At 59.5% G+C, this 57,671-nt stretch carries 51 protein-coding genes and 2 riboswitches (1 of these 53 running past the window's edge); of the genes, 8 read left to right on the forward strand and 43 right to left on the reverse strand.

The annotated features are described in order from the left end of the window. Positions 1-121: 121 nt before the first annotated feature. Positions 122-202, reverse strand: a riboswitch (cyclic di-GMP riboswitch). A 1,010-nt stretch (positions 203-1,212) separates the two neighbouring features. Beyond that, positions 1,213-1,473, reverse strand: coding sequence for a hypothetical protein (locus KJB29_RS15010; protein WP_215735236.1), 261 nt, complete (start codon positions 1,471-1,473; stop codon positions 1,213-1,215). 134 nt (positions 1,474-1,607) lie between these two features. On the opposite strand from KJB29_RS15010, the gene KJB29_RS15015 reads away from it, so the two are divergent. Next, positions 1,608-2,138, forward strand: coding sequence for a YbhB/YbcL family Raf kinase inhibitor-like protein (locus KJB29_RS15015; protein WP_004513179.1), 531 nt, complete (start codon positions 1,608-1,610; stop codon positions 2,136-2,138). On the opposite strand, the gene KJB29_RS15020 is transcribed toward KJB29_RS15015, so the two are convergent. Further along, on the reverse strand, positions 2,135-2,761 hold the full coding sequence (locus KJB29_RS15020; RefSeq protein ID WP_011365761.1) for a hypothetical protein: 627 nt from the start codon (positions 2,759-2,761) through the stop codon (positions 2,135-2,137). The two genes, KJB29_RS15015 and KJB29_RS15020, sit on opposite strands and share 4 nt — an antisense overlap. A gap of 133 nt (positions 2,762-2,894) precedes the next feature. On the opposite strand from KJB29_RS15020, the gene KJB29_RS15025 reads away from it, so the two are divergent. Continuing rightward, complete coding sequence (locus tag KJB29_RS15025; protein WP_011365760.1) at positions 2,895-3,287, forward strand: TraR/DksA family transcriptional regulator; 393 nt, start codon at positions 2,895-2,897, stop codon at positions 3,285-3,287. 17 nt (positions 3,288-3,304) lie between these two features. Beyond that, positions 3,305-4,315 (forward strand): AmmeMemoRadiSam system radical SAM enzyme, encoded by a 1,011-nt coding sequence (amrS, locus tag KJB29_RS15030; protein WP_004513176.1) that lies wholly within the window; start codon positions 3,305-3,307, stop codon positions 4,313-4,315. Between the two features lie 9 nt (positions 4,316-4,324). Here amrS and KJB29_RS15035 read toward each other — a convergent pair whose 3' ends face one another. Continuing rightward, positions 4,325-6,139, reverse strand: coding sequence for a GAF domain-containing protein (locus KJB29_RS15035; RefSeq protein WP_004513175.1), 1,815 nt, complete (start codon positions 6,137-6,139; stop codon positions 4,325-4,327). A 116-nt stretch (positions 6,140-6,255) separates the two neighbouring features. Continuing rightward, positions 6,256-7,098 carry a formate dehydrogenase accessory protein FdhE gene (locus tag KJB29_RS15040; RefSeq protein ID WP_215735237.1) on the reverse strand — a complete coding sequence of 281 codons (843 nt, stop codon included), beginning with the start codon at positions 7,096-7,098 and terminating at the stop codon, positions 6,256-6,258. A gap of 558 nt (positions 7,099-7,656) precedes the next feature. Here KJB29_RS15040 and KJB29_RS15045 point away from each other — a divergent pair. Both KJB29_RS15045 and KJB29_RS15050 read left to right on the forward strand, forming a co-directional pair. Continuing rightward, a complete protein-coding gene (locus KJB29_RS15045) occupies positions 7,657-8,322 on the forward strand; it encodes a hypothetical protein (protein WP_215735238.1) in 666 nt (221 codons plus the stop codon). Positions 8,323-8,625: 303 nt separating this feature from the next. Then, positions 8,626-9,660 (forward strand): epoxyqueuosine reductase, encoded by a 1,035-nt coding sequence (locus tag KJB29_RS15050; RefSeq protein ID WP_215735239.1) that lies wholly within the window; start codon positions 8,626-8,628, stop codon positions 9,658-9,660. A 27-nt stretch (positions 9,661-9,687) separates the two neighbouring features. Here the strand turns inward: KJB29_RS15050 and KJB29_RS15055 are convergent, their stop codons facing one another. Genes KJB29_RS15055 through KJB29_RS15065 form a run of 3 tightly spaced genes read right to left on the reverse strand, consistent with a single transcriptional unit; the run spans position 9,688 to position 12,338 of the window. After that, positions 9,688-10,470, reverse strand: a complete 783-nt coding sequence (locus KJB29_RS15055; protein WP_215735240.1) for an ABC transporter permease — start codon at positions 10,468-10,470, stop codon at positions 9,688-9,690. Next, positions 10,460-11,233 (reverse strand): ABC transporter ATP-binding protein, encoded by a 774-nt coding sequence (locus tag KJB29_RS15060; RefSeq protein ID WP_246561589.1) that lies wholly within the window; start codon positions 11,231-11,233, stop codon positions 10,460-10,462. Before KJB29_RS15060 ends, KJB29_RS15055 begins: the two co-directional genes overlap by 11 nt. A 49-nt stretch (positions 11,234-11,282) precedes the next feature. Then, the gene (locus tag KJB29_RS15065) at positions 11,283-12,338 is read right to left on the reverse strand and encodes an ABC transporter substrate-binding protein (protein WP_215735242.1); all 1,056 of its coding nucleotides are present in this window, start codon (positions 12,336-12,338) and stop codon (positions 11,283-11,285) included. A gap of 313 nt (positions 12,339-12,651) precedes the next feature. On the opposite strand from KJB29_RS15065, the gene KJB29_RS15070 reads away from it, so the two are divergent. Next, complete coding sequence (locus tag KJB29_RS15070) at positions 12,652-14,895, forward strand: MlaA family lipoprotein (protein WP_215735243.1); 2,244 nt, start codon at positions 12,652-12,654, stop codon at positions 14,893-14,895. Between the two features lie 3 nt (positions 14,896-14,898). Here KJB29_RS15070 and KJB29_RS15075 read toward each other — a convergent pair whose 3' ends face one another. The 5 genes from KJB29_RS15075 to KJB29_RS15095 all read right to left on the reverse strand — a co-directional run bounded on the left by KJB29_RS15075 (position 14,899) and on the right by KJB29_RS15095 (position 24,135). Continuing rightward, the gene (locus tag KJB29_RS15075) at positions 14,899-18,327 is read right to left on the reverse strand and encodes a DEAD/DEAH box helicase (RefSeq protein ID WP_215735244.1); all 3,429 of its coding nucleotides are present in this window, start codon (positions 18,325-18,327) and stop codon (positions 14,899-14,901) included. Positions 18,328-18,371: 44 nt separating this feature from the next. Then, positions 18,372-20,210 carry a UbiD family decarboxylase gene (locus KJB29_RS15080; protein ID WP_215735245.1) on the reverse strand — a complete coding sequence of 613 codons (1,839 nt, stop codon included), beginning with the start codon at positions 20,208-20,210 and terminating at the stop codon, positions 18,372-18,374. Positions 20,211-20,407: 197 nt separating this feature from the next. After that, a complete protein-coding gene (nifS, locus tag KJB29_RS15085; RefSeq protein WP_215735246.1) occupies positions 20,408-21,583 on the reverse strand; it encodes a cysteine desulfurase NifS in 1,176 nt (391 codons plus the stop codon). Beyond that, positions 21,580-22,440: a Fe-S cluster assembly protein NifU gene (nifU, locus tag KJB29_RS15090; RefSeq protein ID WP_011365755.1), complete on the reverse strand. Its 861-nt coding sequence runs from the start codon at positions 22,438-22,440 to the stop codon at positions 21,580-21,582. The genes nifS and nifU overlap by 4 nt, the downstream gene beginning before the upstream one ends. Before the next feature lie 276 nt (positions 22,441-22,716). After that, on the reverse strand, positions 22,717-24,135 hold the full coding sequence (locus KJB29_RS15095) for a phosphoglucomutase/phosphomannomutase family protein (RefSeq protein WP_215735247.1): 1,419 nt from the start codon (positions 24,133-24,135) through the stop codon (positions 22,717-22,719). Positions 24,136-24,430: 295 nt separating this feature from the next. Here KJB29_RS15095 and KJB29_RS15100 point away from each other — a divergent pair, with 295 nt between their 5' ends. Together KJB29_RS15100 and KJB29_RS15105 are read left to right on the forward strand one after the other, a co-directional pair. Continuing rightward, positions 24,431-24,727 carry a PxxKW family cysteine-rich protein gene (locus KJB29_RS15100; protein WP_004514384.1) on the forward strand — a complete coding sequence of 99 codons (297 nt, stop codon included), beginning with the start codon at positions 24,431-24,433 and terminating at the stop codon, positions 24,725-24,727. Positions 24,728-24,796: 69 nt separating this feature from the next. Beyond that, positions 24,797-25,249, forward strand: coding sequence for an NUDIX domain-containing protein (locus KJB29_RS15105; protein ID WP_215735248.1), 453 nt, complete (start codon positions 24,797-24,799; stop codon positions 25,247-25,249). Between the two features lie 2 nt (positions 25,250-25,251). On the opposite strand, the gene KJB29_RS15110 is transcribed toward KJB29_RS15105, so the two are convergent. The 31 genes from KJB29_RS15110 to KJB29_RS15260 form a co-directional block, all read right to left on the reverse strand. Then, positions 25,252-27,411, reverse strand: coding sequence for a putative bifunctional diguanylate cyclase/phosphodiesterase (locus KJB29_RS15110; RefSeq protein WP_246561591.1), 2,160 nt, complete (start codon positions 27,409-27,411; stop codon positions 25,252-25,254). 240 nt (positions 27,412-27,651) lie between these two features. Next, the gene (locus tag KJB29_RS15115) at positions 27,652-28,488 is read right to left on the reverse strand and encodes a menaquinone biosynthetic enzyme MqnA/MqnD family protein (protein ID WP_215735250.1); all 837 of its coding nucleotides are present in this window, start codon (positions 28,486-28,488) and stop codon (positions 27,652-27,654) included. 93 nt (positions 28,489-28,581) lie between these two features. Beyond that, positions 28,582-28,980, reverse strand: coding sequence for a glycine cleavage system protein GcvH (gene gcvH / locus KJB29_RS15120; protein WP_215735251.1), 399 nt, complete (start codon positions 28,978-28,980; stop codon positions 28,582-28,584). Between the two features lie 3 nt (positions 28,981-28,983). After that, positions 28,984-30,324 carry an acetyl-CoA carboxylase biotin carboxylase subunit gene (gene accC / locus KJB29_RS15125; protein WP_215735252.1) on the reverse strand — a complete coding sequence of 447 codons (1,341 nt, stop codon included), beginning with the start codon at positions 30,322-30,324 and terminating at the stop codon, positions 28,984-28,986. Positions 30,325-30,400: 76 nt separating this feature from the next. Then, the gene (gene accB, locus KJB29_RS15130) at positions 30,401-30,880 is read right to left on the reverse strand and encodes an acetyl-CoA carboxylase biotin carboxyl carrier protein (RefSeq protein WP_004514378.1); all 480 of its coding nucleotides are present in this window, start codon (positions 30,878-30,880) and stop codon (positions 30,401-30,403) included. 96 nt (positions 30,881-30,976) lie between these two features. Continuing rightward, complete coding sequence (locus tag KJB29_RS15135) at positions 30,977-32,050, reverse strand: aminopeptidase P family protein (RefSeq protein ID WP_215735253.1); 1,074 nt, start codon at positions 32,048-32,050, stop codon at positions 30,977-30,979. Between the two features lie 3 nt (positions 32,051-32,053). Then, positions 32,054-32,506 (reverse strand): type II 3-dehydroquinate dehydratase, encoded by a 453-nt coding sequence (gene aroQ / locus KJB29_RS15140; RefSeq protein ID WP_215735254.1) that lies wholly within the window; start codon positions 32,504-32,506, stop codon positions 32,054-32,056. A 46-nt stretch (positions 32,507-32,552) separates the two neighbouring features. Next, positions 32,553-32,915 carry a roadblock/LC7 domain-containing protein gene (locus tag KJB29_RS15145; protein WP_215735255.1) on the reverse strand — a complete coding sequence of 121 codons (363 nt, stop codon included), beginning with the start codon at positions 32,913-32,915 and terminating at the stop codon, positions 32,553-32,555. Next, a complete protein-coding gene (locus tag KJB29_RS15150) occupies positions 32,894-33,886 on the reverse strand; it encodes a tetratricopeptide repeat protein (protein ID WP_215735256.1) in 993 nt (330 codons plus the stop codon). The genes KJB29_RS15145 and KJB29_RS15150 overlap by 22 nt, the downstream gene beginning before the upstream one ends. Positions 33,887-33,888: 2 nt before the next feature. Continuing rightward, the gene (gene aroB / locus KJB29_RS15155; RefSeq protein ID WP_215735257.1) at positions 33,889-34,971 is read right to left on the reverse strand and encodes a 3-dehydroquinate synthase; all 1,083 of its coding nucleotides are present in this window, start codon (positions 34,969-34,971) and stop codon (positions 33,889-33,891) included. Position 34,972: 1 nt separating this feature from the next. After that, a complete protein-coding gene (locus tag KJB29_RS15160) occupies positions 34,973-35,512 on the reverse strand; it encodes a shikimate kinase (protein ID WP_215735258.1) in 540 nt (179 codons plus the stop codon). Further along, on the reverse strand, positions 35,481-36,662 hold the full coding sequence (aroC, locus tag KJB29_RS15165) for a chorismate synthase (RefSeq protein ID WP_215735259.1): 1,182 nt from the start codon (positions 36,660-36,662) through the stop codon (positions 35,481-35,483). The genes KJB29_RS15160 and aroC overlap by 32 nt, the downstream gene beginning before the upstream one ends. Before the next feature lie 75 nt (positions 36,663-36,737). Beyond that, on the reverse strand, positions 36,738-39,350 hold the full coding sequence (locus KJB29_RS15170; RefSeq protein ID WP_215735260.1) for a type IV pilus secretin PilQ: 2,613 nt from the start codon (positions 39,348-39,350) through the stop codon (positions 36,738-36,740). 22 nt (positions 39,351-39,372) lie between these two features. Then, complete coding sequence (locus KJB29_RS15175) at positions 39,373-39,921, reverse strand: pilus assembly protein PilP (protein ID WP_215735261.1); 549 nt, start codon at positions 39,919-39,921, stop codon at positions 39,373-39,375. Next, positions 39,905-40,501, reverse strand: coding sequence for a type IV pilus inner membrane component PilO (locus KJB29_RS15180; protein WP_004514368.1), 597 nt, complete (start codon positions 40,499-40,501; stop codon positions 39,905-39,907). Before KJB29_RS15180 ends, KJB29_RS15175 begins: the two co-directional genes overlap by 17 nt. Positions 40,502-40,521: 20 nt before the next feature. Further along, the gene (locus tag KJB29_RS15185; RefSeq protein WP_215735262.1) at positions 40,522-41,097 is read right to left on the reverse strand and encodes a PilN domain-containing protein; all 576 of its coding nucleotides are present in this window, start codon (positions 41,095-41,097) and stop codon (positions 40,522-40,524) included. Then, positions 41,091-42,146, reverse strand: a complete 1,056-nt coding sequence (pilM, locus tag KJB29_RS15190) for a type IV pilus biogenesis protein PilM (protein WP_215735263.1) — start codon at positions 42,144-42,146, stop codon at positions 41,091-41,093. Before pilM ends, KJB29_RS15185 begins: the two co-directional genes overlap by 7 nt. A gap of 21 nt (positions 42,147-42,167) precedes the next feature. Beyond that, entirely contained in the window at positions 42,168-42,368 is a 201-nt protein-coding gene (locus tag KJB29_RS15195) for a helix-turn-helix transcriptional regulator (RefSeq protein WP_004514364.1), read from the reverse strand. Between the two features lie 265 nt (positions 42,369-42,633). After that, a riboswitch (cyclic di-GMP riboswitch) is annotated at positions 42,634-42,710 on the reverse strand. A 93-nt stretch (positions 42,711-42,803) separates the two neighbouring features. Continuing rightward, entirely contained in the window at positions 42,804-43,361 is a 558-nt protein-coding gene (locus KJB29_RS15200; protein WP_215735292.1) for a hypothetical protein, read from the reverse strand. 22 nt (positions 43,362-43,383) lie between these two features. Further along, entirely contained in the window at positions 43,384-43,725 is a 342-nt protein-coding gene (locus KJB29_RS15205; protein ID WP_215735264.1) for a hypothetical protein, read from the reverse strand. Then, entirely contained in the window at positions 43,725-46,817 is a 3,093-nt protein-coding gene (locus KJB29_RS15210; RefSeq protein ID WP_215735265.1) for a pilus assembly protein, read from the reverse strand. The genes KJB29_RS15205 and KJB29_RS15210 overlap by 1 nt, the downstream gene beginning before the upstream one ends. 49 nt (positions 46,818-46,866) lie before the next feature. After that, the gene (locus KJB29_RS15215) at positions 46,867-47,388 is read right to left on the reverse strand and encodes a hypothetical protein (RefSeq protein WP_215735266.1); all 522 of its coding nucleotides are present in this window, start codon (positions 47,386-47,388) and stop codon (positions 46,867-46,869) included. A 17-nt stretch (positions 47,389-47,405) separates the two neighbouring features. Further along, the gene (locus KJB29_RS15220) at positions 47,406-48,089 is read right to left on the reverse strand and encodes a prepilin-type N-terminal cleavage/methylation domain-containing protein (RefSeq protein WP_215735267.1); all 684 of its coding nucleotides are present in this window, start codon (positions 48,087-48,089) and stop codon (positions 47,406-47,408) included. 11 nt (positions 48,090-48,100) lie between these two features. Then, the gene (locus KJB29_RS15225; RefSeq protein WP_215735268.1) at positions 48,101-48,493 is read right to left on the reverse strand and encodes a type IV pilus modification PilV family protein; all 393 of its coding nucleotides are present in this window, start codon (positions 48,491-48,493) and stop codon (positions 48,101-48,103) included. Positions 48,494-48,500: 7 nt separating this feature from the next. Then, on the reverse strand, positions 48,501-49,013 hold the full coding sequence (locus KJB29_RS15230) for a GspH/FimT family pseudopilin (protein WP_215735269.1): 513 nt from the start codon (positions 49,011-49,013) through the stop codon (positions 48,501-48,503). Between the two features lie 197 nt (positions 49,014-49,210). Further along, entirely contained in the window at positions 49,211-49,780 is a 570-nt protein-coding gene (locus KJB29_RS15235; RefSeq protein ID WP_215735270.1) for a pilus assembly FimT family protein, read from the reverse strand. 96 nt (positions 49,781-49,876) lie between these two features. Continuing rightward, positions 49,877-51,241: a sigma-54-dependent transcriptional regulator gene (locus KJB29_RS15240; protein WP_215735271.1), complete on the reverse strand. Its 1,365-nt coding sequence runs from the start codon at positions 51,239-51,241 to the stop codon at positions 49,877-49,879. Further along, positions 51,238-52,833, reverse strand: coding sequence for a sensor histidine kinase (locus KJB29_RS15245; protein WP_215735272.1), 1,596 nt, complete (start codon positions 52,831-52,833; stop codon positions 51,238-51,240). Before KJB29_RS15245 ends, KJB29_RS15240 begins: the two co-directional genes overlap by 4 nt. A 10-nt stretch (positions 52,834-52,843) precedes the next feature. Next, positions 52,844-53,623 carry a prepilin peptidase gene (locus KJB29_RS15250; RefSeq protein ID WP_215735273.1) on the reverse strand — a complete coding sequence of 260 codons (780 nt, stop codon included), beginning with the start codon at positions 53,621-53,623 and terminating at the stop codon, positions 52,844-52,846. Positions 53,624-53,816: 193 nt separating this feature from the next. Then, on the reverse strand, positions 53,817-55,718 hold the full coding sequence (locus KJB29_RS15255; RefSeq protein ID WP_004514440.1) for a bifunctional diguanylate cyclase/phosphodiesterase: 1,902 nt from the start codon (positions 55,716-55,718) through the stop codon (positions 53,817-53,819). A gap of 157 nt (positions 55,719-55,875) precedes the next feature. Beyond that, on the reverse strand, positions 55,876-57,671 hold the 3' portion of the coding sequence (locus KJB29_RS15260) for a valine--tRNA ligase (protein ID WP_004514439.1). It continues 868 nt past the right edge of the window; 1,796 of the gene's 2,664 nt are visible here — the last part of the coding sequence; its start codon lies off the right edge, out of view; it ends in the stop codon at positions 55,876-55,878.

Genomic DNA, 57,671 nt, shown 5'->3' on the forward strand with positions numbered 1-57,671 from the left:
CTACTTCCTTCTGAAAGTCCACCAGCACTGCGGACTCCTCAACCAAAGGCGCTTCAACTAAAAAACGAAAGACTCAAAAAAAAGCCTACGCAAAGGTAGGCTTCAAGAATCTTCTTGCTCCTTCGACAACCCCTCGATCCAGGATGGTGCTGGACAGGTAGCTTTGCGTCACCCAGTTACCCAGGTTTTGCCCAATTCGAGCGCTTATGTTTTTTACGTTTACCCCCAATCATGAAAGTTGTCTATACCATAAAAATTTTATTAGCTTAATGAGCTACTATTTGAAAGACACAGAACCATAAAACATCCGTTTTCTGTTCCGCCTGTACGCCCATAACTACCCGCAATCCCTATAACAACATTTAGGATCGAGCTGCAGATATGGCTGCAGATCCAGTCCAATCTCACCCCGTCTCTAAATCATTTCTTTTTGAGACGGGCTTGTGGAGGAAAACGAGGTGAGTAAAAATGCGGCTTTAGCGGCCGCATTTTTATGATGTTTTTGGGACATGATGCGGGTGATTATGAAGTTGCTACTTTTGATTTACTTCTAGAGATTTCCACCTGACATAATCCCATGGGTAGTATGCATCCTGCTGACTCATTGGCACTTCTGTCAGCAGGGGCTGCGTATGATGTCGGAACCACTGTCTGAAAGGATCCTGCTCTTCCTTCGGTAAATCTCGTATCGCGGCCAATTCATGCGAGGTCTCTGTTAGTTGATGCTGGACAACTGATATTGAAGTCTCTTCCCATTTGCTGGTGGCCCCCAGAGAAGGTCATTCGGCTCAAAACATTGCAAATAGTCTTGTCTATTGCGGATTTACGGATTCGGGTTACATCTTCCATTAGCGGCATAGCACAAAATCGTAATCATTCGTTCTCAAGGAATCGCCGACATTCAGAGATTAAATTTGACAGCTCAGCTGCGTCCGGCCGTGAAGTAATTATGGCAAGGACATCTCTGATTTGTTGATTCCTCGGTATGATCTGTGACGGACTCTCCCACAACCAATCCAGGATAAATGGTGCTGAGACCCTTTGCTTGCATGGTTGCCACTTCTTGGCGGGTAGGTACGTATGCTCCTAATCGGATTATCCCACGGTGCACTTTGTTTGCCGCCCGTATGGCACTGTCTGGAACTCCGAAGCGATCATTGGGATTTGGTGGATTGATCACATTTCTCTCCTTTGGTTCAGGCCACTCCTTCGCTAAATATCGCAAGCCTGTTGCAGGAGCGCAACATATTCCTCAGTAACATCCTTCGTCGTAAAGCCTTGCGCACGTGCGACATTTGACCAAACCCAGTCAGCATCCGCATCGAAACCAGGGTTTCCCACCAATTTATATATCCTGCCTGATTTCGTTACGCCCTCAGCTGTCTCTGCATTGAATGAGGTTATCGGTGTGCTTATACGAAAACCCACCAATTCTGTAATGCCTTTGCACCCGCCTTCATAGAATTTTGCCACTATCCTCCCCTGCGCTATACTCTACTTCAACAACAACATCAACGCCTCCCGCCCAGCAACGCACTGGAGTTGGCAGGGCTGCCGGCCGGCAGCGGTATTTCGAACGGGGATGAAGGCGTTCAGGAGGATCGGCAATGGGTAAGCGTATCATGCCGTGGCTGCTGGCAGGCTTGTTCATGGCACCGCCGGCAGCGATCGGAAAGGAGGCACGCACCATGAGTGAACTGCAGATTTCGAGTCCGGCATTCACCCACAAGGGAGCGATCCCGGCCCGTTTCACCTGCGACGGGCAGGACATCAACCCGTCCCTGGCGTTCGGCAACATCCCGGCCGGCACCAAATCCCTTGCTCTCATCGTCGACGACCCGGACGCGCCGGTGGGAATGTGGGTCCACTGGGTGATGTGGAACATCCCCCCTGAAACGAGGGAGATCAGGGAGAACAGTGTCCCCGCCGACGCCATCCAGGGGCTCAATGACTGGAAGAAAAACCGCTACGGCGGCCCCTGCCCCCCGTCGGGGACCCACCGCTACTTCTTCAAGCTCTACGCCCTCGACTCGAAACTCACCCTGGCGCCGGCCACCACCAAAACCGCGCTGGAACGAGCCATGACGGGGCACATCCTGGCGCGGGGAGAGCTGATGGGGACCTATCGCAGGCACTAACCCTTCCCATCGAACTCCTCACCCTCGGCGACGAGCTTTCTCAGCTTCTTCGCGCCGGCCCGCTCCATGGGCTTGCCGGTTATACTGCTCTTGGGGATACGACGGATGTCCGCGAGGGGATAGACGGTGCATTCGACAACCACGCCATCGTCATCAAGGTAGATATGGGGATAGTCGAAGAACTCCCCGCCGTGACGGATGGTAACGATCTCCAGTTCGTACGGTATCCCCTTGCCACGGAGAAATTCCTCTACCTCCTCATTGGAAGCGGCGAAGAGGTGGAGGTCGATGTCGCTATGCGCTGTCACCGCGCCGGTGAGGACCGACCCCACGAGACGGGGCTCGAACGGCGCCAGCATTTCCATGAGCCGGAGGGCCGCGCACCTCAGGCGGAGCAGCCGTTCCGGCAGCACATCTTCTTCGTGGAGGCCGATGAGGCGCTGCAGCTCCCCATGGATCTCGGCATTAGACGGAAGGTGGGAGCCCAATGACAGGGCCTTCTCGGGACCGAAGCGCCGGGCCGCCTTCCGCTTGGCGTCACGGTATTCCCGCACCCCTTCCTCGTACATGAGCCGCGCCGCCTCCTGGGCGATGCTGCGCCGTATCCTGTCTTCCTTTCGCACGATTGCCCCGGCGCCCCCTCCGGCCCCGCCGTGAAGCGCGATGCCGGATACGTGGTATACTCTCTTTTGATAATTCATCCTCATCTTTAAGTATACCCGAACGGGCTCCGTCACGGGAGATTCGGAGGAGAACATGACACGGATGTCCAGAGAGCGTCAGGAACGGCTTATGGAACTGCTGCTGGCCGAGAAGAGGCGGCTGTGGGGCGAGGTGCGGCGGGAGTTGTTCGGCCAGGTGGGAGGAGAGCTGCAGAGCCAGAACGACCTTCCCCAGGATGTGGGTGATCGGGGGCTCATCGATACGCTTGAGGACACCGGTATGGCCGTGGCTGATATTCGCCGGCAGGAACTGACCCGGATGGACGAGGCCCTGGGCCGGCTGAAGGAGGGACGTTACGGCTTCTGCGATGAGTGCGGTGCAGAAATCGACGAAGGCCGGCTCCGGGTGGCCCCCTACGCCCCCTGTTGCATCAGTTGCCAGACTCGCCGGGAAGGCCCCTCGTACGGGCCGGGCGTAACGCTCTGAGAGTCGGAGGGTATGCCATGAAAGAAGCCATGTTCTACAAGCGGGAGAGCGGCAACAGGGCCCACTGTGGCCTCTGCCGCCACCGGTGCATGATCGCCGACGGCTCCCGGGGCATCTGCGCGGTTCGTGAGAACCGGGGGGGTACCCTCTATTCGCTGGTCTACGGCAAGCTGGTTGCCGAGAACGTTGACCCCATCGAGAAAAAGCCCCTCTTCCACGTACTGCCGGGAAGCAAGTCATTTTCCATCGCCACGATGGGGTGTAACTTCCGCTGCCACCACTGTCAGAACTATTCCATCTCCCAGGTGGCTCCCAAAGGCCCCGTTGCCGGGATTCAACAGACACCGGAATCCGTGGTGGAAAAGGCCCTGGCAACGGGATCCCGCTCCATCGCCTATACCTACACCGAGCCCACCATCTTCTTCGAGTTCGCCTATGACACCGCCCGGCTCGCCCGCCAGGCGGGACTTCTGAATGTGTTCGTTACCAACGGCTACATCACCCGGGAGGCGCTGACGGCCATCGCCCCCTATCTGGACGCGGCCAACATCGACCTGAAGGGGTTCACGGAGGACTTCTACCGCGATTACGTCCATGGCCGCCTGTCAGAGGTTCTCGACTCCATTATCGAGTACCGGAAGCAGGGGATCTGGATCGAGCTCACCACCCTCGTCATCCCGGGTCTCAACGACTCCGACGGCGAGCTGAAGGGTATCGCCTCCTTCATCGTCGACAACCTGGGGGCCGACACCCCATGGCACGTGACCCAGTTCTACCCCACCTACAAGCTGACCGACCGTCCCCGGACGCCGGTGGAGACGCTGCGGCGGGCCCGCGACATCGGCAAGGCGGCGGGACTCAACTACGTTTATGAAGGGAATGTCCCCGGCGAGGGGGGAGAGAATACCTGGTGTCCATCCTGCTCTGCCCTGCTCATTGAGCGCTACGGCTACCTGATCGAGAATAACCAGATCCGGGACGGGAGGTGCCCCGACTGCGGCACAACCATTGTCGGCATCGGCATGTGATCCGGCTTTTCATTCCAGCATGAAATAAAACGTTGCCCCTTTCCCCACTTGGCCTTCAGCCCAGACCTTCCCGCCGTGGCGGTGGATGATACGCTGGACCGTGGCCAACCCGATCCCGATCCCCTCGAATTCCGCCTCGCTGTGCAGCCGCTGGAATGCCCCGAACAGCTTCCCCGCATAGGCCATATCAAAGCCGGCCCCGTTGTCCCGCACAAAGCAGGCACGTTTCCCCGTCACCTCCATGGTCCCGAGCTCTATGCAGGCGTCATTATTCTTCGACGTGTATTTCCACGCATTACCGAGAAGATTATCCATGACTATCCGCAGGAGACGGGGATCGGCCATGACCACGACACCATCTTCGATGTCAACCGTCACGTTCCGGTCCGGGCCGGATTTGGCAAGCTCCCCCACGATTTCTCTGGCCATGGCCGAAACATCGACGGGGTGCAGGTCTATTTCCGTGCGTGTCATTCGCGACAGTTGCAAGAGGGCGTTGACCAGGGTGTCCATCTTCATGGCGGCGGCCCGAATCCGCTGGAGACAATCCATCCCCGACTCGTCCAGTTTCGAGGCGCACTCCTCCTCGAGTATCCTGCTGAACCCATCGAGATGGCGCAGCGGCGCGCGCAGGTCGTGGGAGACCGAATAGCTAAAGCTCTCCAGCTCCCGGTTGACCGTTTCCAGCGCCACCTTCTGCCGCAACAGATCCAGGTTCAACCGCGTTATCTCTCCCTGCGCCTTCTTCCGGTGCTCTATCTCCTTTTTCAAGGCGGAATTCGCCGCCTCAAGCTCGGCGGTCCTGTTTCTGACCCGCTGCTCAAGGTCAGTGTTGAGTTTGAGTATCTCCTCTTCCGCATGCTTCCGTTCGGTTATGTCCTCCACAAACCCCTCAAGGAAAGCGACGTCACCGTTGTCGTTACGCACTGCTCTCATGGAGAGGGTGGCGATAAATACCGTTCCATCCTTGCGTCGGTACAAGACCTCACTCCGGGCAAACGTAGCCGATTCCAGGACCGACCGGATAAGCTCGGTGCGTTGCATTGGATCGACAAAAAGCTGCGACGTAATATCGGTCACGGCGCCGACTATTTCCTCAGGAGTATCGTAGCAAAACATCCCGGCAAGGGTTGCGTTGACTCCCAGAAACCTGCCACCAATGGTGGACTGGAAGATGCCAACGGGCGCACTCTCGAAGATGTTCCTGAATTTTTCCTCTGACCTGCGGAGGGCCGCTTCCGACTGGTTTCGCAGGGTTTCGCGCTCAAGGCTGAGGAGTCCGAAGGATATGGTCTGCGCTACCTCTTCGAGCAGCGCCACCTCATGTTCGCCGAAGAAATTCACCTCATGGTCATACACCATCAGGGCGCAGCAGACGTCCTCACCCAAGCGGATGGGAAACCCCGCGACGGAATGCCATCCCGCTCGGGCCGCTGACTCTCGCCACGGCAACGTGCGCGGATCGTTCAGGAAATCATTGCAGACATACGTGTGCCCCTCGCGAATGGCTGTCCCGCAAGGGCCACGTCCCTCGGGGCGATCGTCGGCATAGATGCGGATACCGTTCAGGTAACCGGTTTCGTCCCCCTCCTGGGCTGCCACCTTGATCTCGTGGGTAGCGGGATTGTGCTGGCCGATCCAGACCATGGAGAACTTGCCGGCCTCAACCAGGACACGGGTCACTTCCCGGAACAGCTCCTCCCGTGTCCTGATACGGACAATGGCATGGTTAACCTGACTGAGGGCCGCGTAGAGACGGTTGAGGCGTTTTATCTCCCGCTCCTGCTGGTTGTGCTCTTCACCCTGCCGCGACGCATCTTCCATCAACACTCCCCTGCGCCGTTTCTACCGGTTGGCGGACGGCGCATAGTTCCCCTTTCTCGTATACCGCGCATCCAGGCCATGTCAATCAAGGCAATTGCAAGGGGTCGGCAACAGGATCACCTCCCCCGCCGGTACCCTTCCTGGGCCGCCAGCAGATCCAGGAGCACGGTGGCGAGGTCATCCAGTTCCGGCGGCACGCCGGCGCTCCCCGTGGGGGAAAGGCGGGTCTTCAGGTACTGGGAGCAGGCAAGGCAGATATCGACCCGGTGAGGGCCTTCGCCCGTGGTGAAATGAGTGAGTTGTTCCGGGTCGTCGTTGCCGCAGAAGGGGCAGTTTGGCTGGTTGTAGGTCCAGCGGCTGAAACAGGTGGAGCAGGAAAGGTGGCGCTCCCCTTCATCCCCCACCAGTTCAGCCATGGCGGCGGGGGATCCGCAGACCGGGCAGAAGTGCTTGTTCCAGCCGGCATAGAGTCCAGGGTCGACCCCTTCGGCCACCTGCTCAAGGGCAACCCTCAGGGGAGTGTGGAAGGCAAATTCCACGAGCCCCGGATCAATGCGGACCGCCAGGGCCGTTTCGAGAATCACCCTCCGCTCGTGGGCCAAGACACCCCGCAGAAGCGCCAGCAGGTCGGCCTCTCCCTCCGCAAGTGCCGTCCGGAGACGCTCCAGACTCTCGCCGCCATCGTTCCCCATCCGCTGCATCACGTCGATCACCGTGCCGATGAACGCCAGCGCCTCCTCGCGGTCGACGGCAATGGCATCGAAGGAGATGAGAGGGATCCCGTCACGCAAGCGGTCAGCCGCCGGGCTCTCCGGCAGAGTGACCGTCAGGCCCGTCTCCCCCTCCTTCCCGTCAATGGCAGCATACAGCTCGCTGAAGATGGCGAGCACCTCGGTGTACTCGGGGTTCTCGCGGCACTGCGTATCGACAAAGGCCTTCTTTTCGGCGGCTCGTGGCATGGCGGATGGTTTTCCTTTCAGGAGAGAATCACAGCGTCTGCCCTCCACTATTACCTTTCTTTGCCGTTTACCGCAACCTTCCGGAGGACAAAACCGTCACTGGGCCGGTCCACGGTGCCAGTTCAACTATCGGAACGCGCCAAATGGGCTGCATCAGTGCAGCAGTTTTTAGGGGTTATACCTGATTGCCGTTGATCCGCGCCTATGATACAAATCAGTTGGCTGGTTTTAATCCAACCCTCCATCTCCATGCGATCAGCCAGAATCGCCCGAAGATATGGGGATCCCCCTGGGCTGGCAGGAATGTTCCATTTGGGAGGATGAGCGGTTGTCCGCGAAAGCTGAGGGACGCTGCGGGCGAGCGTTTCAGCGTCGGGGTGCTGCACGACGGTGAAACAACCGTATCCTTTGGCGACCGCCTGTTTGCCGTGCCGATCCGGACGTTGTGGGAAGAACGGGGAGGCAACCGGATAAATGTTCCATTTGGGTAGATCACCGGTTCACGCGCACGCGCGCGTGAACCGGTCAATAAGAAGTTAAGCGGCGAGGAAAAATCAGATGACAATAGATACGGCTTCGGCGAGAGAAATAATCTCTGGATTAAAGTGGTACTTTCAGGCAAAAAATTTGGCCCTGAGAAGTGCAATAACTATAAGATGCCCACTATCAGTCGATCAACAGAATGACATCCGCATCTATTATTCTCTATATCTTGCAAACTTACTTTCCGCCACCGAAATGCTTTTGGAAAAGGAATATCCATTTTCGCAGGACTTCAAGGATGAGATAGAAAAATCTTTATCGTTTCCCGGTTTTCCTGATGGAGAAAACAACTATTCTTATCTGAGAGAGCTAAGAAATGCCGTGATCCACAGGGGCTTTGATATTTGCAGCTCTGCACATATTAAAGACGATATGCCGCTCATGATAGCGCCACAATCCATCATCAACAGAAACGGCAAGAAATCGTATTCTGCTTTTGGCTTTTACTTTCTTGAAATGATCTCAAAATGTGAAAAGGTAGTTGGCCCTCTCATTGAAACACACCTTAAATCAAAGAGGCTACTTCAACCTTTGTCAACTCAAGAGCAACTGGCGACAGAAACTAAGAACCACTTATCAAATGCTGTTGGGATCCCCGATTGGGTAAAAAGCATGGCATTCGAACAGATAGACAATATTGATCACAATCAAATTCAATTAGAACAAATTCTAAATTTATGATGGTTGGTAATTCAGTCCCTTCCGACATCTTGCCTGCGCTCGAAGTCGGCGCATACGCTGCCCATATCCCCTATCATCTTGAATGGGCTCATGAGACAGTTTCGGATGAAAAGCGGCTCGAATTGCAGGAACACCAGAGGTGTTTTCTTCTTGAAACTCTTCGCTCGCTTCCCGAAGTCCTGAATCAAATTTCTGGACTTTAATAAACCACACGCGAAAAAGCTGCCCGGGCGGGGCAGCGGACGTCGTACTGAAAGAATTGGGGACCGGGCAGTAGACCATTCTCATTTCCGGAGATTACACATGAGTACGGACAATCTTGCGCTGAACATCAGAGAAAAGGCGATGGAGGCCGGTTTCGACCACTGCGGGATCGTGAAAATAGATGCCTTAGCGGACTATGTCTCGCGGCTCGAAGAGCGTGCGGCTGCGTTTCCCCGATCGAAGCCTTTTTACGACTTCCTTTCCAAGCTCGGGACACCGCAGGCAGCTCACGAGTGGGGAAAGTCGGTCATCGTTTGCGCCATGCGGTACGGGAAGTACCGGATTCCGAACCAGGCGGATAGGCACATCGGCAAGCTCTACCTGTACGGAGGATACAGGCAGCCCGCTTATTCCCAGGAATATGCGGGCATGGCCAGGTTCGAGGCATTTCTCGCGGCGGAAGGAATAAGGTTCGCAAAAGACGTCTTCGGGATCGCTCCGGCGCGGCTTTGCGCAGCACAGACGAATTTGGGGGTGATCCGGAGCAACAACTTCCTCTACACCGAGCACGGCTCGTGGGTGTGGCTGGAAACGTGGCTCATCGACAGGGAACTGGAATACCGGGAGAGCCAGAATACGCTTCCGTCCTGTCCGCCCGGCTGTTCCAAATGCATTGACGCCTGTCCCACCGGCGCGCTGAAGGCGCCGTTTCTGACAGACGTGGGTACGTGCATCGCCCGGCTCACCTACAGCCCGTCCGGCGAAGCCCCCGAGCCTCTGCGGGAAAGCATGGGCACCTGGCTGTACGGCTGCGACGAGTGCCAGAATGCATGCCCCATTAACAAGGGAAGATGGGAGGAAAAGGAGGAGTACCCGCGGCTGGAGGAACTCTCACGGCACTTTTCCCTCGAGAAGATCGCGGAGATGGACGAACATGCCGTTTCAGACATCCTGTCGCCCATGTTCTGGATCATCGGCAAGGAGAAGCTGTGGATGTGGAAATGCAACGTCATACGGGCCATGGTAAATGGCAAGGATCCCGGACACCACTCCACCATTCGGAAGCTGTGCGATGACGGTAACGAGAACGTACGGCGGACGGCGGAGTGGGCGTGCCGCCAGCTCGGCATCTGACGCCTGAGTAACTGGTCCTCCCAAAACCTACCCCGCCCTCTTCTCAAGCCCCCAGCGGATTCGGATCCGTTGCTCGATGATCCCGAAGAAAAACCGGTCGAGCAGGAGGCCGAACAGAATCGTCACCACCATGATCCCCATGACCTGGGCCGCGTCGTTCAGTTCGCGTCCCATGTAGAGCAGGAAACCAAGGCCGATGGTGGATTTGATCAGTTCAGCGGAGACGCCGCCGTGCCACCCCAGGGTCCACCCCATCTTGAGGCCCGTAACGATGGCAGGAAGCGCCGCGGGAAGGATCACCCGCGCGGGCATTGCGTACCAGGGGGTGCCCAGGGTTTTCGCCGCCCGGAGGTAGAGGGGGGGAATCTGGAGAATGCCGCTCGACGTGGCAATGGCTATGGCGGGAACAGAGCTCATGATAATTACGAAATAGATCCCCCGCTCGCTCAGTCCGTAGATGAGGAGGGAAATCGGAACCCACGCCGCTGTCGGCAGGGTCTGAAGGCCGAGGAAGAGCGACTTGAAACAGAGATTGGTTATGGGACTGACCCCCATGAAAAGGCCGATGCTCAGCCCGATTGCCGCCGCAAGGGTGAACCCCTTGCCCATCCGCACGAGAGTGGCCTCGACACTGGGAAGCAGATAGCCGTCCGCCCCCAGTTCCCACAACCGCTTTGCCACCTGGACGGGAGAAGGGAACAGGTATTCCGGGATCATGCCGGCTGTGAACAGCAGTTGCCAGAGGGCGAAAATCAGCACGTAGAAGAGCACCACGGCAATGGTTGCCCTTTTGGTCTGCTCACTTTTCATCGGGAGGATTCTCCAGTTCTTCCATGATCCGGCTGGCGTATTCACCCACTTCCTGATCGTTGATATCCCTCGGCCGCGGCAGGTCCACGCGGATTTCCCTCTGGACCCTGCCGGGCCGCGGCGTGAAAACCAGCACGCGGTCCGCCAGGCACGCGGCCTCCCGCGGATCGTGCGTGACGGAGATGATGGTCTTGCCGGTACGGACCAGGATGTCCTGCAGATCGGCGTACAGCTTTGTCCGGACCAGGGCGTCGAGGGCGGGAAACGGTTCGTCGACAAGCAGCACCTTCGGATCGGGGGCCAGGGCCCGGGCCAGCGCCACCCGCTGCTTCATGCCCCCAGAGAGCTCATGGACCAGGGATGTCTCGAATTCCTCCAGCCCGATCATCTTGAGCCACGAGCGTGCGGTCTCGCGCTGTTTCCTGAGGCGAAACCGGAATTCCCGTTTGTGCTTCAGGCCGTACATGACGTTCCTGACGACGTTGAGCCACGGGAACAACGTGTGTTCCTGGAACATCATCAGGCGATCACTCCCCGGCATGGTGACGGGGCTGCCTTCAAAGAGGACTTCTCCGGTGGTGGGCGTTTCGAAACCGGCAATAATATCGAGGAGAGTGGACTTCCCGCAGCCGGAGGGGCCGAAGAATACCACGAACTCCCCTTCCTCGATTTCCAGGTTGGAGGGTGCCAGCGCCTCCACGGCCTGCGTGACACTCTGGAAGGTCTTCGAAACATTCGTAAGTTGCAGCAGCTTCGCCCGCAATGGTTCTGCCGAAACACTTTGCGGCTGTGGCGCTTGCATTTTCGTTCGGTTACCGAACTCCATCACTCACCTCGGGCAGGTTCTTCTGCCGTAACACCGCATTCAAGGGTTTGAGCGCATAGATTCCGTCAAGTCGGGGACTTGGCCTGAGAAATTTTATCCTATGTGCAATTTCAGCCAATTTCACCAGGGACGGGGCGATGGGATCCCAGGTAAATTCCACACGACTGAGGGCCCGGCTGATGACCTCGCCTTCCAACTCCTTGCCTGTGTCTTTCTTCAGTTGCCCGTTGAGGAGCCTGGCGGTTGCCGCCTTGTCGGCATTCATCCGTTGGGTGAGTTCCACATGGGCCGTCAGCAGCTTTTTCACCAGATCCTCGTTCTCGGCCAGAAATTTTCTATGCACGACCAGATGGGTGGTCACGTAGCGCCCCTCGGGCCAGAGGCTTTTTTCATCGAGAAACAGACGCCCCCCACCCTCAAGTTCCAGACGGGAGAGCCACGGCTCGATGGTCCAGGCCCCGTCAATCTGCTTTTTCTTGAACATGGTCAGTTGATCAGGGTTGGAAAGGGGAACCAATGAAACCGTCCCTCCTGTTTCATTGAGCCTGTACCCCTTGGCCGCGAACCAGGCCCGGGCAGCGAGGTCCTGCGTGTTGCCCAGTTGCGGCGTGGCGATGACCTTGCCGTGAAAATCCTTTTCCCCCCCGATTCCCGAATCCTTTCGCACCACCAGCCCTGCTCCGCCACTGGAAGCGCCCGCCACAATGACGAATTTCTCCCCCTTGGACTTTATGTACCCGTTGATCGTCGGACTGGGGCCAATGAACGCGGCATCAAGCGCATCGGCGAACAGGGCCTCGATGACCGACGGCCCGGCATTGAAGGGGATCCACTCGATGGGGACGCCCACCATTTTCTCCAGTTCGCCGGTTGCTCGCGCGTAGAGGGCCTGCCCATGGGTAATGTTCGGAAAATACCCCAACCGGAGCCGCTTGGCCCCTGCGTGGGCCTGGGACCAGGGCACAAGGAGCAGGCAGAGAAGAAAAGCTCCCCACACCCGGCCCGATTTTATCGCTTTTTCCCAACCAATAGCTCCGGCCACCTGGCGCCCCCGTGAATCGTATTGCGGCGATTGCCGCGGAAAGGTACCGACGTCAGAGACAGTATAAAGTAATTTCGGGCGATTACCTCATATCGCCCACCGGAAAGGCACAAAAAAGCCTGCCATGTTCAAGGACGGGTTTTCGCACAAGGAAACTGCTCCGCAGCCCTTGTCTTGCTCCCCATGGGGTGTACCCTTGAAGCTGAGAATGGTTCGACTGCCCGGCATTCACGCAGGCGGCTCTTCGCGCGCCAAAGGCCAGAGCGCGCAGGGGTGGACTGCAAGGGGGCATACGTCACGCAAGGAGGCTGAGATGATCTTCGAGGAGTTACGCATCCGCGGGAAAGGAAGCCCGATTCCCCGGATCATCGGCGCGCTGCTGGCGCTGGCCATCTGCTGCCACACGCTGGTTTCGCCGGTCGGCGCGGCGGAAGAAGCTTACGAATACCCGTTTGCCGATCCGTACGCCGCCACCGTGATCGGCACGCCAAAGGAACTGCAGGCCGAAGTGCCGCGGAAAATCCCCTTCAGAGAGCCGGAGGTGACCGTGTTCGAGGACCGGCCGGTTCCCGATATCCTCTGGTACGACAGGAAGCTGCGCTATTCCATTGCCACCCAGCGCCGGCCGGCACCGCTCATCTTCCTCATTGCCGGCATGGGGGCCGGGCACAACGACCCGAAAATCCAGTTCCTGCAGCGGGTATTTTTCAAGGCGGGATTCCATGTGGTCTGCCTCCCCTCCGCAACCCACCCGAACTTCATTCCCGCTGCATCGGGGAGCGGTATTCCCGGTTTCCTGATGGAAGACGCCCGGGACCTCTACCGGGCCATGGAGCTGATTACCCGTGATGTCCGTGAAGATGTGACGATCACCGGCTTTGATCTGGCCGGATACAGCCTCGGTGCCGATCACGCCGCGTTTCTGGCCGAACTGGACAATCGGCTCAGCCAGTTCAGGTTCAACAAGGTGCTCCTCATCAATCCGCCGGTGAGCCTCTACCATGCGGCAGGGGTCCTCGACGAGATGATCAAGAAGATCCCGGGAGGGGAGGAGAAATTCCAGGAATTCTTCGACAATGCCTTCAGGGCCTTTACGGCCATCTACCAGTCGAACGAACGGGTCGAATTTACGGGCGATTTCCTCTTCAGGGGCAGAAAGCCCAATGACGAAAACCTGGCAGCCCTGATCGGCCTTTCATTCCGGCTGGCCGTGGCAAACATGGCCTTCACTTCCGATGTCTTCACCAATGCCGGCTACATCAAGCCGAAAAACCTCGAACTCTCCACAACCGACTCCCTGACCGACTATTTCAAGGTGGCGGATCTGGTCAAGTTCCTGGACTATTTCCGGGATCTCCTCGCCCCCTACTACCTGGAACAGATTCCGGGGATGACCGAGCGGCAGCTGATCGAACAACTCAGCCTCAGGAGCATCGAGCAATTCCTGCGCAATTCCCCGTCGGTCTATCTGGTCCATAACGTCGACGATATGCTCCTGGCGCCGGGAGACATCGACTATCTGAAGGATGTGTTCGGCTCCCGCGCCAGGATCTACCCCCGGGGCGGCCACTGCGGCAACATCGACCACCGGGTGAACGTGGCGCACATGCTGGAAATCTTCAAGGGGGAGACAACTGGCGGAAATACGGGCAAGACAGTTCCGGATGGTGACGAAGCCGCCGGCGCGGGGAGAGAGATGAAGTCCGGTGCCGAGCCGGCGGAGCAGACGCAGACCGCGCTTCCGTCCCAGGAAGCCGTTCCTCCACTGAGGGATTCCGGCGGATCGCGCAATGAGGCATTTACCGCACCCCGTCCGGCCGTCATTTCCACAGGAATTTTGAACGGACAGGCAGGGGCGCGAAATCCGAAGCCCTCCGCCACAGGGACGCGGCAGATCATCGCCCCGCGCCGCTCAGAGGCCAAGCCGGGGCTGTCATACGTCATCGACGTGCATGATCCCATCGAACCGGTAAACCGGGCGCTCTACCGCTTTAACGCCATGTTTGACGAATACCTGTTCCTGCCGGTAACCCGGGCCTACGAATTCATCACCCCGGTCTTTCTCCAGGACCGGATCTCCGGCATCTTCGCCAACATCTCGGAGGTCCGCAACCTGACCAATTCGATTTTCCAGTTGCGGCCCAAGACCTCCGCCACGGTCTTTACCCGGTTCCTCATCAACTCGACGCTCGGCATCGGCGGGATGTGGGACCCCGCCACCGATCTGGGCTTTCCGAAGCACGAGGAAGATTTCGGCCAGACGCTGGGGTGGTGGGGATTGAAGCAGGGGCCGTATATCGTGCTGCCGATCTTCGGCCCTTCCAGCCTGCGGGACACGACCGGCCGCGTGGGGGATTCCGCGGCGAGCTATTTCTACCTCTACCAGCCAACGGACATGGACCAGAATATCGGCGCGGGATCAGCCTACACGGGCGGGAACGCCATTGATACGCGGCACAACATCCCGTTCCGGTACTACCAGACCGGCTCCCCCTTCGAGTACGACCTGGTGCGCCTGCTCTACAAGAAGAAACGGGAGCTGGACATAGAGCAATAATTTTTACCCCAGCAGGAACTCGAAATCCTCCCGGCTGATGCCTCCCCCGTCCCCTGCGGAGTTCTCCTCCAAAAGGGCATGGTAGAGCTTGAGCTTGCGCTTTTTCAGTTCCATCATCTTCTCTTCGATGGTGTGGCGCATGACAAGGCGGGTGATGGTGACCTGGCGTGTCTGGCCGATACGGTGGGCCCGGTCGGAGGCCTGGTTTTCCACTGCGGGGTTCCACCAGGGATCGAGATGGAAGACATAGGTGGCGCGGGTAAGGTTGAGCCCCTTGCCACCGGCCTTCAGGGAGAGGAGGAAGACGGACGGCTCATCGCCCTTCTGGAAGGCGGTGACGAGTCTTTTCCGTTCGGGGACCGGAGTGGAGCCGTCGAGGCGATAGTAGTGAACCCCCCTGCGGGACAGTTCTCCTTCGACGATGTCGAGAAAAGAGGTGAACTGGGAGAAGACGAGAACACTATGCCCCTCGGCGAAGAGTTCTTCCAGCTGCTCCACGAGGAACTCCACCTTGGGGGACGGTTCCCTGGAGTCGGAAATGAGAAGCCGGGGGGAGAGACAGAGCTGGCGCAGCCGCAGGATGGCGGTGAGGGCAATGATACGCGCCTGGCCGGGTGACTTGCCGCGCCACGCTTCGAGCACGGTCTCGCGTACCTCTTCGACGGTGCGGGTATAGAGGGCCTTCTGCCGGGGAGTCAGCTCCAGGTAGATGTCGGTTTCGATTTTGGGGGGAAGCTCGGCGGCGATCATCTGCTTGGAGCGGCGCAGGACAAAGGGGCGTGTGCGCCGGATGAGGGTTTCGAGGAAGGGAGCCGCGGCGCTGCCGGCCTGGCGCCGGAATTCTTCGTAGGAGCCCAGAAGTCCCGGCACGGCCAGGTCCATGACCGAGTAATACTCACCGAGGTGGTTTTCAACCGGGGTGCCGGTGAGGCAGAGGGTGAACGCGCCCCGCAGTCGGCGGCAGGCGCCGGTGGTGTCGGCCTGGATGTTTTTCACGGCCTGGGCCTCGTCGAAGACGATGCAGTGGAAAGGAATCTCCGCCAGGATCCCGATATCACGGGGAATGATGCCGTAGCTGGTGAGGACGATGTCGACTCCGGTGAAATCGGCGCTGCGGCCGGTGCCCCGGTAGGTAAGGACGGTGAATGCGGGATAGAAGCGGGCCAACTCGTTCTCCCAGTTAAAGAGGAGGCTCGGGGGAACGACGATGAGGTGAGGACGCGGCTCCGTCACCCGCGGGGGGAGCGTCCCCTCGTGGAGCGCCGCCAGAAGGCTGATGGCCTGGATGGTCTTGCCGAGCCCCATGTCGTCGGCGAGGCAGGCGCCGAAGCGGTGGGTGTAGAGAAAGGCAAGCCAATGAAAGGCGTCCACCTGGTAGTGACGCAGGGTCGCCTGGAGCCTTTCGGGGAGGGGGGATGACGGTATCTCTTCGAAGGTGGCGAGGCTGGCGAAGATCCTCTCATCCTCGGGGGAGAGGCGGACCGAGACCCCATGGTGCCGCAGGACGAGCCAGTCGAGGATCTGGAGCCGCGGGATGCGGACCACCTCGGCCTTCATCCGCTTCTTCACCCCGGCCTGGGGGTAAAGCATGGCCAGGATGCGGGACGATTCCTCGTTGATGAGGAGAAAGGAATCGCCCCGGCGGAAGACGCCGCCGCTGGCCATGGCCTCGGCGATCTCCTGTTCGGTAAGCTCGCCAGTGCCGCAGCGGATCTCGGGGCGGAGCTCGAACCAGTCCAGGGTGGACCGGGTGGCGTCGAGGGTCACATCGAGGGTCACAGCCTCCACCGGGCGGTCCTGGAGTACCAGGTCGAAACCAGCCTCCGCAAGGCGGCTGTGAAGTGCGGGGAAATGACGAAAGAGCGCGTCGCGGTTGACGGTCATGGCGCCGGCAAGGTCCGACGAGCCGAAGATTTCGGCACCGAAGAGCCGGTAGGGGATCTCCAGGAGCCGCGCCTCCACCTTCGGGTCGGCCACGGACATGAGCCAGGCGCCATCGGCCGCCAGGAGCGTCGTCTCGCGGGTTTCGCAGGCCGCGGCAAACGCCGTGATGATCCGCTTCGCCTCGCTCTTCACGGTGCGTTTCAGGAAGTCGTCGCCCGCAAGGGCGTGCCTGATGGTCCGCTCCAGTTCGGTCCTGGTGACGCAGTCGAGAGCTGCGAAGCAACCGGCGATCACCGCGCTACTCCGCTTCTTGGTCCTCAGGGGAACCGATGCCGTGGACCGGCCCCGGCTGGTGAAAAAGCTGAAAGCGCCGGAGGAAAGGGGAATTACCGCGTCGCCGTGGACCCCCTCGGCCAGCAGCAGGGCGGTGGTGTCGTTCATGTCGGCCACCCGCAGGCGGTAGTCGTGGGTGATCCGTGCGGGTTCGCTCACCCCACCGGCACCGGAAAACCGGATGCGTTCGAGGATCGTGGGAAGCCCCTTCTCGGCAACGGTCAGCCCGATGGCGTTGAAGGCATCTGCAGGAAGGGAGATGGTCCGGGAATTGCGCTCGACGGAAACGCCGGTGTCGAGGCTCCATTCGGCGGCCTCGTAGTTGATGGTGTTCCAGAGATCCCACCCCTCGAAGGAGTCGATGACCCGGACAGCACCGGCAGGGATGTCGAAATAGTAACGGTAGGCGGCAAAACAGGTATCCGGAATGGGATGGCCGTCCTCCAGCCCCTTGCGGGCAATGACCATGCCGCGGGCCTGCTCCAGGAGGGTCAGGGTGCCGTGGGCCCGGCCCCGATCAAAGCGAAGGGGTATCTCATTGCCATCCTGGCGCAGGGCCATGGGGGCGTCGTCGCCAAAGGCCTCCAGGTAGCGCTCGATGATGAAACCGCTCTCCCGGGGATTGAGGAGGGTCCAGAGGAAATCCCGCACCGTCCGGGGGAGCGCCTGGTCGTGGATGGAGACGGGATTCTCCCCCTGCCATATCCGCGCCTGGATGCCGTTTGTGCCCCGCTCCACCACGAGGCGCGGCACGACCGGCGGAGCCGGTTGCGTGGCCTCAACGCCCGAAAGCCAGCCGCTCACCTCGGCCAGGTAATCGCTGTCGAGCCGGAGGCTCGTAATGGCCTGATGCACCAGCCCCTTTTTCAGTACCGCCAGGGCAGCGATAACGTGGGAGCAGTGGCCGGTCGGGCGCCAGAGCGGACAGTCGCAGGACGGGGTAAGGAAGCCACCGCTCGCCTCCAGTCGCACCTCGTGGTGCCGGCTGCCGTCCATGACTTCGGCAAAGAGGGTGGCACCGTCGGGACTCCAGTCGATTCCCTTCACCCGCTTTTCGATGGCAAGGGCGAGCCCCCGCAGCACGGTGGGCTTGGCGCCCAGGGTATAGATCATTCCCGCCGGCAGATCCCGCAGGGCATTGAGCACCTTTTCGCCGACGGCAGGTGCCGCGGTCGAACGTATCCGCTCCCTGGCGGCGCCGGGTCGTGCCGGCATCCGTTTTTTTCTTCCCCTCACTCCTCAGTCCCTCGCCATCTCGCTCAAATAATTCCGTGCAGAGGCCCGCCAGGAGCACCAAGGGCATCGACTCGCCGCTCGATCTCCGGCACATCCAGAAGCGGCGGCGCGTGATGGGGCTTCACCCGGGCGTCGATGACGAGCGCTCCCCCGCATCCCCAGTGTTTGCACCAGACCGCAGCGCCGATGCCGTGGATGTCGGCGGCAGGGTTGGAGCGGGTGAAGGTGACCCAGAGGAAATTGTTGAGGGTACGGGAAGTAAAGGCGCTGTCGTCCACGATCACCACCAGGGGGAAGCGGTTGATGGGGTCATCGGGGGCGAAGGAGGCGCAGAAACGCTCCAGGTCAGGGGCGCCGTTGTCCCCGTAGCCCGGGAAGGCCGGACCGGTGACGGCCAGGATGCCGGGAAGACAGACATGGGGGGTGGTGAAGCCGTCCGGAAGCCGGAGCCCCGCCGGCACCTCCGTGGGAAGGTCGCGCCGTTTCGGGCCTGCCGCGGCCACGATGACTTTGGACCCTTCGTTGAGGCCGCTCCCCGAGTAGTCGAGGGTGTCGATGGTGGTGCGGGTGTGGAAGTGGAGGTCGCGCCGCCAGTCGACCCGCTCCAGGATGAAGGTGAGGAACTCGTCGATGTGGTGGATGTCCGGCGGGTTGTCCTCGTTGGGGGTGATGAAGAGGTATTTGGCCAGGGAGAGCTGGCCGTTGCCCAGGATGGCGCTGGCGATGGTGAGGAGTTCCCGCGGCACCCGCTCGGCCTCGTAGGGGACGTAGCGCTCGCTCCCCACGGCCAGGAGCAGGGGGTGGACCCCGGCGGCGTCCACGGCATGGACCCCCTTCACGCCGGGAAGGACCTCGGGAATGAGGGCGCCGGTCAGTTCGTGGATGAAGGCGCCGAAGGTGGTGTCCTCCTGGGGGGGGCGACCGACGGAGGTGAAGGGCCAGATGGCGTCGTCCCGGTGCCAGACGTTCTCCACCCGCAATACCGGGAAGGGGTGGGCCAGGCTGTAGTACCCCAGGTGGTCGCCGAAGGGACCTTCGGGGAGGGTCTTGTTCGGGTCGATGGTGCCGGTGATGACGAAGTCGGCCTCAGCGGGCATGGGGAGTTCCCCCCGTCGGCAGACCATGGCCAGCCGGTGCCCGGCAAGGAGGCCGGCAAAGGAAAGCTCGGGAAGTCCCTCAGGAAGGGGCATGACCGCGGCCACGGTCATGGACGGCGCTCCTCCCACGAAGATATTGACGCGCAGGGGCTCGCCCCGTTCGATGGCCTCGGCGTGGTGGACGCCGATACCCCGGTGGATCTGGTAGTGGACCCCCACCTCTTCGTTCAGGCGATAATCGTTGCCGGCCAACTGCACCCGGTACATCCCCAGGTTCGAGAAGCGGAAGCCGGGGCGCTTGGGGCTCTCGGAGTAAACCTGGGGGAGGGTCACGAACGGACCGCCGTCCAAGGGCCACGATTTGAGCTGGGGAAGTTCGGCGATGGTGGTGCGGTGGCCGAGAATCGGCCCCCGGGAGACCTGGCGCGGAAGGAGCCGGAGCGCCGCCAAGGGGGCCCCCGCGTATTCCTTGGGATTTTTCAGCACGGCGGTCGGATTGATCTTCAGCTCCACGAGACGGCGGATGTCGTCCAGGGTGTCCCGGAAGATGAACTTGGTCCGGGCCATGGTACCGAAGAGGTTGCCGAGCATGGGAAAGCGGCACCCCTTGACCCGGGTGAAGAGGAGCGCCGGCCCCCCTGCCTGGTAGACCCGGCGCTGGATGGCACCGATCTCGATGTTCGGGTCGGTCTCCACATCAATACGGACGAGATCGCCGCGTGCTTCCAGGTCAAAGACGCAATCCTGCAGGTTACGATAGCCCATGGTTCCGGGGGCCTCCTTTGTTCAACTCGTCAGAGCAACCGTACGACTTTAAAGCCACACCGCCTTCAAGTCAACCGGGGACTTGCGAAAGGAAATACGCAGCCGCCACAGGGGGGATTCCGCCGAGATTGCAAACAAAAGGGGACGCCATTCTCGGCGTCCCCTTCCCTTCTCCTGTGGCAATCTCCTGTTTATGGTCAGGCGTTGAGAAACTCCCGCCCGAAGGGGGACATCTCCCGCAGCCTCCGGACTACCGGCGGCAGTTCCCGGATGATGGTCTCGATATCCTCGTCGGTGTTGAAGCGGGACAGGGAGAAGCGGATGGAGCCGTGGGCGCAGGTGAACGGCACCCCCATGGCGCGAAGCACGTGGGAGGGCTCCAAGGAGCCGGAAGTGCAGGCACTCCCCGACGAAGCGCAGATCCCCTTCTCCGACAGGAGCATCAGGATCGCCTCTCCTTCCACGAACTCGAAGGCGATGGAGAGGGTATTGGGAAGCCGCTCCGCCTGGCCGCCGTTGATGCGGGACCGGGGTATCAGTTCAAGGAGCGTTGTCTGGAGCCGGTCCCGCATGGCCTTCACGCGGGTGTTCTCGTCCTCCATCCACTGGCCGGCCAGCTCGCACGCCTTGCCGAGGGCGATGATGGCGGCGGTGTTCTCGGTGCCGGCCCGACGGTTGTGCTCCTGGTGCCCCCCGACCATGAACGGCCGGAACGGAACCCCCTTGCGGACGTAGAGGACCCCGATCCCCTTGGGCGCGTGGAGCTTGTGGCCCGAAATGGAGAGCATGTCCACGGTGGAGGCGGCCATGTTGATGGGAATCTTTCCCACTGCCTGCACGGCGTCGGTGTGGAAGAAGGCACCCTTCCCCTTCTCCTTGACGATTTTCCCAACTTCCTCGATGGGAAAGACCACGCCGGTCTCGTTGTTGGCCCACATGACCGACACGATGGCCGTGTCCTCGTCAACCGCTGCCCGCAGTTCGTTCAGGTCCAGCCTCCCCTCGCCGTCCACGTTCAGTTCGGTGACCCGGTATCCACGCTTGGAGAGATTGCGGCAGAGGGTCAGAACCGCCGGGTGCTCCACGCGGGTGGTGATGATGTGGCGCCGCTCCGGATGGACCTCGATGGCCGAGCGGATGGCCGCGTTGTCGCTCTCGGTGCCGCAGGCGGTGAAGACGATCTCCTCGGGGGAAGCCCCCAGAAGGGCCGCCACGCGGTTTCTTGCCTCGTCCACCTTCTTCTGCACCTGGCCGCCGAAGAAGTGCATGGAGCTGGGGTTGCCGTAGAGATCGCAGAAATAGGGACGCATCTCCTCGAAGACAGCCTCGTCCACCTTGGTGGTGGCGTTGTTATCCATGTAGATCTCTTTCATCCCTCCACCTCCTGGACAACGATGTCGTCAGCCACCAGATCTCGCAGTTTCAACTCCACGAACTTGGCGGTGTTGCCCGACGAGGCGCAGCCGGCGCAGGCCTTGCGGAAAGCGATCTGAACCTCGCTCCCCGAGATGTCCACCAACTCCAGATCGCCGCCGTCGGCCCACAAAAGCGGGCGAATTTCCTTCTCAAGGGTCTCCTGGATGAGCTGCATCTTGCGGAGGTTGGTGAGCTTTTCGGGCTTTTTCCGCTCCTCGGTGGGCTGGGCGCCGAGCACCTCACTGATCAGCTCCTTGATTTTCGGGATGCAGCCGCCGCAGGCGCCGCCGGCCTTGGTGAAGTGGGTCACCTGCTCCGCCGTGGTCAGCTTGTTGGCGGCGATGACCTTCTTCAGGAAGGTGTCGGTGAGGCCGAAGCACTTGCAGACGATCTCTCCCGGCTCCACCTCCTCGTGGCCGTGGTCGTGGTGGGTCGGCACCGGACCGCCGCGATACTTGGCGATGGCCACCTCGAGGGCCTCCTGCCCCATGACCGAACAGTGCATCTTCTCCTCGGGAAGCCCGCCGAGGAAATCGGCGATCTCCTGGTTAGTGGTGGCCAGGGCCTCGTCGAGGGTTTTCCCCTTGATGATCTCGGTCAGGGCCGATGACGACGCGATGGCGCTGGCGCAGCCAAAGGTCTGGAACTTGGCGTCGACAATCCGCTCCTTGGCGTCGTCGAGTTTGATATAGAGCTTGAGGGCGTCGCCGCAGGCAAGGCTTCCCACCTCCCCCACTGCGTCCGCATCGGGAATATCGCCAACGTTGCGCGGGTTCAGGAAATGTTCCCGAACCTTTTCAGTATAATCCCACATGGAAAATCCTCCTTGGAGTAACGTTCATCGCTACGCAATACTATAGCAAAATTGTCAGGTATTCAAGACTCCATTCTTCTGCATGTCAAAAAACGAATGGCGCAGTGCCGGAAGGAATATCCTGCCGGAGCGCCATTGCTCTTTATAAAACAGAAATAACACGGAGAACTTCAAAATCGGTAGAAAGCAACAAGGTGTTATTCTTACAACAAATTTAGAAGTCTGCCTTGGCTTTCTCCGTGCGCTCCGTCTCTCCGTGTTATTCCCTGCCGTGCCTCACCCCAGGATGAACGCCTTCCCCGCCGCCATGACCGCAGCCAGTTTTTCCTCGCTGGACGCCTCGCCGTAGAGCCGGACCACCGGCTCGGTCCCCGATTTGCGGAACAGGAGCCAGCTGCCGTCCTCCAGGATGAACTTGCTCCCGTCCACGGTCACCATGTCTTTCACCTTCAGGCCGGCAAACGCCGCCGGGGCCTGCCGCTGCTTGTCGGCATACCCGGCTTCCAGGACCGGCGAGAGGGTAATATTCTCCCGTTTCGTCAAGAATCTCCCCACCTCGCCGTAGAGTCGCTCCAGCAGGGCCTTCACCGACAGCCCCTCCCGGGCAACCATCTCAGCCACGAGGAAGCAGGCAAGGATGCCGTCCTTCTCCGGCACGTGCCCTTTGATGGAAAGACCGGCGCTCTCCTCGCCGCCGATGATGATGCGGTCCTGGCTGATCAGCTCGCCCACGTACTTGAAGCCCACCGGCGTCTCGATTACCTCGATGCCGTGCTTCTTCGCCACGGCGTCGATCAGGTGCGAAGTGGCCACGCTGCGGGCAACGGCGCCGGTCATCTTCCGGACCCGCACTAGGTAGTCGAAGAGCAGCGCAATGATGTAGTTGGGCTCGATAAAGGAACCGTCAGCATCAACGATGCCGAAGCGGTCAGCGTCGCCGTCGGTGGCAATCCCCAGCTTCACCGCCGGGTCACTTTTTACCAACCCGATGAAGTCCTGAATGTATTTCTCGGAGGGCTCGGGGGGAAAACCACCAAAGTAAGGGTCGGGATGCATATTGAGGGTTTTGATCTTCGCCCCGTGCTTCATGAGGGGCTCGTCCAGATAACCCCGGGCGGTGCCGTAGAGAACATTCACGGCGATGGCCCCAAGGGAGGCAATGGCGGCGAAGTCGACCTTCGTCTCAATATCTGCAAGATAGGTCTCCCGCGGGTCGATCTCCTCCACGAGCCCGGCGCGGGCCGCCTCGTCCAAGGCCACTTCCCGGTAGCAAACCTCGCCCAGCATCTCGTTGGCCCGCCGCTCAATGTCCGTGGTGGTCTCGGGGAGAGCGGGGCCGGCCCAGGAGGGAGAAAACTTGATACCGTTGTACTCGGGGGGATTGTGGCTGGCAGTAAAATTGATGGCTCCGGCGGTCTTGCGCCGCAGAATCTCGTGGGAGACCACCGGCGTCGGCGTGTCGCGCTTGCAGACATAGGTCTTGATGCCGGCGCCGGCCAGGACCCGTGCGGTTTCCTTGGCAAAACGCTCCCCCATGAAACGGGTATCGTAGGCGACGATGATCCCCTTCTCCTTCTCGCCGATAGACGTCACGTGATCGGCAATGGCCTGGGTCACTACCTTAACATTCTCGAAGGTGAAATCCTCGCAGAGGATGCCGCGCCAACCCGACGTGCCGAAAGCGATTCGATGCATTGTCCCTCCCTTGGGGAAATGGCTCCGCATGGCGCGGAGACCCGATTTTTCATGCAGTGAAAGCCTAATACATACCCCGTGGCGAGTCAACCCTGCCGAGTCTGAATTCGTACCCCCCGACCTCCCATTAAACGAGGTCCTCCTTTTACGGTCACAGATATTGTGGAAAGATCGGATCGACGGGCCTTTTGAGGCATTGGGCGCCGGGGATTTTACAGTTGACTTTTTTCTTTTGAAATTGCTAGATTGGCTAATAGACAGTTCTAGGGAACAAAACGATTCAGGAGGATTCAGTATGCAGTGTCAAACAGTTCTTCCCGGTACCGAGTGTACCTTCTGGGGAAAGCAGGGTTGCATCTTCACCGGCGGTTCCTGCCAGATTGTGGTTGAAAACTGCGAAGGATGTGAGCGCGTTGTCGACGGGAGCATCGGCAAGGTCTGCAGCGCCTACCCGGCACCCGTCAAGAAGTGGTCCGCGGGCATCTGCAACTTTGCCACCCACGTGAAGGTCGAAATCGCCAGCGAAGAACTGAAGGTGAACCCCCTCAAGGCCTCCAAGAAGGCCTCCGGCGGTGGCGGCAAAAAGAAGTAATCCTTCCACTGCTCTCCAAGAACCGGAAAAGGGAGGACTCGTTCCTCCCTTTTCTTTTTCGAGGCTCCCATGTCCTTCGATCACCTCACCTGCCCCCGTTGCGGAGCAGAGGTCAAGCGCTACCGCAACCCCGTTCCCACCGTCGACATCATCATCGAGACGGCGGGGGGAATCGTGTTGATCGAACGAAAAAACGAGCCCAGGGGATGGGCGCTCCCCGGCGGCTTCGTGGATTACGGAGAAACCCTCGAAGCGGCCGCCATGCGCGAAGCACTGGAGGAGACATCCCTCCACGTGACCAACCTGCGCCTTCTCGGCTGTTACTCTGACCCGGCCAGGGACCCCCGCCAGCACACCATATCCACCGTGTACGTAGCCGAGGCATCGGGCGTTCCCGCCGCAGCCGACGATGCCGCCAACCTCGCGGTCTTTCCCTTAAACGATCTCCCCTCAGAACTCTGCTTCGACCACCGCAGGATTCTCGACGACTATCTCCGCTTCCGCGAACGCTCCTCCACCTGATCCTACCCCCCTCCGGCCGATCTCCCATGCTCCCGCATGAACTCGGCGACCTTGTCCGGCGGCATCGGGGTGCTGAAGAGGTATCCCTGCACCTCGTCGCACTTGTTGTCGGAGAGAAACGATAGCTGCCCCTCCGTCTCGACCCCCTCGGCGATGACCTTCAGGTTGAGACTGTTCCCCATGGCGATGATGGCCGTGGCAATGGCGGCGTCGGCCGAGTTGATCTCCACATCCCGCACGAATGACTTGTCGATCTTGAGCGTATTGACCGAGAACCGCTTCAGGTGCGCCAGGGAAGAATAGCCGGTGCCGAAATCGTCGATGGAGATGTGGACCCCGAGATCCCTCAACTGGTTGAGCACCGACACGGCGAAGTCCGGGTTCTGCATGATGACGCTCTCGGTGATCTCAAGCTCCAGGAGATCCGCGGTAAGCCCGGTTTCGTCCAGGATTCCCCGGATCGTTTCCAGAAGGTTCTTCTGCTGGAACTGATAGCCGGAGAGGTTCACCGCCACCCGCATGGGGGGGATTCCCTGCCTGACCCACTCGCGGTTCTGGAAGCAGGCGGTCCGGAGCACCCACTCACCTATCGGGATGATGAGTCCCGTCTCTTCGGCCAGGGGGATGAACTCCCCGGGCGAAACGAGCCCCAGAATGGGGTGATCCCATCGTATCAGTGCTTCCATGGCGGTAATTCTCTTGGAGACAATGTCAACCTTCGGCTGGTAGTAGACCCTGAACTCCCTGTTGTCGAGGGCCTTGCGCAGGCTCGTTTCCAGCAGCAGCCGCTTGTCGGCGTTGGCGTCCATCTGGGGAGAATAGAACTGAACGTTATTCCTCCCCTCCCCCTTCACGCAATACATGGCAATATCGGCCTTCTTCACCAGTTGGTCCAGGTTATCGCCATCGGAGGGATAGAGGGAGATGCCGATGCTCGCCGTAACGAAAAGCTCGTAGGTGTCGATATTGAAGGGGGCGGCGAGCGTCTTCAGAATCTTCTGCCCCATCCTTTTCACGTCCTCAACGGTGTCGACATTCACAAGAATGATGGTGAACTCGTCGCCGCCGATGCGGGCCACCGTATCCACTTCCCGCACACACCCCACAATCCGGTGGGCCACCTGCTGCAGCAGCCGGTCCCCCACGGGGTGCCCAAGGGTGTCGTTGATAATCTTGAAACGGTCCAAATCGAGGAACAGGACCGCCACCTGGTGACGGTAGCGGTTCGCCAGGGCCTTGGCCTGCTGGAGCCGGTCCATGAAGAGAATCCGGTTCGGCAGCTCCGTGAGGGTATCGTGGTGGGCGAGGCGGTAAAGCTGCTCCTCCGCGTGCTTTCGTTCCGTAATGTCGCGGCAGATGCTCCAGATAACCGTGGGTGCGTCTCCGCCGTGGGCGCAGGTAAGGCTTCCTTCCACGACGACCTGTCGGCCGTCCTTTGCCGTGAAAAGTGCCTCCATAGGACTCAGGGCATCACCGGAAACAACCCGCTGCAGCTCGGCGCAGCATTGCTCGCGACTGTCGGGATGGAGGATATCGAAGAAAGAAACCGCTTCCACCTCTCCAGCCGTATAACCAAGGGTCCGTTGCCAGGCTTCGTTCACATAGAGGAGCCGACCATCCGGGGTCACACTGTGGATCAGGTCATTGGCCGTGTCGAGAAATGTGGCGAGCCGCTCCTCCCCCTCACGGACCGCGTCGGTTTCCCGACGGATAACCGTCATGAAATAAGAGGCTATGGCCGCCATGGCAGCATTGAGCAGCGACACCCAGAGCCAGGTCAGGAGCAGGTACAGATGATCGTGGTGGAGCTCGGAGCCCACGAAGGGCATCCGCACATAGGGAACGATATTCAAATGCTCGAGCACCAGCACCGCTCCGTAGAGAAGGCCGCCCAGTCCACCCACGAGCCAGACTTCGCGACGATCTTCGATGAGGAAGGATGCCTCTATGGTGACGAACAGGTATGCGGGCCAGAACCAGCTGGCTGCTCCGCCGCTCGTATGGATCAGCACCGACACTAGGACAAGGTCAAGGATAATCTGGAGAAAATTGAGAAGGCGGAAACCACGGGCAAGGCGGTCGAGGGAAAACTGAAGCAGCAGGTTGTAGCAAACAACCGCGGCAAGAGCGGCAAGAAGGAGTACGTGTTGCGATGGTGACAAAAAAAGGCCAAATCGGCTGAAATAGAAGAAACCGCCGGCCATTACACAATAAACGCCCACAAACGAGAGAAGGATCCAGCGCGTTCTGACAACGATGTGAGTGCGGGACTTCGCCTCTTCCAACCGTTGTGTTTCCTTTAATTCCAGTTTATCCGAAGCCCCTCTCAGGCGGCGTATTGCGACGTCGAACCAATCTGATTTCCATGAAGTATCGAGGCCCATGGGGTGCTTGCATGCAAATCACACGCCACCACTCTCTCCATAGAGCCGCACATCCGGAGCAGCAGGGAGCACCCCGAGGCTGGCGGCATAATCGTAGAAGAGCCGCACCCCCTTGAGATGGGCAGGAGTAAGATCGTAGGAGATTGTCCGCCAATAGTCGACCAGCACCGCACTGTCGATCCACTCCCGTTCCGGCGCCTGGGCGGCTATCTCTGGATAGGAGTCGTAGGCGATCCGCTTCGCCCTGGCAACATCAGCGGCGAGCCGTGCAACCTCGTGGGGCTTGTTCTCCGCAGCCTCTCTCCGCACCAACCAGAGGGCAAAGACGAAGGGGAGCCCCGTTGCCCGGTACCACAGATCGCCGAGGTCGTAAATGTGGTACCCCCCCCCTGTCAGCGCCCCCTTAAGGGCTCTGTCACCGATGAGGAGAAGGGCCGGATAGGAGTCGAGGGCCTCAGCTAGGGGAAGTGGGGTCCGCTCGAAACTGTTCGTGAAACCCTGGAATGTGGTGAGAATTATCCTGAGGAGATTTACCGACGTGTCGGACTCCGTCGTCATGCCGATAACGGCACCTTCAAGGCACTCCAACGGCACGCGGGAAAAGAGGAGGACGCTCTTCACCGGCCCCACCGCGCTAATGGAAAGATCGGGGAGAACGAGATAGCGGTCGGGATATTTCCCGTACTCGATGGACGATGACGGGCAGACATCGATTTCCCCCATGGCAAGCAACCGGTTCAGGTGTGCCGGCACCCCCCGGACAAAGCTGTAGCCGCTACAATCCATACTGCGTTGCAGCGCCGTGAATATGGGGGTGCAGTTGGAGTATTCTATGTGACCTATGGTGAGTGACATGGTGACACCGCTCCTGCATTATGGAATGAATTGCTCAAAAACAAAGGCGAGATAGGTAATCTCGCCTTTGCCTGCATCTGAACCTGATTGGGGCTATTCGTCTTCTTCGTCTTCCTGGCTTACGGCTTCGGCATAGTCCTCTGCCGACAGAAGGGATTTCAGTTCTTCGGGGTCGGCTAGTTCCACCACCGCGATCCAGCCGCCATCGTAGGGATCGTCGTTCAGAATTTCCGGGGCCGACTCCAGCTCGTCATTGACCTCGACAACGGCGCCGCTTACGGGGGCATAGAGCTCCGCAAGGCACTTGCGGGCCTCCACCGAGCCGAAGGAGTCGTCCTGCTCAAGCTCATCGCCGACGGCCGGGAGCTCCACGGCACTGATGGTGCCGAGACTCTCCTGGGCATAATCGGTAATGCCGATCACGGCACGGTCACCCTCGACCCTGACCCATACATGTTCCTTGCTGTACTTCAGTTCATCAGGAAAATCCATACATTACTCCAACACGATCTTCTCAAGGAAGGCGGTATCCACGTTCCCTTCCATGAAGTCCTTGTTGGCCATGATCCGCTTGTGGAACGGGATCGTCGTCTTGATCCCCTCGATGATGTACTCGTCCAGTGCCCGGGCCATGCGGCGGATGGCATCCTCGCGGGTTTCGGCATGGACGATGAGCTTGGAAATGAGTGAATCATAGTGGGGGACCACCGAATACTGGTCGTACACAAAGGAATCGACCCGCACCCCGAGGCCGCCGGGGGTGTGATAGCCGGTGATCTTGCCGGGGCACGGAGTGAACTTCACCGGGTCCTCGGCGTTGATGCGGCACTCGATGGCGTGCCCCTGGATCTTCACATCGCCCTGCTTGTAGCGGAGTTTGTGCCCCGCCGCGGAACGTATCTGCTCACGGACAATATCGACGCCGGTAATCATTTCGGTGACCGGGTGCTCCACCTGGACCCGGGTGTTCATCTCCATGAAGTAGAAGTTCAGGTTCTTGTCCACCAGAAATTCAACCGTACCGACGCTGTCATAGCCAACGGCCTTGGCGGCCCTGACCGCTGCATCGCCCATAGCCTTGCGGAGGTCCGGGGTCATAACCGGGCACGGAGCCTCCTCGATGATCTTCTGGTGGCGCCGCTGGATGGAGCAGTCCCGCTCGCCCAGATGGATCACGTTGCCGTGCTTGTCGGCCATGATCTGAATCTCCACGTGGCGGGGCTCTTCGCAGTACTTCTCGATGTAGACCTCGGGGTTGCCGAAGCCGGCCTGGGCCTCGGCCCGTGCCGTGGCAAAGGCGTTGGGGAGGGTTGCCGGGGAGTGAACGATCTTCATTCCCCGTCCGCCACCACCGGCCGTCGCCTTGATGATGACCGGGAAACCGATCCCCTTGGCGATCTTTATGGCCTCGTTGACGTCGTTTACCCCCTCCTTGGTGCCGGGGAGGATCGGCACATTCACCTTGATCACCGCCTGACGGGCACTGATCTTGTCCCCCATGATCCGCATGCTCTCGGAGGAGGGACCGATGAAGGTGATGCCGCAGTTTTCGCAGATCTCGGCAAAGGCGGCATTTTCAGAGAGAAAACCGTAGCCGGGATGGATTGCTTCGGCGTCAGTCACTTCGGCGGCGCTGATGATGGCGTTGATATTTAGGTAGCTCTGGAGGCTCGGCGCCGGCCCGATGCAGACGCTTTCGTCGGCCAGCTTGACGTGAAGGGAATCCTTGTCGGCGGTGGAGTATACAGCAACCGTCTTGATCCCCAACTCCTTGCAGGCCCGGATGACCCGCAGGGCAATCTCCCCCCGGTTTGCAATCAGAACTTTATGGAACATGTACGAAATCTCCGCTCATGGGTTAAAAGGGCGACTGCTTGTTGCCGTCCCCGTACGTGTCGTCCGTTGTCTCGGGTTAGAGCGGCTCGACGATGAACAGCGCCTCGCCGAACTCGACCGGCTGGGCGTTTTCCTTGCAAATCTCGACAATCTTGCAGCGGTACTCTGCCTCGATCTCGTTCATGAGCTTCATGGCCTCGACGATGCAGAGAACCTGCCCCTTCTCGATAATCTGTCCCACTTCCACATAGGGAGCGGCATCCGGCGCCGGGGCCCGGTAGAAGGTACCGACGATGGGGGACGTGATTTCATTCCCCTTGGCCTTGGCGGCTGCCGGCGCGGCAGCTTCCACGGGGGCAGCCGATGCAGCCGGAGCAGCGGCCTGGACCATGGCCGGCTGCATGGCGACCATGGGCTGGGGTGCCTGGTACTGGACCATCGGAGCCGTGCACCCGCGCTTGATCCGGATTTTCTCCTCGGCCCCCTCCAGCTCGAATTCGGTGATGTCTGTTTCCGTTACCATCTTTATCAGCGACTTGAGATCCTTGATATCCATACGTTTTCTCCTTTTGGCAGATACCGCCCGGCCTCGATGGCAAACAGACGGTTATTACAAAGTAACCCCGTAAACCAAGAGGGGCATCTTCCCGGCTCACGGATTCAAGATGATGAGTTCCTTGGGCACCCTGGTGAGGAGGCGGTATCCGTTGCCGGTGACCGCCACCGTATCCTCGATCCTCACTCCGCCCCACAGGGGGATGTAGATGCCCGGCTCAATGGTGAAAACCATTCCCTCTTCCGCCACTCCTTCGCCGCGGGGGGAAACGACCGGCTTTTCATGAACATCGAGCCCGACCCCGTGGCCAAGCCCGTGGCCGAAAAAGGCCCCGTATCCCCGCTCTTCGATAAAACCGCGAGCAATGGCGTCCAACTCCTTGAAGCTCACCCCCGGCCGCACGGCAGCCAAAGCCCGATCATGGGCCTCCTTGACAATGCCGTAGATCTCCCGCTGCCGGTCATCGGGCTCGCCGACACAGACGGTGACCGTCTCGTCGGAGTGGTATCCGCCATAGATGGCACCAAAATCAATGGTGACGAGTTCGCCGGCCCCGATAACCTTGGTACTGGCCCTGCCATGGGGAAGCGCACCCCGTTCGCCCGAAGCGACGATGAAATCGAACGATTTGTCATCGGCCCCCGCCCGTCGCATGGCGAACTCAAGATCCAGAGCATACTCGCGCTCGACCACCCCTGGCTTTAGTCCGTCAAGGGACGCCAACAGGGCTTCGGAGGCGATGCGGGCGGTCTCGGCCAGCAGATCGATCTCTTCCGCATCCTTCACGATACGGAGTGGAGCAAGCTCCTCCCCGAGGGGAACGAACTCCACGCCGGAAACTTTTGCGGTGAGGGCCGTAAGGAGAGCGACCGTCGTGTGTTCGGCCTCGAAGCCAACCCGCCTGAATCCCTGGCCGGCACAAAGCTCCGCGATGCCGTCGAGCTTCACGCGGTACTCAACCGTGGAACACCCCGTCACCTCACGGGCCGCCTGGGTCGTGTAGCGGGAATCCGTCAGAAACCAGCACGAATCACGGCCGACAACCAAAACACCGTCACTCCCGGTGAAACCGGCAAGGTATCGGACGTTACTCAGATTAAAAAAGAGAATCGCGTCAACATCCTGTTTTCCCGCGCATCCTCGGGCTTTAATAATCCTGTTTTGTAACATGCTTCACGCCTTGGCGACAATCTCTTTTTTAATATAAGTAAAAAGCGCACGTAGTCCGAGCAGATAACTGTCGGCACCAAACCCGGCGATCTGGCCGACTGCCACCGGGGCAATGAAACTGTGGTGCCGGAACTCCTCACGGCGATGGATATTGGACAGGTGAACTTCCACGACTGGAAGGGCCACGGCGGTAAGGGCGTCGCGGATGGCGACACTGGTATGGGTATAGGCTGCCGGGTTGATGAGAATTCCGTCACAGGCGCCGCAGGCCTGCTGTATGGCATCGATGATCGCCCCTTCACTGTTGGACTGGAAGAAGGAGACCGAGCAGCCGAGTTCTTCCGCCAGTGCGGAAATCTCCTCATTAATCCGGTCCAGGGTAAGGACGCCATAAATTCCCGGTTCCCGGGTGCCGAGGAGATTGAGGTTCGGGCCGTGAACTACAAGAACGTTCATCGATGCCTCCATGAACAAGGTAAGAGGGATGGATCGGACGCGGATGCTAGGAAAGGCGCTCGCGCAGCCCGAAGACTTCACGGCGCAGCAGGTAGCGTCCCTTGCCGCAGTTGCCGTCCTGGCCGAGGATGAGGGCAATAAACAGCTCATCGTTGATACTCCTTACGATGACCTGTGCCCGCCCGGTATTCACCGCCATTTCTTCCAGCGAGCCGGTCTTGAGGACGTCAGCCATGCGCTTGACCTCCTTGAGCAGGGAGGCATATTCCACCGCCATCAGGTTCAGGTCCATGCCGGAACCGTCCAGCAAGTACTCGTCGATGGCGATGCCGTCGTCTGCCATGATGATAGCTCCGAGCCCACCCTCGACGCTCTCCACAATACTCTTCAGTGTTTCACTGAACGGCACTGTCTCATCCTCCCGATGGTATCGAGCCACCCCTCCAGGACGGCAACTGCGTCGTTCCGCCCCACGGAATCGGCCTTATCATGAACAGCTTCGGCAAGCTCTTCACCAAAAGGCATGGCTGCGGTGAAGGCATTTTCCCGGGCGCGGGCATCGTCTTCATCGATACAGTGCTTAAGGTCGACGATCCGCTGCCGCAGGTCGTCGTTGCCAGGGTTGGCATCAAGAAGGTCCCGGTAGATCTTGAGGGCCTTCTTCAGGAACCCCTGTTTGATGTAAAGCTCCGCGATGGTGGCCGTTGCGAGGGGATCGGAACCGGGTTCGTCCATTGCCCCGTGCTCCTCCACCATCAGCGGTTCACCGCCGAAACCCGCTTCCGCGGTGAACTCTCCGGCAAAGCTCACCTCATCGACATCCTCATCGATGACTTCGTCGGTTAACTCTTCGATAATCTCTGCATCTTCCAGAAGAAATTCATCAGCAAATCCCGCCGAAGCGTCAACCGGAACCTCCCCTGCAGCGGAAAACAGGTCCGTGTCCGTCTCGAAGCTCCGCTCCCGCAGAGCAAGACCGTCAAGGGCAGCCTGGCTTTCCTGATCGCCGGGGTTAAGGACGAGGATTGTCTCTAACGCCTTGCGAGCAAGGGCATTCTCGCCGGTGTCACGGTAAATCCGGCTAAGGAGCTTCTGGGCCGTGAGGTTATCGGGGGTTACCCGAACGACCCGCTCCAGGGCGCCCCTGCTCTCCGTCTGCTCTCCCTTGTCGAAGCAGGCGCGCCCAAGGGCCAGATACCCTCCGACGTAGTCGGGATGGAGTTCTATCCCCTTGCGGGCAGTGTCGATGGCCTCGTCGAGGAGCCCCGCCTTACGGTAGAGTTCCGCCAGAGGGGCAAAGCAGTACGACGCGGGATCACCGTTAAGAATATCCTCGTAGCGTCTGATTTCTGTCCGGAATGATTCGTTCTCCGGTGCCATGGTCACCCTCCGATCCCGCAGACGTCGATCACCTCGGAGAGGTCCCGAAGCCTGACGATGGAGAAGCCGCCGATCCCGTTGTTGAGTACGAAACTGAGCCCCGTGTCCCGGGCCTTCTTGTCCCGCAGGAGAGCTTCGCGATAGGCCTCTGCGGCGAAGACAGGAAGCTCCACCGGCAGTTTCAAGGACTCCAGAAGCGCACGGAGCCGGCCGGTATCGTCGGCAGTGGCCTCACCCCGATGTTCGGCCAGCTTGGCGGCCTGCACCATGCCGATGGCAACCGCTTCGCCGTGGAGGAAGGTTCCGTAGCCCGCAAGGGTTTCGACCGCATGGCCAAGGGTGTGTCCGTAGTTGAGCACCGCCCTCAGCCCCGATTCCCGCTCGTCTTTCTCAACCACCGACGCCTTTATGGCGCAACAGGCCATGATGATCCTGGTGAGGACGTCACGGTCACGGGCAAGGATCGGCGTGATATTCCGCTCCACCTCGGCGAAAAGCTGAGGATCAAGGACGACTCCGTACTTCACCACCTCGGCCATCCCGGCCAAGTACTCCCGCTCGGGAAGCGTCGTGAGGGTCTCCACATCGATGACAACCGCACGGGGCTGGTAGAATGCGCCGATAAGATTCTTGCCCCGGGGATGGTTGATGCCGGTCTTGCCGCCGACGCTGCTGTCCACTTGGGCAAGGAGCGTGGTTGGCACCTGCACGAAGGGGATGCCCCGCAGGTAGGTGGCAGCGGCAAACCCCGCCATATCACCAACCACGCCGCCGCCGAGGGCGACGATGAATGAATCACGGGTGAGCCCGCCGTCGATGAGGGCGTCGTAGATGATGTTCATGGTGGCGCTGGTCTTGAACTCCTCGCCATCGGGAAGCTCCACCCGAAGGGGCGAAAAACCCGCCGCGGCGAGAGAGTCGGCCACCGGGCCATAGTAGAGGGGACCCACCGTGGTATTGGTCACCACCGCGACAATCCTCCCCAGCCCCAACTCCCTGCAGAACGCACCGATCCCCGGGAGGATTCCGCTTCCTCCCCGAATCGTGTAGCTTCTGTCGCCAAGTCCTACCGTCAGCGTTTCCACGCTACCTTCCTTCCAAGTACCCGGTGATTTCAGCGACCACATCTTCCACGCTTTTGCCGGTAGTGTCAATCCTCAACTCCGCATCCGCGTAGAACTGTTCACGTTCCGCCATCATGGCCGCAATCCGCTCGCCCGAACGATCGTCCTTCAGAAGGGGGCGGTCCGTCTCCTCCCGCAGCCGCCTGCATACTTCCTCCACCGTGGCGGTCAGGTTCACCACTACTCCCGCCTCCCGCAAGAGACAACGGTTTTCAGGAGAGATAACCGCTCCGCCGCCGGTGGAAACGACACAGCGTTCTTCCCGGGACACGGATCGCACCGCCTCGGTTTCGAGAGCCCGAAAGTGGGGTTCCCCATGTCGGGCAAAGATCTCGTTAATGGAGACTCCCTCCCCTTCGACGATGAGCGCATCCAGGTCGCAGTAGCGGAAGCCGAGCCGATGGGCCAGAAGTCTGCCAACGCTGCTTTTTCCCGTCCCCATGAAGCCGGTGAGAATGACGTTGCGCACGTTAGAAGGAGCGGAGATAGTCGAGGTAGCCATCGTAGTTGCGCCGTATCTCGGCAAGGGAGTCGCCGCCGAACTTCTCCAGGAACGCGTTGGCAATCTCGATGGCCACCACCGACTCGGCCACCACAGCGGCGGCGGGCACGGCGCAGACATCGGAGCGCTCTACCGTGGCCTCGAAGGGCTCCTTGGTGAGCATATCCACCGAACTGAGAGGTTTGTAGAGGGTCGGGATCGGCTTCATGGCCGCGCGGATGACGATCTCCTCGCCGTTGGTGATCCCCCCCTCGATGCCTCCGGCATTGTTGGTCTTGCGGAAAAATCCCGTGGCTTCACCGTGGGCGATGCGGGAGGAGTCGAAGTAGATCTCGTCATGAACCTGGGAGCCGGGGCGGCGGGCCGTCTCGAAGCCGAGGCCGATCTCCACCCCCTTGATGGCCTGGATGCTCATGACCGCCATGGCGAGGCGGGCGTCGAGTTTGCGATCCCACTGGACGTGGCTGCCGAGTCCCACCGGGGCTCCCGTCACAACCACCTCAACGACCCCGCCCGCCGTGTCGCCTGCATCCTTCACCGAGTCGATAAAAGCCTTCATCCGCGCTTCCGCCTCGGGGTCGTAGGTGGCAAGTTCGGACTTGGCAGCCAGTTCCCGGAGCCGGTCGGAGGAGAGGCCGCGCCGCTCGGCCTTTATCCCCCCGAGTTCCACCACGAAGCCGCTCACCGTGGCACCAAAGGAGGCCAGAAATGCCCGGGCAACGGAGCCCACCGCCACCCGCATGGCAGTCTCCCGGGCGCTGGAACGCTCCAGGATGTTACGGACGTCGCGGTGGTTATACTTCATGGCACCGGAAAGGTCGGCATGGCCGGGACGCGAACGGGTGACGCGGATTTTATCATCCCGGTGGCGCTCGTGGGGCGACATCTTCTCCTGCCAGTTAACCCAGTCGCGGTTCACCACGCAGAGGGTCACAGGGGAACCGATGGTCTCACCCCACCGGACCCCAGAGAGGATCTGGACCTGATCCTTCTCGATCAGCATCCGTCCCCCACGGCCGTAGCCCCCCTGCCGGCGGGCCAGGTCCACGTTGATGGTTTCTTCGGAAATTTTCAGGCCTGCGGGAATTCCCTCGATGATGGCCGTCAGTTGCGGGCCGTGGGATTCACCGGCGGTCAGGTAGCGGAGCATACTCACCTCTTTAGTAAAGAAATGCCAGGGGAGACCCCTGGCATGGTAAAAATTGTCTTTATGGAACCCTTTTCATTACAGAACGATTTTAGGAGTAATGAAGATTAGCAGTTCGTTTTTGATTTTTTGCGTATTGCTCGACTTGAACAGCCAGCCAAGCAATGGGATATCTTTAAAGAACGGGACGCCTTGATCGGCCTGAGAATCATTATCCACGTAAATCCCACCAATCACCGTGGTTTCACCATTTCTTACCAAAAGCTCTGTGGTCGCCTCTTTCTTGTTGATTGCCGGGACAGCACCTATAGGTGCTGGTGCAGCAGAGTTGTTAGTCGCCTTGATCTTCATACTGATGCTTCCATCGGCAGCAATGTGGGGCGTCACTTCCAGCGTCAATGCCGCTTCAACGAATTCTGTTTTCGTCCCTTCAGCAGAGACAGTCGAATAGGGAATAGATTGTCCCTGGGATATTTTGGCTGCTTTGTTGTTCAGGGTCACGACTTTGGGCGATGAAATTATCTTTATCCTCTCTCCCGAAGCCAAAGCGGACAGTTTCAGGTCAAGGGACCCGCCGGAAATGAGTTTCCCGAATGTTATGCCGGCCGCAGCACCAGGACCGAATGTGCCCGCAGCTGGCGCAAGCCCGGTGAGGATTCCACCAAACCCCACGTCAGCATTCGTCACACCAATAGTATTCGCATCACGAGCGTGTATGCCCCATTGAATGCCGAGTTCCTGAGTGACCGTGGAACTCGCCTCAACGATTCTGGCCTCGATCATTACCTGTTTCTCGGGGATGTCGAGACTCTTCAGCAGATTCCTCATCTCCGCCACCACCGGTGCGATATCCTTGACGATGACCCGGTTGGTGCGGGCATCCTGGGAAATCATCCCCCGCTCGCTCTTGAGGGTGTTGAACTGGGTGACCACATCGCCCACTGCGGCATAGTTGACGTCAAAGACCTCGGTCTTGAGTTCCATGCCCTGTTCGCGGGACTTTTTGGCCTTCTGCTCTTCATCGGCAAGGGTCATGATTTTGGATTTGGGACGGATCTGAACGATGTTGCCGTCCCGTTGCATCCCGAGCCCCTTGTTCTCAAGAATCACGTCGAGGGCCTGGTCCCAGGGAACGTTCACCAGTTTCAGGCTGATGGTGCCGGTAACATCGTCACCGACGATGAAGTTCAGATTGCTGACTTCGGCAATAAGCTGGAAGATCTTCCTGATATCGGCATCAGAGAATTCGAGGGTGACCCGGCGCCCCGTGTAGGCCTTTTTCCCGTCCGCGGTTGCCGTCGGTGAAGCAGCCTGTGATTTGACGACCACAGGAACGGACCGTTCAGACTCGGCCGGCTTGGCCGGCTCCGAGGCGACCGGTGTCGCAGTGATATCAACCGGATTCTTCAGGTCGAGGTAGATGATGCCCCCTTCCCTGTGCAACTCATAGGAAGTCTGCCTCCGTAATGTGACCTGCACTTTCACGTCGTGACGCCCCTTTACCTTGACCTGGTAGGGGGTCACCTTCTGGACAACGCTCGCGAAAGCGCTCGTGTCGAGATGCCGCTGCCATTTGCGCGGAAGAATGCAGTTTTTGAGAGTAAGCGTCAGACCTTCGGCGGATTTGACAGGCTTCTCGACGTCGCACGGGGCTGTCGTTTCAATGGCGATGCGGGAGATGGTATCCACCACCTTGAATTCTATAGAATCTATTTCGGGTGCCCCGGCATGCATAGCGGGCTTGGCTTCCGCCTTGGGTGACACGCCCGTCACAAGGGCGGGGGTCGCCTGATCGGGCTCACGAGGCTTCGCCGCGACGGCAGCAGGGGCTGATGACGGAACCACGGCGAGGCCGGCGGCGGTCTTCTCCACCGTGAAGGCAGGAAGGGTGTCACCTGAAGCATCGAGGACAAGACGCACCTTGTCGGGATAGGCGCCGACCCGGACGGTCTCGATCCCAAGGCTGTTGACCGGCACAACCTTTTGGGCCAGGGCCGCTTTGACGCCGAAGACATCGAGCACGAGGCGGTCGGGCTTCGTGAGCCGGAACGTCTTGAAGTCGGCCACCTCGCCCGTGGTCCGGATTTCAAGGGAGTCTTTCCGGGGAGTGATGGCGGTGATGGCATCGGCGATTTTACGTTCTGCAGCTACAGACGTACTAGCGGACTGCGGAGCTACCGGTTCCGGCGCAGCGGCAGGCGCCGGCGGCTCGGCTTTGGCCGGTGCGGCAGAAGCAGGAGCCGGCGGGGGGACAAAGGCCAGACGCATTGTTCCCTTGTCGGTGGGATCCGTGGCAGCCGTCATCTCCGCATCCCGGGCAAGGAAGACCTCTACCCGGGTCATGGCGGCTTCCCCCTCGCCTACACGGGTGGTGGCAATCCGCTTGATGTTTCCGGCGTTGATCTCCATGGGCGCGGAAAAGGCACCCGGTTGCACCTGGGCAAGATCTACGACCGCCTTGGGAGGGTTCGCAGCCATGTAAAAAGTGTACGCGAGGGGACGGTCAGCCGAGATGCTTACCTGGGCATTGTCTCCCTCCCCCGTAACGCGGATGTCCCGGATCACCGGAGCCGAGGGCTGGCTCGTCTCCTTGTCGCCCATAACGGAACCGTTAGTGGCGGCACAGCCGCACAACGCGCCCAACAGGGACAGAAAGGCAAGGTTGCGGGATATTGTGAGTTGGATTCTCATGGGGAGTCTCCTTAGCAGCCTGTTAGTTTTTCTTTGGCAGGGCGAGTTTCACCGTCCGCCGGCTTATTTTGCCGGTGACATCATTCCTGATGCGTTCAGCAACTTCAAGGTATGACGGGGTGATTCTCATTATCACGCCATTGTTGTTGCCCATTTTCATCCCTGCCTTGACCACGTATCCCTTGCCGGCTGGGTCGACGATAAGAGCCTTGTTTTCCTTGAATCCGGCAATGATGCCGGAGACTTTGAACTGCTCCACCGGATAGCCCTGGATGGGGAGTGCGCCGGCGGCGGGAATGGAGCCGCTGGCAGCGGCCGGTTTCTCGGCCTTGGGTTGAATGAACGGCTTGAAGGGATCTTTGCGGCCGGAAAAATCCAGTGACGGAGTAACACTTGTCACGGATTGGGCTGACGAGGCCTGAGCCTGCACGGGAGGCTTGACCGGGTTGGCCGGTTTCGCGGGGGGGACCGGCGGGGGACTCTCTTCGGCCTTTTTGCACCCTCCGCACGCCAGGACCAGTGAGGCCGCTGCGGCAAGGAGGAGCATGCTGGTGCTATTTCTTCTTGTCATCCTTGGTCTCTTTCTTGTCGAGGAAACGGAACGTCGTGGCGAGACAGTTCACTTTGACGCTGGTCTTGCCTCCCGCCTGCTTAATGTCGGCAAAGGAGACATCGGTGATATTGACGATCCTCGGCAGCTTTCCCACGGCGGTGAAGAAATTGGCAACGCTGTGGAAGGTGCCGGAAATGGAGATATCAACCGGCACTTCGGCATAGAAGTCCTTGGAAACTTCAGGTTTCGGCCTAAAGAGAAGGAAGTCGTTACCCGCGCTCTTGCCGACACTGGTGATGCCGGTCAGTAGGGAGGGTATCTCTTTCTGGTTCGGCAGTTCGGTGAGGGCCAGGTCGAGATCTTTCTGAAGTTGCTGATACTCGCGCTTCAGCTTGGGAAGGTTGTTGGCGATCCTCTCCTTTTCCCGCACCTCGTTCTGCAACCCTTCCAGCCGGCCGCGAAGCTCCTTGAGCTCCGTCTGCCGCGGCAGGAAGAGCCCCCAGTAGAGGGCAGCACCTTCAAAAAGCAGGATGGCGACCAGAAGAGCAATCTTCTGTTTCTTGGGAAGCTTCAGCAGTTTTTCGATTCTCGGATCCATGGAGAGTCCTTAACCGGTGGCTATTTCTTCGGCGCGGGCGGCGGCTCTGGGTTCTTGACCGCCTTCAGGGCACAGGTGAGCTCGAACCGCTTGGCCTTCACGCCGCCGACCTCCGTTTGCTCGGACACGACGAGTTCCACGTTCGTGAAATCTTCGGATCTTTGGAGGTTGCGCATGAATGTGGCGATGAGATCCTCGTCGAGGGCAATCCCCCCGATACTGACGCCGGCTCCGCTCTCGGCATACTTGGTGATCCAGAGCTTATCGGGCGTAGCATCGCTCAAGGTCGCGAGTCTGCGGACGGGGCCGGTCTTTCCCTTGCGAAGCTGAGCGAGCACATCGAGCTTCTTCGTGACTTCATCTTTCAGCTTCTTGATGTTTTCCAGCTCGCCGATCTTGACCTTGAGTTGCTGAAGGTCGTTTTCAGCCTTGGAAATCTCTTCCTTGGTGGCTTTGATCTTTGCCTGGGCATAAACATAGAGGCCAAGGCCGGCAACGAGCACGAGAGCCGCCGAGACGCCGAGAATCGCCAGTTGCTGCCTGGCGGTCTCCTTCTTCTTCGACGTTCTGACCGGGAGCAGGTTGATTTTTACCATTTGTCCCCAACCCTCCTTGCGGCCAGCCCCAGGGCAACCGTGACGAGGGGCCCGATCTCTCGGAGATACTCGGGATCGAACTCCTTTTCGCTGCAGGTAATCTTCCTGAAGGGATTGAGCATCTCCACCGGCACGCCGAGCTTGTCCTGGATCGCATCGGCGAGCATGGCGGTTTTAGCCGCGCCGCCGCTCAGGTAAACCTTGCTCACCCTCCCCTCGCCGGCGGTCGTGTTGTAGAAATCCAGGGAGCGGCGCACCTCGATGGAGAGGGTTTCGTTGATTCGCGCCAGTACGCTCCGCAACTTCTCCTGGTCGGGGTGATCACCGGTCAGCTTGACCCGTTCCGCTTCGTCGCTGCTCAAGGCGAACTGTTTCTGAATCTCTTCGGTAAAGAGGTTCCCCCCCATCTGGACGTCGCGGGTGAAGAGCGAAATCCCCCCCCTGACGATATTGAGGTTGAGGATGCTGGCACCGATATTGATGAGGGCCACGACCTCCTCCGCCCCGCTTTCATAGTTGAGCTCAAAGGCGTTCTGCACGGCGAAGGAGTCGACGTCGACAATGACGAGCTTGAACCCGCTCTCCGCGAAGACATTCACGTAGTCGTTGATGATTTCCTTCTTGCTGGCCACGAGGAGCACATTCATGCGGGTGGGATCGTCCTCGTCGGGCTCGAGAGTCTGGAAATCGATATTGACGTCATTGATGTCAAAGGGAATGTACTGCTCGGCCTCCCAACGGATTTGATCCTCCAGTTCTTCGGGGGGCATGGCGGGAAGCTTGATCTTGCGTATGATCACCGTGTTGCCCGAAATGGAGCAGGCAGCTTCCTTGATCTTGACGGAAAGGCTCTTGCCGAGGTTCTTGACCGCATCGACGATGGCCGAGCTGTCCATGAGGGTATTGTCGACGATGGCCTCGGACGGCAGCGGCATCGTGCCGACATTCAGGAGCTGCCAGGCCCCCTTCTGCTCCCGGAGCTGCACGAGCTTCACGGAGCTGGAGCCTATGTCGATGCCGACGAGATCCTTTTTCTTGGAGAAAAACATAGGTGGTTCCCGTTCACAAGGTTAGTCGAGAAAGACCGCTTCCTTCTCGGACAATGAAAAACCAAAGGCAAGAATGATCTTTCTCTTTGTCTCCATCCGGCACTCCTCACCGTGCTCGATCCTGTCGATGGTGGCCGGCGAGACCCCCGCAAGGCGCGCAAGCTCAGCCTTGCTCATGAGCCGTTCTTCTCTGATCTTTCTGACGTTGTTCTTGAATTTCATCGCCCAATCCCGCAAAGCCAGGTAGTTTATGGCGAAATGTACTGAAATTGAAATCAATGTCAAGGAATTAGTTAAAATCGAATGAAGTTGAAATGAATTAAGCAAGATTGATACCGTAAACATTTCAATCGTTCTGGCAACGAAACTCCATGAATTGAAGCAAATGACTGACAATTTCCGTCCACTCCTTGCCGATATTTTGACAACCTGTATTTACTGAGTACGAAAAAGAAAAGCCGGGACCGAGCATCACGAATTGTGATATTTCGGCATCCCGGCTGTCTCAGAGAGACCCTGTAGGCTTTCCGTCCCACCCTCGCGGATGGTTTAGTATTGTCGATATCGGAGCTATTCTGTTTTTTCCAGGAACACTCGCGTATGTGTCCTCTGGATTAACTAATCGGCCTGTACGTCCGTTTCTTGAGGAAAAAATCCTCATTTCGAACTTTTTTTCGGGAGGGCTACCGTACCGAGAGCTTTTAGGGCTACCCCGCGGTACTTGCCGAGCCTGTTGAACTGGTTATCCAGCTTTATCGACTCGGCAAGGTATCCCTTCCCCTCCACATCCCTGCCATGCCGGATAGCATACAACCCTTCCAGGAATAGGGCAAAAACCTTGTCCTTTGTCTCAAGCTCCCGGTGAAGCGCCTCTTCGCCGCGTAAATCACCACGCAGATCGTGAATATAGCCGAGGTAAAGGTAAATTTCCTTGAAAAAGGGAAATGTTACTGCCACATTTTGTCGCAGGTACTGCAATCCCTGGAACGCCGCATCGTATTCCTTCTTGTTGAGCTTCCGTTTCGCATCGAGAAAACGCTTAATGTTTTGAAGCTCCGTCACCCGTGACGGGAAAGGCTTTCCCAATATGCGGTACGTCATCCATCCCACGACGTTATAGGGCCATGTTGCGACAACATAAATCGACGCGGCCCCTAGTATTATGGCAACCAGTACGGCAATCGTCCGCCCAGTTTTTCTTACAGGTTTGCCCATATTCAATACAGTGAATCTTCCCTTACTTTATTTCCAGCTCTGAGACGAAATAAGCCTTGTTCGGAAGTCTGTAGACGGTAGCTTTGACCGCGTCCCCCTTCTTCAGGGAAAATTTCGCCTGATTTGCCGGGGTGCCGTCGACATCACTCTCCTGGCAGATAATATAGAGCTTTTCCCGAAGAATAAAGCTTCCCGCGCCCCGCACCTCCATGACCACCCCTTCGTGAGCCTCCGGAGTCATGAGATCGGTGATATTAACTCCTAGAGAGGAGAGTGTGGGGAACCCCCGGTGAGCGTCCTGCCCAGCCACGGCGAGGTTGACACAGAACACAAGACTTGCCGCAACGACCATCAGGTAACGCATCAGAACACCTCTCGCCATGAAATGGGTATGATACCGGTCACGAAATTGAAAATCTCTTGTATTGGCTTCTGGTTGGCACTCCCATCTCCCCCGCCACCTCCCCCACCTGTGGGAGGCGAATCAGGGATGAGGTTTAACAGATTAATGACCCCGCCGCCGGCTCCGACAAAAGCCGTGGTTCCCGTCGGGCGGACGACCAGTACAGCCTCGGTGGGTATGCCGTTACCGAGACTGTAACGCGAATAGAGGCCATTCAGGTAGCTTACGGCGTAAACCTTTGCGCCACCGCCAATATCGCAGAGGGCGTTATTGGGAAGGAAGGTATCGAACAGTACATACTTGTTGAAGAGGACCGGCGCAGCCAGCGACTTCTCGCCGGCAGCCGCAATGAGCCGGATATACCACCCACTCGTTGACAGGGGCAAGATAGAACTGCTTACCACACCTGTCTGATTGGTCAGGCTGCTTTCCGTAAGAGTAGCAAATACGCTCTGATCGGGGCTGGTGTCCTTCACCCCGTAAAGCCGGTCCACGGCATCCGTCGAACGGGGGTTGTCCCGGTCTCCAGTAGAGAAGTAAACGTAGTTATGCCCCGACTGCAAGGCTATCTCGGGCTGATAGAAGATTTTCCGCCCCGAGCTGCCGTCGGCTCCCGGGTTGGAGGCAAAGAGCTTGCGGATTCCCCAGTTGTCGATGAGGTTGATGTCTTTCTGGGCATCAGTGGGGTCAGTACTGTTGGGCGACTTCCCAATCCGCCACAGATTGCCCCCCAGGTCCCCCACATATATCCGGTCGACAATCCCATTGGAGTCCATGTCCACGGCGGCTACGTTACTGGGAATGGCATAGTTCATTCCATTGCTGGTTGTGTATTTGAAGCTGCTTATCAACTCACCGGTGAGCAGGTTGGCGATGAATACTCCACGCCCCTTGGCGGCAGCGGCGACAGCCTTGGTGTTAGCCTGAGCCGAGTCGAAGCCGGCACCGAAGATAACGGCATCATAGGTGACTGGCACCCCGTTGCTGTCATTTTTCTTCACTTTGGCTATCAGCGGTTCTGACCAGGTCTGGCCGATTTCAGAGAAGCCGGTGGATGAACCGTTGATTCTCCAAAGAAATTGTGGCGACGCGGGATTGGTGACATCAAGGGCGTAGTAGTTGTCGCCTCCGGCCCGCTGCCCGAAGATGATGATCGCCTTGGTGATGACACCGGCCGAGTTCCGCAGTTGGTAGAGCTTTACGGAACCATCGACAAAATACGGGTGAGAGCTTCCCTCTTCAAAGAGCTTCAGGCGGGGAAGCGCGTCGGGAGGCACGAAGCCCCACTCTTCGCTTCCGTTCGCATCATTGATGCAGTGGAGCATCCCGTCGTTGGAGCCGAAGAAAATGTGCCGGTTCGGGTCGGTGGCCGTCGGTCCGTTGTAGTCCACCACCAGCGGCACGGAGTGGAGGATATCACCGAGAATGAAGTCCCGCTTTTCGGTCCAGTTCAGGTTGCCATTGTCATCATAGGCGTCCTGGCCGTGTATGTAGTTGATCAGGTCGTCGCGGGCTGCGGTGGCAGCGTTGGCTGCGTTGCTCTTGGCCGGATTGCCGAGCACGGCGGCCGTCAAGGCGGTGTTGGCGATCGTGAAGGCATTGGAGCTGTCCGTGAGGTTACTGTTGGTCCCGAGGTAGGTGTAGATGTTCCGGGCGGTAGACCGGCTCTTCAGCAGTGACGATACGCTCCAGTACGGAACGGCGGTGTCGAGCATGGCTCCCGATGAATCCGTGGCCTGGTTGCCGGCACTGTCGATGATCTGATTGGAACTGGACAGCCCGTATTTGTGGAGGTCGCCGACCCAGAACTTGGAGTAAGCCAGCGGCTTGAAGAACGCCAGATACATCTTGTCGCCGCTGGAAGTCCGGGTTATGGGAACGACCGGAGCGGTATAGGTCTGAAGCTTTTTGGCGATGTCGTCCAGGGCCATGAGGAGGCTGTGCTCCAACTCCGCGGCGTTGTTAGCGGTAAAGTACAGCCCCCCTCCGTTCTGGGCGGTTCTCTGCAGCAGGGGGCTGTCATGGGCGTAGCCGATGGTGTACGTCGTTACATTCTGGGTTCCCTGCAGGTCGGGACGAAGATCGTGGGTATAGAGATACTTGGCCACATCATCGAGAAACGTCTGGGGGACCGTGTCACTGTATGTATTGTCGGCGACCCAGACGTCGTTATTGAGGGGGTCGGTGGTGGTAGTGCTGTGCATATTGTAGTCACCGTCCTGGTCCCATTTCTGCCCCCGGTTGGCGTCGGTGATTCCCGTCTGCCCGCGGTCGAGAAAATGGCCGATGATGGTTGTGTTGGTATCGTGGGTTGGTTCACCATCGGTGACGATGATGATGAAGGCTTTCTGGCACCAGTTATTAGAATTCCAGGGGCTGTACTGGCCGGTATAGGTGTCCTCGAAATACTTACCGGCATCGGTCAGCGCCTCTGCGAGAGGAGTCCAGGTGGTGGCGTTGATGGCGCTGATCTGGCCATGCATGGCGGTAATGGTGGCGCCAATTTTCGAAATGATGTTGCCACCGTCCTCGGTGTTGAACTTCATGAACCCGAAATCGACGTCATTGTACATCAGATCGACCAGGTTATTGAGCACCCCCTTGGCCGTGCTCAGCTTGCTGGTGGTGGGCAACGCCTCGTAGTTGAGGCGGTTGCCGGTCTTGAGTGCGGTGCTACTGTCGTCGATCCCATCCTGGCCGGCAATGTCAACGCCGCCATCCCGGTTTATCTGATCGGTGAAACTGCCAGTATACACCTGCCACTGGGTTGCCGTGCACTGCCCCTTCTTGTTTCGCGCCGTGCACGTATACTGGTAGACGGTGTCTTTCGTGTATGTTCCGGCATAGGCCGTAGCGTTGTCGTAGGGGACCGGGTCGCCCATGCTGCCGGAGTTGTCCATAATGATCATCACCATCGGCTTCATGGTGGCTCCGGCAGAATATATTTCGGTGTCATCGGCCCTGGCGATGCCGGGGACCGCAGCGAGATGGGCGATGGTTACCGGAACGGAAAGCATCCGCATGATCTTTTTAAAGAGCCTGCTCGTCAACATGGCTGCTACCTCCCCGCGTTTCGTGCGGAAATACAAAGTTCCGACCCGTTTAGGGTGCGAGACTGAATCCCTCAAACTCGACGATCTTTCGTGAAGTCCCGTTCTCGGCACGGGCAACGGTCCGGCTGCGATAGGGTTTCAGCACCAATGCTCCTCCACCGGCTGTGGGCGCCACATACCTGCTGCTGAAACCGCTGCCGACCAGAAGATTTGAGTCGACCCCCATCCCCGTCAGGTTCAGGAAGGTCACCTTCTGGTTCAGGGGTGCCGGCAGTTGGGCCTGCCCCTGCGTCGTGAGGTTGCCTGTGGAGGACGACGCGGGAAAACCGTTGCTCCCCATGTAGACGAATGTCCCCCGCACAAACTGGAGCCCCGCATCGGCAGCCACGAGAGTACGCTTGCTGACGGTGCTGGCCCCCGCTAGCAACGTTTCGACCATGGTAGTATTGAGCATCATGGTCATCATGGCCATGAGAACCGCAGCAAAGGTAATGACCGTCACCAGTGCCATGCCGGTCTGATCTCCCATGCGCATCAAGAACCATTTTTTTCGAGTTCCGCGGATGGCCACTGAACTACCTCCCGTTCTTAGAGCCCGAAGTTTCGGGGGCTGACGGTTACCGAGTACGTACGCCTACGGTATCCGTCGGCCGCCCGCGCTATACCGTTACCAATTGTCGGAGGAGCTGTCGTGGAGTCAGAATCTCTGGCCTGGGATTTCAGGAGAATCTGAAGAGTAACTCTCATGGGGCGGGCCGGATCGACATTCCCCAGATTCACCGCTGAACCGTCATCGTCATAGACCCCGGATATCTGCAGGTCCTCTACGTTTGACGCGATGGGATCCGTTGCCCCGCCCGGCAGGAGATCCTGCCGCATCAACCCCGGGTTGGCAGGGTCCTTACTGACGTAATAGTTGTACGCTCGAGAACCTCTGGTCGACCCGGATGAAATTGCAGTCGAATAACGGATCTGGACAGCATCGGTACCGACACTACACGTTGCATCGTTGGCAAGGGCGTTGTCCGAGGCAGCCAGTCCCGTTGCCTTGCTCACCCCAAACCCGGCCATGCGGATGTCGCGCTCGAGCATATCCATCACCATCTGACCGCTTATCTGCACATCACTTGTGGCGGACTGGACACTCGCCATCTTGTTCTGGACGATGAAAGTTGTCGTGGCCGCCATGATCACCAAAGCGGCAACAAACATGGTGACAAGGAGTTCGACAAGGGTAAATCCACGGCGACCGTTGAGGGATGATTGGCTCATAGCGCCCCTCCTCACCGGGCCCTGACGACTGAAAAATTCATGCCGTGCCTGCCGTTTTTGTCGGTCCACGTAGTGGACATATTAATAAAGGCCAAGTTGCTGGTGAGATTGTTTACCTGCCACTTTGTGTTGTAACTGATGCCGTTGGAAACGGTCGTTATTGGCGTAAGCTGGCTGGCAAGGCTGGCGAAGGGAGTATTCATGAGGGCTTCGATCCGGGACTGGGCCGTTGCGGTGGCGACATACCGGTTATTGCTCCCCAAACTCCCAGACATCCCCGTGAACAGCATCGAAGCCGTCCCCAGCATCACCACGGATAGGATGGCAATGGCAATCAGTGCCTCAAGCAGGGAGAAACCTGCATTGCTTCGAAAAAATGAGCCATTATTCGCAACGGCCTTCATAGTGCCCTCATTTATAGGTGGAGGTTGAACTGTCCCACGAGGAAATTATCGGCCGGCCGGCGGCATTGACCGCGATCCTTCTCCCATCCGCCGGGTTGCGATTATCCCTAAGGTAGAAATTTCCTGTCGATGCAATTCCGCTGGGCTGAATGACCAGTTGGTTGCTGGTGAAGGTCCCTGAATCGGGAGCAGGGGCGTCGGCATTCAGGCTACCGAATGAAACGCCGGTGAAACCGCCCAAATCAATTGTCTTGAGAACCGTCCCGTTCTGGACAATTCGATAACCGTTACCATTGGTCGGGAACTGCTCAAGGGTGCACGGAGCACCGTTGCGCAGGGCGTAGATGCGGGCACTCTGGATATCGCTGAACAGTAGGCGCGTTGCATCCTTGAGCCGATAGAGCGGGAGCTCACGCAGGTACATAACAGTCCCGACCCCGGCAAGGATGCCGATAATCGCAACGGCAACAATCAACTCGATGAGTGAGAATCCTCGGTTGTTGTGTGCTTTGGAAATCATCTCTGATCCTGTCTGTTCTGTGGTCGTTTACCAAGGGAAGCAAGCATAGTGCCAGACGACAAGCCAGACCTTCTTCCTCCAAACCCCTTAATTTTAGCTGAGTTGAACAATACCTAGATTTGAACTTGCCGGGAAAACAAACAAAAGGCTATGCAAATTTTGCATAGCCTTTCCAAACATTTCCCGGGCGCGAAGTGCTAGATTTCCACCCACGCCCCTCCACTCCACTTGTAAAAACCCAGATTAAATTCTTTGGAATTGACCGTTATCACCATGGCACTACCTGCCTGGCTCTGGAGGTAGACGGCGCCCCAATCTCCCGTGATGCCGGCATCGCAGACAAATCGGTTATCCCCGAAGCTTATGCCGTCCTCCGCCTTCGTCCGCCCTTTCAAGGGTCCGCGGCTGCCATAGCCGTACCTGATTCCCTCAGGAAGAGTCAATGTTCTGACAACCGGCTCATCGCCGGTTCCCCATTCGTCATCGGGACCCTTTCCGGAGACAAGCGTTGCCATGCATCTGTCGGGATCGAACAGGATTGCGCATGGTTTGTCCTGGATGCTCAGCAGCTTTGCATCCCGAATGAGGTCCCTTATCTCCCGGGCGACGGATTTGAGCCGGAAGTCACCGTAGAAACTGCTGAGCGCCGGCACCGCAATGGCGCTCATGACGCTGATGATCGCCACCACAAGGATGAGTTCAAGAAGCGTGAAGCCTCTATCACATCCGACGTTCCCGCCATGACATGACATGCGTGCTGGCACCATCCCCGGCACCTCCTCCACGGATAACATTAAAAAAGGCTGCGCAATAATTGCACAGCCCTCGTAAGATTACAACAATTTTATTAATATGTGCCAACATTATTCCATATCATACTCTTTCAGCTTGTAGAGCAACGCACGGTGGCTGATTTCCAGGATCCGGGCCGCGTGGGTGCGGTTGCCGCCGGTCTTTTCGAGGGCGCGGCGTATGAACTCCCGCTCAAGCCGCTCCTCGGCCTTTTTGATGGAGAGATTGTCGTTGTCCGGGCCCACCATAGCCCCCCCCGCGCCACCTCCCCGCAGCCCGTCCGGGAGCGCCCCGGGGCCGACGATATCACCGTCTCCCAGGATGAGGGCCCGTTCAATGCAGTTCTCCAACTCCCGCACGTTGCCGGGCCATGCGTACGCGGAAAGGAGCCGCAGCGCCTCGGGAGACACCCGCGCTCCCGGCCTCCCAAGGGAAGTACCGTGTTTATTAAGAAAATGGCCCACGAGGAGCGGCACGTCCTCCAGCCGCTCCCGCAGGGGAGGAAGGGTGATGCTGAAGACGTTAAGACGGAAGAAGAGGTCCTCGCGGAAGTGCCCCTCGGCCACCTCCCGCTCCAGATCCCGGGATGTGGCCGAGATAACCCGCACGTCGACCTTTGTGGGGCGCTCGGCCCCCACGCGCCGCACCTCCCCCTCCTGAAGGACCCGCAACAGCTTCACCTGGAGCGAGGGGGGCATCTCGCCAATTTCGTCCAGGAAAAGTGTGCCACCGTGGGCCTCCTCGAAGAGCCCGGTCCGGTCGGAGGCGGCGTCGGTGAAGGCGCCCCGCACGTGGCCGAAGAGCTCGGATTCCAGAAGGTGCTCGGGGATGGCGCCGCAGTTTACCGCCACAAAGGGAGCATCCCGGCGGCTCCCGTTGTGGTGAATGGCCCGGGCCACCAGTTCCTTGCCGGTGCCCGATTCGCCCAGGACAAGGACCGAAGTCTTCACGTCGCAGACCTTGCGGATGAGCTCGAAAATCTCCCGCATCCGGGGATTACGGCTCACGATGGCGCCGAAGGAGTACTCCCGGGCAACCTCAGCCCGCAGCCGGCGGTTTTCCGTTTTGAGCCGCTCCCGCTCCTCGGCCTTCTTGAGCACCAGCAGGATCTCGTCGTTTTTGAAGGGCTTGGAAACGTAGTCGTAGGCCCCCTCCTTCATGCACTGGAGCGCCGTATCGATGGTGCCATAGGCGGACATCATGATGATGGTGCCACCTATCCCCGCCTCCTGGGCCCTGCGGAGGAAACCGAGCCCATCCAGGACCGGCATCCGGATATCGCAGATGATAAAGTCATAGGGATGCTCCCCCGCCATGGCGAGGGCCTGCTCACCGTCCGGCGCCTCGTCGGCATGGTAGCCATTCTTGCGGAGCATGGCCCCAAGCATGTGCCGCAGGTTCTCCTCGTCGTCGATGACCAGCACCCGTTGTTTCATTGCTCCATTCCTCTGTCCGTCACGCTCCCTGCGACCGGGAGCCAGATGACAAACGTGGTCCCCTTCCCCACGGAGCTCTCCACGGTGATCCGCCCGTCGAAGGAATCGACGATGCGGGCCGAGATGGCAAGCCCGAGGCCGGTCCCCCTGCCGGGTTCCTTGGTGGTAAAGAACGGGTCGAAAATCCGCCCGAGTCTTTCCGGCGCAATGCCGCAGCCGGTGTCGGCCACCTCGATACGGACACAGGGGACCGGTTCACTCTCGGCGGCGAAGGATGCGTGGAACACGCCGTCGAAATCTTCCTTGCGGCGCCCGCTGACATGGAGAGACGAACTGGTGGTCTGAACGGGGGGGGTGAACCGGCCAGCACTGGTCCTGACGTCAAGTTTGCCGCCATCGGGCATGGCGTCGCGGGCGTTTATGAACAGGTTGATGAGCACCTGCTGGAGCTGGAATGGGTCAACCACGATCGGGGGAAGCTCCCCGGCGACGTCCACGGTCACTGCAATCCCCTTGAAGGCCCCCTGCAGTTCGAGCATCTCCAGGGTCGAGGCCACGAGCACGGCCGCATCGACAGCCTCCGTGGCCCCCTCGGCGGGGCGGGCAAAGTTGAGGAGGTCGCGCACGATCCGGTCGATCCGCTCCGCATCCCGTTCGATGCGGCGCAGGTAGTCGGCTTTTCGGGGGTCATCGGCCACCTCGTCCATGAGAAGCCCCGCATACCCCATGATTGACGTGAGGGGAGTGCCGATCTCGTGGGCGGTACCAGCAGCCAGAAGCCCCACCGACGCCAGTTTTTCGGAACGAAGCGCCTCTTCCCGGGCTTCCTGGAGCTCCCGGTTGGCCTGCTCCAGGGACCGGACATACCGGTCGGCCTCCTCCTGCTTGGCTCGCAATACATCGACCATGCCGTTGAATGATTCAGCCAACTCGGCGATCTCCCGTCCGCCCCCCACCGCGGCCCGATGGCTGTAGTCACCCTGACCGATGCGCTCGGTGGTTGCCAGGAGCCTGCGCACGGGAGCCACGATGAAGCGGGAGAGGAGGAACGAGCCAACCGCCAGGAGCAGGAGAAAATCGAGGACACAGTACGCCAGGAAGAGATGCCGCGACTGGGCCAGGAGCTTCTGCTCTCCCTTTAATGACAGCTCAAGCCGGGCTGCCCCCACGGATCTCCCGTCGCGCACAAGGGGTGCATAACGGCGCAGCGTCCCGCGCCCCCCGGAAAACCGGGCTGACTCGGCACCGGACGCGATGGTTTCGGCGAGCATCCCGTCGCCGAGGGCTTCCGATCCCAGACTGTACAACACCGTGCCGTCGCGTCCTGACACCGTGAGCCCCACGAACTCCCCTTCCCGGGCGAACCGCTGTGCCAGAGTGCTGGCCGGAGACGGCGCCACGGCCGCCGGGTCCCGGGGGACCAGGGCCTTGAAGGACGCGAGGAGAAGCCGCGCCTTGTCGCTTTTCTGCTGCAGGAGGTCGTTCTCGGCAGTCTTGAAGGAGATGAGGCTGAGGAGCACCCAGGTGAGGACCAGGATGAAGGAGAGGGACGAGAGGATCAGGAAGCTGAAGCTGAAGCGAAACTGCTTCACGAAGGCCTCCCTAGCGGGCGCCCAAAGTCAGGTACCAGGTGATGATCGCTTTGCCGAAGAAGATGTAGAGCACGGCCCCCGTCGCCAGGAAAGGTCCGAAGGGAATGGCGAGCTTGGAGTCTTTATTCTGGACGAGCATGAGGGTGACGCCGATCACCGATCCGATGAGAGACGAGGCGAAGATGATGAATGGCACGGAGCGCCAGCCGAGAAACGCCCCCATCATGGCCAGGAGCTTGATGTCGCCTCCCCCCATCCCTTCCTTTTTCGTCAGGAGCTCGTAGAGCCACGCCACGGCCAGAAGGCTTCCCCCGCCGGCCACGATACCGATGAGGGAACTTTTCCAGCCAAGCCACGGGAGCGCGAAGGAGCAGGCAAAGCCCACCACGATCCCCGGCAGGCTGATGACGTCGGGGATGATCTGGTGGTCCAGGTCGATGAAGGTGACGGCCACCAGGGCCGAGCAGAAGACGAAGAGGACCAGGAAGGTGGGAGACGGGCCGAACTTCAGGAAAAGGGCCAGGGAGAGGAGGCCGTTCAGCAACTCCACAAAGGGGTAGCGGGGCGAAATGGGGGCGCCGCAGTCGTGGCACTTCCCCCCCAGGATCAGCCAGCCGAGAATCGGGATGTTGTGCCACGGGCGGATTCCGGCGCCACAGGCAGGGCAGCGGGATGGGGGCGAAACCACCGATTCCCCCGCCGGCAGCCGGTAGATGCAGACGTTGAGGAAGGAGCCGACCGCGGCGCCGAGGAGAAAAGAAAATAGTGCAAAAATCACCACTGGGGACATGAAATGATCCTGTAAGCAATCATGAAAACGGCAGTCATAATAACACGGAGCAACGGAGCAACGGAGATGTCAATGCTTAACCCAATAATTTGCCAGATCTTCTGTATGTGGTTGAAGACTGGAATGTTAAAGGGTTTTCCCTCAGATTTTACTCCGTTGTTCAGTTGCTCCGTGTTTCAGATGCTTTTCCCGCTCAACACCACTTGCCGAAGTTGAGATACGGCGTGGCCGCGTGACCGAGTACCGGGGTGAACTGCTCGGCGGGAGCGGGCTCGCTGAAGAGGAATCCCTGCATGTACCGGCAGTTCAGTGCCCTGAGCACTTCCATCTGCTCCACGGTTTCCACCCCCTCCGCAACCACTCCCAGGTTGAGCCCTTTTGCCATGCTGATGACAGCGCCGGCAATGGCCTCATCGTCCGGGTTGGAGGCGATCTCACGTACGAAGGAACGGTCGATCTTGAGGGTATGGACCGGAAACTTTTTCAGATAGTGAAGCGACGAATAACCAGTGCCGAAATCGTCGATGGAAATCCGGACCCCCATTCTATCCAGCCGCCGGAAGGTTCTGATCGTCTCCTCGGCATCGTCCATGAGGATGCTTTCGGTAACCTCGATGACGAGCCACCCCGGGGCAAGCCCGGTCTCCGCCAGGACCCGCGCCACCGTCTCCGACAGGTCTCCCTGCCGGAGCTGGCGGGGTGAGAGATTTACCGCCACCTGCATGGTGGGATAGCCGGCATCCTGCCATGCCCGGTTCTGCTGGCAGGCGGTTCGCAAGACCCACTCTCCCAAGGGAACGATGAGCCCGGTCTCCTCGGCCAGGGGAATGAAGCGGGACGGAGGAACAAGCCCCATGCTGGGATGCTGCCAGCGGACCAGGGCCTCCATGCAGGCGATCTGGCCATGCTCCACGTTCACCTTGGGCTGATAGTGGAGGACGAATTCGTCCCGCTCCAGCGCCCGCCGCATGTCGTTCTCCAGAGAGAGCCGCTCAAAGGCCCGGGCATTCATCTCAGGGGCAAACAGCTGACAGTTGTTGCGTCCCTGCTCTTTGGCGCGGTACATGGCAACGTCGGCGTTTTTCACCAGGGCATCGCCGGAGCGTCCGTCGTGGGGATAGACGCTGATCCCGATGCTCGTGGTGATGAACAACTCATATCCGTCAATGACGAAGGGTGTTCTGAAGACGTCGATGATCTTCTGGGCCACCGTGAAGGCGTCCTTCACATCCGAGATGGCCGATAGGTTGATGATGAACTCGTCGCCTCCCTGGCGCGCCACCGTGTCCCCCTCGCGGCGACAGCAGTTTCTAAGGCGCTTTGCCACCGCCATAAGGAGCCTGTCTCCCACGGCGTGGCCGAGGGTATCATTGATGAGCTTGAAGCGGTCCAGGTCCAGGAACATGACCGCCAAGGGCCTCTTGTGGCGCTGGGCCAGGGCGAGGGACTGCCGGAGACGGTCATTGAAGAGTCGCCGGTTGGGAAGCCCGGTGAGGGAATCGTAATAGGCCATCTGGCGAATCCGCTCCTCGGCCCGGGAACGCTCCGCCACCTCCTCTTCCAGCATGGCGGCGTGGCGCCTGAGATCTTCCATGAGGCGGAAATTGCGCAGCACCGCCGAGGCAGAGTGGGCATACTGCTGGAGCAGTTGCTCGTCGACCTGGTCGAAGGGTTTGTCCATGCGGAACGCGGCGATACAGGCAGCCACCCTTCCCTCGTCGAAGATGGGCACCAGCAGGGCCGTATTCATCTCCACCACCTGGAAGAGCTCGCAGCTTTCCCGGCAAAAGAGCGAAAGGCGGTCGACCCTGAGGGGGGTTCCGCAGGCGGCCAGAGCCGCGCAGATGTTGCCGTTGCGCAGGGGAACCGTGACCCCTTTCATCATCTGGTTCCAGGCCCCGGAAGCCGCCGTAAAGGTAAGGAGACCGGCCTGGCGATTGATGGCCGTCAGGACACCGGTTTCGGCACGGACGATGTCGCACGCCCCGTCGCAGAGGGCGGTGTCGATGAGATCAGGGGCCCCCATGGTCAGGAGTCTCCTGATCCAGAGGTCGAGCTTGACGAGGCCGTCATTGTAGCGCTTGAGATCTGCCATAAATTACGTACGCCGGGCCTTCACTTCCGTAAGATCCCCCAACAGTCACAAATTTGACAACAAGAGGGTCAGAAAACGAAATGCAAAACACCTTCCACCCCATCGACCGAGGGATAAAAAAACGCCGCTGAGATACCCAACGGCGTGTTTTCAATGATTATTTCAGATTTCGAATCTTGTCGAGACTTGCCAGGAGAACCTCTTTCTTCTGGCTGAACTCCGTCAATTTCTCCCGCTCTTTGGCCACCACGTCTGCGGGGGCCCGCTCAACGAAGGAAGGATTGGCAAGCTTCTTCGCCAGGAACTCGATGTCCTTGTCCAGTTTGCCGATTTCCTTGAGGAGGCGCTTCTCCTCTTCCTCCACGTCCACGAGCCCCCTGAGGGGCACCGCCACCTCCACGTCACCGGCCACCGAGATGGCCGCATCGGCCGGGCGCTCCAGCCCCGTGCCGATGGCAAGGTCAGAGACCCGCGCCAGGCTCATGATGTAGACCTCGTTCTTTTTCAGGAGATCGAGGCTTGCCTCTGAACCGCAGTTGAGGATGGCGGCGATCTCCCGGGACGGGGCTACATCCATCTCTCCCCGGATGTTCCTGATCCCCCGGATCACCTCCATAACCAGCTCCATCTCGGCGGCACCGGCGGCGAAATCCCAGGCGGGGTCCGGTGTCGGCCAGGACGCGGTCATGATGGTGGCCGTGGGACGCCTGCCGGGGAGGGCCTGCCAGATCTCCTCGGTAATGAACGGCATGAAGGGGTGGAGGAGCCGCAACAGATGCTCCAGTACCAGCCAAAGGACGTAGCGGGCCGTCCGCTGGCGGGTTTCGTCACCCCGGTAGAGATCGTCCTTCACCAGCTCGATGTACCAGTCGCAGAACTCGCTCCAGGTGAAGCGGTAGAGGGCCGTGGCAGCGTCATTGTAGCGGTAGGCTTCCAGAGCCTCCTGCACATCGGCCGCGGCAGCGTTGAACCGGTAGAGGATCCAGCGGTCGGCGTTGGAGAACTCCAGACCCGCCGGATCGACGGCGTCGGGATCGAACCCTTCCAGGTTCATGAGGGCGAAGCGGGAGGCGTTCCAGATCTTGTTGGCGAAGTTCCGGTAGCCGGCGATCCGCTCCTCGGCCAGCTTGATGTCGCGCCCCTGGGCCGCGAAGGCCGCCAGGGTGAAGCGGAAGGCGTCGGTGCCGTACTGGTCGATGACCACCAGGGGATCAATGACGTTCCCCTTGGACTTGCTCATCTTCTGCCCCTGGGCGTCGCGGACCAGGGCGTGGATGTAGACGTCGCGGAACGGCACCTCTCCCATGAAGTGGAGTCCCATCATCATCATCCGGGCCACCCAGAAGAAGAGGATGTCGAAGCCGGTCACGAGGCACGAGGTGGGGTAGAAGGTCTTCAGCTCCGACGTCTGGTCGGGCCACCCCAAGGTGGAGAAGGGCCACAGCGCCGAGGAGAACCAGGTGTCCAGCACGTCGGTCTCCTGGCGGATCTCGTCGCTGCCGCACTTGGAGCACTTGGTCGGATCCACCTTGGCCACGGTGGTCTCGCCGCAGTGGTCGCAGTACCAGGCCGGTATCCGGTGTCCCCACCAGATCTGACGGGAGATGCACCAGTCGCGAATGTTCTCCATCCAGTCGTAGTAAGTGTTCTCCCACTGCTGGGGAACGATGCGGGTGCGGCCGTCCTTCACCGCGGCCAGGGCCTCTTCGGCCAGGGGGCCCACCTTCACGTACCACTGGAGCGAGAGGTAGGGCTCAACCACGGTCTTGCAGCGATAGCACCCACCCACGGCCAGGGCGTGGTCGTCGATCTTCTCCAGGAGCCCCTGGGCCTCCAGGTCCTCCACGATCTTCTTCCGGGCAGCGAAGCGGTCCATCCCCTCGTACTGGTGGCCGGCGGCATTGATGACCCCCGACTCGTCAAAGACATTGATCACGTCGAGATTGTGGCGCC

Source organism: Geobacter grbiciae, assembly GCF_018531165.1.
Taxonomy (GTDB): Bacteria; Desulfobacterota; Desulfuromonadia; order Geobacterales; family Geobacteraceae; genus Geobacter; species Geobacter metallireducens.

Coding starts and splice junctions, on each gene's coding strand:
- KJB29_RS15015 (WP_004513179.1), top strand. CDS start 1,608: ATGGGTAAGCGTATCATGCCGTGGCTGCTGGCAGGCTTGTTCATGGCA.
- KJB29_RS15025 (WP_011365760.1), top strand. CDS start 2,895: ATGACACGGATGTCCAGAGAGCGTCAGGAACGGCTTATGGAACTGCTG.
- amrS (WP_004513176.1), top strand. CDS start 3,305: ATGAAAGAAGCCATGTTCTACAAGCGGGAGAGCGGCAACAGGGCCCAC.
- KJB29_RS15035 (WP_004513175.1), bottom strand. CDS start 6,139: ATGGAAGATGCGTCGCGGCAGGGTGAAGAGCACAACCAGCAGGAGCGG.
- KJB29_RS15040 (WP_215735237.1), bottom strand. CDS start 7,098: ATGCCACGAGCCGCCGAAAAGAAGGCCTTTGTCGATACGCAGTGCCGC.
- KJB29_RS15045 (WP_215735238.1), top strand. CDS start 7,657: ATGACAATAGATACGGCTTCGGCGAGAGAAATAATCTCTGGATTAAAG.
- KJB29_RS15050 (WP_215735239.1), top strand. CDS start 8,626: ATGAGTACGGACAATCTTGCGCTGAACATCAGAGAAAAGGCGATGGAG.
- KJB29_RS15055 (WP_215735240.1), bottom strand. CDS start 10,470: ATGAAAAGTGAGCAGACCAAAAGGGCAACCATTGCCGTGGTGCTCTTC.
- KJB29_RS15070 (WP_215735243.1), top strand. CDS start 12,652: ATGATCTTCGAGGAGTTACGCATCCGCGGGAAAGGAAGCCCGATTCCC.
- KJB29_RS15075 (WP_215735244.1), bottom strand. CDS start 18,327: ATGCCGGCACGACCCGGCGCCGCCAGGGAGCGGATACGTTCGACCGCG.
- KJB29_RS15080 (WP_215735245.1), bottom strand. CDS start 20,210: ATGGGCTATCGTAACCTGCAGGATTGCGTCTTTGACCTGGAAGCACGC.
- nifS (WP_215735246.1), bottom strand. CDS start 21,583: ATGAAAGAGATCTACATGGATAACAACGCCACCACCAAGGTGGACGAG.
- nifU (WP_011365755.1), bottom strand. CDS start 22,440: ATGTGGGATTATACTGAAAAGGTTCGGGAACATTTCCTGAACCCGCGC.
- KJB29_RS15095 (WP_215735247.1), bottom strand. CDS start 24,135: ATGCATCGAATCGCTTTCGGCACGTCGGGTTGGCGCGGCATCCTCTGC.
- KJB29_RS15100 (WP_004514384.1), top strand. CDS start 24,431: ATGCAGTGTCAAACAGTTCTTCCCGGTACCGAGTGTACCTTCTGGGGA.
- KJB29_RS15105 (WP_215735248.1), top strand. CDS start 24,797: ATGTCCTTCGATCACCTCACCTGCCCCCGTTGCGGAGCAGAGGTCAAG.
- KJB29_RS15115 (WP_215735250.1), bottom strand. CDS start 28,488: ATGTCACTCACCATAGGTCACATAGAATACTCCAACTGCACCCCCATA.
- gcvH (WP_215735251.1), bottom strand. CDS start 28,980: ATGGATTTTCCTGATGAACTGAAGTACAGCAAGGAACATGTATGGGTC.
- accC (WP_215735252.1), bottom strand. CDS start 30,324: ATGTTCCATAAAGTTCTGATTGCAAACCGGGGGGAGATTGCCCTGCGG.
- accB (WP_004514378.1), bottom strand. CDS start 30,880: ATGGATATCAAGGATCTCAAGTCGCTGATAAAGATGGTAACGGAAACA.
- KJB29_RS15135 (WP_215735253.1), bottom strand. CDS start 32,050: ATGTTACAAAACAGGATTATTAAAGCCCGAGGATGCGCGGGAAAACAG.
- aroQ (WP_215735254.1), bottom strand. CDS start 32,506: ATGAACGTTCTTGTAGTTCACGGCCCGAACCTCAATCTCCTCGGCACC.
- KJB29_RS15150 (WP_215735256.1), bottom strand. CDS start 33,886: ATGGCACCGGAGAACGAATCATTCCGGACAGAAATCAGACGCTACGAG.
- KJB29_RS15160 (WP_215735258.1), bottom strand. CDS start 35,512: ATGGCTACCTCGACTATCTCCGCTCCTTCTAACGTGCGCAACGTCATT.
- aroC (WP_215735259.1), bottom strand. CDS start 36,662: ATGCTCCGCTACCTGACCGCCGGTGAATCCCACGGCCCGCAACTGACG.
- KJB29_RS15170 (WP_215735260.1), bottom strand. CDS start 39,350: ATGAGAATCCAACTCACAATATCCCGCAACCTTGCCTTTCTGTCCCTG.
- KJB29_RS15175 (WP_215735261.1), bottom strand. CDS start 39,921: ATGACAAGAAGAAATAGCACCAGCATGCTCCTCCTTGCCGCAGCGGCC.
- KJB29_RS15180 (WP_004514368.1), bottom strand. CDS start 40,501: ATGGATCCGAGAATCGAAAAACTGCTGAAGCTTCCCAAGAAACAGAAG.
- KJB29_RS15185 (WP_215735262.1), bottom strand. CDS start 41,097: ATGGTAAAAATCAACCTGCTCCCGGTCAGAACGTCGAAGAAGAAGGAG.
- pilM (WP_215735263.1), bottom strand. CDS start 42,146: ATGTTTTTCTCCAAGAAAAAGGATCTCGTCGGCATCGACATAGGCTCC.
- KJB29_RS15195 (WP_004514364.1), bottom strand. CDS start 42,368: ATGAAATTCAAGAACAACGTCAGAAAGATCAGAGAAGAACGGCTCATG.
- KJB29_RS15200 (WP_215735292.1), bottom strand. CDS start 43,361: ATGGGCAAACCTGTAAGAAAAACTGGGCGGACGATTGCCGTACTGGTT.
- KJB29_RS15205 (WP_215735264.1), bottom strand. CDS start 43,725: ATGCGTTACCTGATGGTCGTTGCGGCAAGTCTTGTGTTCTGTGTCAAC.
- KJB29_RS15210 (WP_215735265.1), bottom strand. CDS start 46,817: ATGTTGACGAGCAGGCTCTTTAAAAAGATCATGCGGATGCTTTCCGTT.
- KJB29_RS15220 (WP_215735267.1), bottom strand. CDS start 48,089: ATGAGCCAATCATCCCTCAACGGTCGCCGTGGATTTACCCTTGTCGAA.
- KJB29_RS15225 (WP_215735268.1), bottom strand. CDS start 48,493: ATGAAGGCCGTTGCGAATAATGGCTCATTTTTTCGAAGCAATGCAGGT.
- KJB29_RS15230 (WP_215735269.1), bottom strand. CDS start 49,013: ATGATTTCCAAAGCACACAACAACCGAGGATTCTCACTCATCGAGTTG.
- KJB29_RS15235 (WP_215735270.1), bottom strand. CDS start 49,780: ATGGTGCCAGCACGCATGTCATGTCATGGCGGGAACGTCGGATGTGAT.
- KJB29_RS15240 (WP_215735271.1), bottom strand. CDS start 51,241: ATGAAACAACGGGTGCTGGTCATCGACGACGAGGAGAACCTGCGGCAC.
- KJB29_RS15250 (WP_215735273.1), bottom strand. CDS start 53,623: ATGTCCCCAGTGGTGATTTTTGCACTATTTTCTTTTCTCCTCGGCGCC.
- KJB29_RS15255 (WP_004514440.1), bottom strand. CDS start 55,718: ATGGCAGATCTCAAGCGCTACAATGACGGCCTCGTCAAGCTCGACCTC.